We start from the raw sequence: 48,013 nt of genomic DNA, 5'->3' as shown, positions 1-48,013 counted from the left end.
CCGTCCGGCTGCGCCGTTGGCGCTTTGCCAGGGTGGGCCGCGAAGAGCAGCGGACTGACAGTCCGCTCTACCGTCCGGCTGCGCCGTTGGCGCTATGCCAGGGTGGGCCCCGAAGAGCAGCGGACTAACAGTCCGCTCTACCGTCCGGCTGCGCCGTTGGCGCTTTGCCAGGGTGGGCCGCGAAGAGCAGCGGACTGACAGTCCGCTCTACCGTCCGCTCTACCGTCCGCTGCGCCTTTGGCGAAATGTCAGGCGATGCCGATGCCCGGGATCGCGGTGATCTGGTCCGGATCGAACCCTGCAAGCTCGGCGAAATGGCGGCCGCGCGCGACGTAATCGCGGTACACGCCGTAGCTCGGTGCGCCCGGGGACATCAATACCACCCCACCCTCTTCGCCGAGCGCCGTGCGGGCCAGCCGCACCGCCTGCTCAAGGTCGCCGGCGGCGTGCAGACCGAACCGCCCGGCATCGGCCAGCGGCTGCAGCAGCGCATGGATGCGCGGGCCGTTGGCGCCCATGGTGACGATCTCCACCGGCGGCACATCGTGCGCCATGTGGTCCATGAAATCGTGCCAGTCCAGCCCCCGGTCATGCCCGCCCACCAGCAGCGCGATGCGCTGGCCGGCGAAGCATTCCAGCGCCGCCAGGCTGGCGTGCGGGGTGGTGCTGATCGAATCGTTGACGAAGCGCAGCCCGTCGCGGCTGCCGATGGTCTGCAGGCGGTTGGGCAGCGGCCGGAAATCCTGCACGGCAGGCGCCAGCGCCACCGCATCCAGGCCCAGCGCTTCGATCGCCGCCAGCACCGCGCACAGGTTGCCGCGGTTGTGCCGGCCCGGCAGCGGCGTGTTCGCGGTATCGAACACCCGCTGCTCGCCGCGATACACCCACTCGCCGCGCATGTGCCAGCCCTGCGGCTGGTTGAACCACACAACTTCGCTGTCCGGCAGCGACAGCGCGGCCAGGTGCGGGTCGGCCGCGTTGAGCACCGCGATACGCGGTGCCGCGCCGGTCACCAGCGCCAGCTTGTCCTGGATGTAGCGCGCTTCGCTGCCATGCCAGTCCAGGTGCTCGGGAAACAGATTCAGCACCACCGCTACCTGCGGGTGCGCGCCACTGCTCGCCACTTCGCCGGTCTGGTAGCTGGACAGCTCCACGGCCCAGTACGCCGGCGCCGGTTGCGGGTCCAGCACCTCCAGCAGCGGCAGGCCGATGTTGCCGACCAGCCCGGTGCGCGCGCCCGAGGCGCGCAGCAGATGCGCCAGCAGCGAGGTGGTGGTGCTCTTGCCCTTGGTGCCGGTCACGCACACGGTGTCGCGCACGGTGCCTTCGGCATCGGCATGCTCGGCAAACCACAGCGAGGTTCCGCCGATGAACTGCGTGCCCTGCGCCGCCGCCGACACCGCAGCTTCCCCGTAGGGGCTGATCCCCGGCGACTTGATCACCACCTCGAAGGCGGCCAGGGATTCAGCGCTGACATCCGACCGCACCTGCAGCGTATTGCCGGCCTCGGCCCGCGCAGCGGCGGCCTCGGCATCGGGGCAGAACAGGGTCAGGGCCAGCGCCGGCAGGCGCTGGCGCAGGACGGCGAATGCCGCACGCCCCTCACGCCCCCAGCCCCACAGCGCTACGCGCTTGCCTTCAAGCTGCGAAATTCGCACGCAGGCGCTCCCAGATCGCCGCCGGAATCCGGTGCTCGCCTTCCAGCACCAGCAACGGTTCGATCTGCAGTTCGGCGCCGTCCAGCTGCGGCTGGATCTCCTGGATGAAACGCTTCACCAGCGCATCCTCGTTCCATTCCGGACGTGCCGCCAAGGTGGCCATCGCGGCACGCGATTCGCGACCTTCGCCCACGCATTCGAACGGTTTGTGGTCCTGGAATTCCAGCAGCGCGTCGAAGCCGCCGGCCTGCTCCATGTCGTCCAGCAGGTTGCGGCCGAAGATGCGCACCAGCCGGGTCTTGGGCATGAACGGGGCCAGTGCCAGGAACACGAAGTGGCACTTCGGGCAGACCCCGCACCAGCGGTTCACCGGGCGCTCGCCCAGGATGTGGAAGTTGCGGTTGCAGCTGGAGAAATGCGCGTCGTAGAAATCGGTCCTGGCGAACTGGCGCGCCACGGCCAGCTCCGACAGCGGGCGCAGCAGCGAGTAGTAGTGCAGGTCCGCCGCCACGTGTTTCTCAAGGTGCTCGCCAAAGGCCTGCTCGAAGGCCCAGCCCTTCGACCACTGGTGGTTCACTTCACCGGTACCCGGAATCTGGCTGCCGTAGCTGGCCGAACGCTCGTTGGAGAACACGACCTGGTCCACGCCCTGCAGCAGCGCGGCCAGCACCATGATCGCCGAGTTCACGGCAGTGACCGGGATATGCCCGTTCCACGCGCCCTGGCGGTTGAGCTCGAACAGCTCGGGGGCCAGCGTGCGGCCGATGTTGAGCATCGGCAGGCCGGTGCGTTCGGCGCAGGCACGGATCAGCTGCGAACCGCCAATCCAGGTCACCGTTTCGGCGATGCCCAGCGTGCGCAGCGCTTCAATGCTGACCAGCGAATCCTTGCCGCCGCCGATGGCCACCAGTGCATGCTCGCGCAGGCCCACCGCCGGCGCGGTGACCGCCTCGCCGTCCACCGGCAGGCGGAACCGCCCGCGCAGGTTCAGCCCGTTGCGGTAGGCGAACTCGCCCAGCCCGTTGAGGTACACCGTTTCCACCAGCGCGGCGGTATCGGCATCGATGCTGTAGCTGTCGATCCGCACCTGCTCCGGCACCGCAGCCTTGTAATAGCTGACGCCCGCGAACAGGTGCAGCAGGCGCAGCGCCCGCTGCACGGCCTCGGCGCGGGCAGCGTCCAGCACGAACGGCGCGCCGGGAATGCTGACCGTCTCGACCAGCTCCGGACCATTGTCGAAGGCGTAGACCAGCTGCGCCACGCCGGTATCCGCGGCGAAGTCGCAGCGGACGAAGCGGAAGCAGGCAACCTGGTGTTTATCGAAAGCAGTCATGGCGTATCCGGTGAGGCAATAAGGGAAACCAACGGGAGGCGCTCAGGGCACATCGTCGATGATGTCCTCGCGCGGCAGCTCGCGCTGGTTGTAGGTGTTGGCCATGACGTACCCGTAGGCACCGGCATCGGCGATCAGCATCACATCGTCCGGCGCGGTGGATACCGGCAGCCGGCGGCGCTTGCCGAACACATCGCTGGATTCGCAGATCGGCCCGACCACATCGAACAGTGCCTCGGCATACCCGCCCAGCCGGCTGAGGTTCTCGATGTCGTGCCATGCGTCGTACAGCGCCGGGCGCATCAGGGTGTTCATGCCCGCATCCAGGCCCACGCGGCGGATGCCGTCCTTCTCCACCACCTGGGTGGCGGTGGTGAGCAGCACGCCCGATTCGGCCACCAGGTAACGGCCCGGTTCAATCGCCAGGCGGAAGGCCGGGTGCACCGCCTTGACCTCGGCCAGGCCGACGGCCCAGGCGTCCAGGTCGAACGGTTCATCGTCATCGCTGTAGGGAATGGGCAACCCGCCGCCGATGTCGATGGTTTCCACGCTGCCGATCCGGCGCGCGAACCCGGCCAGTTCGTCGCACATCAGGCGCCAGTGCTGCGCCGTTTCCACGCCGCTGCCCAGGTGGGCGTGCAGGCCGACCACGCGGGTGCCGAGGTCTTCGGCCAGGCGCACGAACTCGTCCACGCGGGCGATCGGCAGGCCGAACTTGGAGTCCTTGCCGCCGGTACGGACCTTGGCGTGGTGGCCCTCGCCGCGGCCCAGGTCCACGCGCAGCCACAGCTCGCGGTTGCGGAACAGGTCCGGCCAGCGCTGCAGCGCTTCCACGTTGTCCACGGTGACGGTCACGCCGAGCGCGAACGCCGCTTCATATTCGGTGCGCGGCGCGAAGCTGGGGGTGAACAGCACCCGGCGCGGCGACAGCGTCGGCAGCACGTTGAACACGTGCTTGAGTTCACCGTGCGACACGCATTCCAGGCCGAAGCCTTCCTGCTCCAGCAGCTCCAGGATGGCCGGGTGGCTGTTGGCCTTGATCGCGTAATACCGCTGGTCGATCGGCCTGATCGCCGCCAGCGCGCGAGCGCGGGCGCGCACCGTGGCCAGGTTGTACACATACCGCGGCGTACCGGCCTGGGCCAGGTGCAGCAGGTGCTCGCGCTGGCCCCGCCACCACGCGGTTTCGCGCGGGCGGATGGTGCCGGCGATCTCGCGCCAGCGCGGGCCGAACACCTCACCTTCTTCCACCGGCATCGCGCCGCTGTCGATCAGCTCGGCGTGCAGGATCGGCAGCAGGCCGTCGGCGTCGGCTTCATCGATGACGAAGGTCAGGTTGAGGTCGTTGGACGACTGCGAAATCATGTGCACGCGCTCGCGCCCGAAGGTCGCCCACACGTCCGACAGCTTGTGCAGCAGCGAACGCATGCCGCGGCCGACCAGGGTGATCGCCGCGCACGGCACGATGATCTTGACCTTGCAGATCTGCGACAGGTCGGCCGACAGCGCGGCCAGCACATCGGTATTGACCAGGTTTTCGGACGGGTCCAGCGACACCGTCACGTTGGTTTCGGCCGAACCGATCAGGTCCACCGACAACCCGTGCTTCTTGAACAGCCCGAACACATCGGCCAGGAAGCCGACCTGCTGCCACATGCCGATGCCTTCCATCGACACCAGCACGATGCCGTTGCGGCGGCTGATCGCCTTCACCCCCGGCACCGGTGCGGCATTGCCGTCGATGCTGGTGCCCGGCAGTTCCGGGCGTTCGGTATCCAGGATCGCCATCGGCACGCCGGCATCGCGGCACGGCTTGATCGAACGCGGGTGCAGCACCTTGGCGCCGGTGGTGGCGATTTCCTGTGCTTCGTAATAATCCAGGCGGGTCAGCAGGCGCGCGTCGGGTACGTCCTTCGGGTTGGCGCTGAACATGCCCGGCACGTCAGTCCAGATTTCCACGCGGCTGGCGCCCAGCAGCGCGCCAAAGTAGGCGGCCGAGGTATCCGAGCCGCCGCGGCCGAGGATGGCGGTACCGCCATCGGCGTGGCGCGAGATGAAGCCCTGGGTGATCAGCATGCGGGTCGGCTGGGCGCGGAACGCCGCAGCCCACTCGGCATCCGAGCGCCACTGGCAGTTCACCGACAGGCGCTGCGACCAGTCGCTCTGGTTGGGCTGCGGCGGCAGCGCCTGCAGCCACTCACGGGCGTCCATCCAGCCGAAATCCAGGCCGCTGGCGCGCAGGTAGGCCGCGCCGATGGTGGAGGACAGCAGTTCGCCCTGGCCCAGCACGTCGGCCTGCCATTCCAGCGGGCGCGCGGCGGCGCGCGGGTGTTCCAGCAGGCCCTGCAGCGCGGCCAGGCGCACATCCAGCGCGCTGGCATCGAGCTCGAGCTCGGCCAGGAACTCGCGGTGGCGGGCCACCAGCGCATCCACGCGGGCGCGGCTGTCGGCGGCGCCATCGGCGATCGCGGTCAGTTCATTGGTCACCCCGGACAGGGCCGACACCACCACCAGCACGCGCGCACCCGTTTCTTCCGCACGTTTTTTCGCCAGCTTCCCGATCGTGTCCCAACGGTGACGACGCGACACGGAGGTGCCGCCGAACTTCAGTACGATCCAGCGATCGACAAGGGGGGAAGCTGACATGGAGGTAAGAATGGGTAGGTAGTGGGGGGATCGACCCGGCACGCCGGGCCGAACCTCTGATTCTATGCCAAGCCACGCCCCGGCAGGGCTTGTTAAGCTGCCCGACCGTTCCGCCAGACCGATCCGCCATGACCGCCCGCCGTTTCCTGCAGCTTGACGTGTTTTCCCCTTATCCCGGCGCCGGCAACCCGCTGGCCGTGGTGCTGGACGCGGAGGGCCTGGACGACGCGCGCATGCAGGCCATCGCCCGCTGGACCCGCCTGCCGGAAACCACGTTCGTTTTTGCCCCACAGGTGCCGGGCGCCAGCTACCGCATCCGCATGTTCAGCCCGCAGAAGGAAGTGCCGTTCGCCGGCCACCCCAGCGTGGGCACCGCGCACGCGGTGCTGGACGCCGGCCTGGCCGCGCCGGTGGACGGCGTCCTGGTCCAAGACGGCATCGCCGGTGCGCTGCCGCTGCGGGTGGTGGGCGTAGGGGCGACGCGCAGCATCGCCATCCGCACCCCGCGCGCGGCGGTCGCCGAGGTGACCACGGCGGACGATCCGCGCCTGCAGGCGGCGCTGGCTGGCTGGACATTGGGCGGACTGCCGCCGGCGCGCATGTCCGGCGGACGCAGCTGGTGGGTGGTGGAACTGGCCGATGAAGCCACGTTGCGCGCCCTGTCACCGGACTGGGACGCGGTGGCTGCGCTGGCCGAAAGCACCGACAGCATGGGCGTGTTCGCCTACACGCGGAGCTCGGCAGACGATTACCAGCTGGCCGTGCGCGCGTTCGTGGGCAACGGCCGGCGCTTCGAGGATGCCGCTTCAGGCGCGGCCAATGCGGTGTTGGCTGCGTGGCTGGACAGCCGCAACGCCCTGCCCGGCGTGGACGGGAGTTATGTCGTCAGCCAAGGCCGCGAGGTCGGCCACGATGCACGACTGACCCTGCATGTGGATGCGGAGGGCGAGGTTTGGTCCGGCGGCCAGGTGCAGACGGTCATCCAGGGCACGATCACCTGGTAGGGACACGCCACGCGTGTCCTGCGTGGAATCCGGGCCTACGTGGGACACGCATGGCGTGTCTCTACGGGTCACCCCAGGGTGCCGACTTTGCGTCGGCACCCTGAACATTTCAGCCAGCCAGCTCGGCTTCCATGCTGATCGGCACCGCGCTCAGCGCCTTGGATACCGGGCAGTTCTGCTTGGCATCATCGGCAATGGCACGGAACTGGGTGGCGTCGATGCCCGGCACCTTCGCCTTCACTTTCAGCGTGATCTGCGAAAGCTGCGGGCCACCTTCCATCGACAGGTCGACCTTGGCTTCAGTGTCCAGCGAGGTAGGCACGAAACCGGCCTCGGTGAGCTTGGCCGACAGCGCCATGGTGAAGCAGCCGGCGTGCGCGGCGGCGATCAGTTCTTCCGGGTTGGTGCCCTTCTCATCGCCGAAGCGGCTGCTGAAGGCATAGCGGGTCTTGTCCAGCAGGCCGCTCTGCGGCGTGCTCAATTGTCCCTTGCCTGTCTTGAGGTCACCTTCCCAGTGCGCAGTGGCGTGACGCGAAATGCCCATCGTTGGATCCTTAGTGGGTGAATGGCAGCACCAGCGTAGACCGGCAGGCGTTAGCACCGTGTCTGGCCCTGCCGGCCTGCGGCTTCCGGCCGCAGCCGCCCGCCCCCTTGCCAGGCATGCGTGACCTTGGCCTCGTTGCAAAGTGCTGTTTTCAAGGCATTTCCGCACAACCCCTGCCCGCCCGACTGGCCCGGCAAACCGCTTCCACCCCGCCGAACGGACCGTTTTTTTGGGCATGTCCTGATGCACTGCAGTAACCGCAAACGCAGAAAAGCCGAATATTTATGCGTTAGCCTATTGGCGGCGCCGCATTGTTGCCCTACATTTCGCTTGCCGATGGGTTCGGCGCGACCACACAACCAACCGATCACGGAACAGGAAACCATGGCAAAGACCGCTAAGAAGGCTGCCCCGAAGAAGGCAGTGAAGAAAGTCGCTACGAAGGCCGCCGCAAAGCCGGCAGCTCCGAAGCCGATCAAGGAAGTGCTGACCAAGTCCGGCCTGGTTGCACACATCGTGGAAGCCTCCGGCGTTGTCGCCAAGGACGTCCGCGCTGTGCTGGCCTCGCTGGAAACCGCCGTGGCTTCCTCGGTGCACAAGAAGGGCGCAGGCAGCTTCACCCTGCCGGGCCTGCTGAAGATCACCACCGTCAGCGTCGCGGCCAAGCCGAAGCGCAAGGGCATCAACCCGTTCACCAAGGAAGAGCAGTGGTTCGCCGCCAAGCCGGCCACCACCAAGCTGAAGGTGCGTCCGCTCAAGAAGCTCAAGGACGCTGCGCTGTAATCTGCGCGCTTCCTGCAGCACCCGAACGGGACGGCCTTGGCCGTCCCGTTCTTTTTTGGGGGCTCTCACGCGTAGCGAAACACAGCGTTGCCAAACCCTGCCTGCGCCCGGCAGGATCGCGCAGAGCCAGCCGCCACGGCCCTCGCGGCCACTACGTGCAAGCCCGGAACGCACAAGGTGGAACACTGCGTGCGGCCGCGCCTGTCGTCCGGCCCGCCGGCCACGCCTAAGGTGGACCTACTCCCCCACAGTGCAGCGCCATGGCCAGCCCCTCGCAACGCTATCGCATCACCATCACCCCGATCGAAAAGGACGGGCTGCAGTGCAGCGGACGCTGCACCATCGAACTGGAACATCGCGCGCAGCAGGACTGGATGCGCCTGCTGGAGGTCGCCCGGCGGCAGACCGGGCTGGCCGGTGACGAGCGCGCCGCGGCCATCGTCGCCACCCAGCTGCTGCAGGACCTCGCCGCGCGCTACGCCGAACAGCCCGCGCATCCACTCACAACCCTGCAGCCGCAGCTGGGTCAGGTGCTCGACGCCCTGGATGCAATCCAGCGCGCGCCCTGAAGGTGGTTACACTCTCCCTTCCTCTGGGGAGAGTGCGCCATGCGTCGAGCCTTGATCCTGTTACCGCTGTTGCTGGGAAGCTGTTCCTGCCAGCGCGATGCCGAGCCTGAGCACGCGCTGGCGGCCAGCGCCTCGGCGCCGGCCAAGGCGCCGATCGATGTCAGCGCAGCCGCGTCGCAGGGGATGACGGCCACAACCCCGCCGGCCCTCAGCGCGGTGGCACCCGACGCGCCCAGTGAGTCGATCACGGTTCGGAACTACATCTATGCCCTGCTGGGCAAGGACCGCAGCGCGTCGGATGCCTACTGGACGGGCGGACGAACCTCGTCGCGCCCGGACGATGCCGTGCTGCGCTCGATCCCGCAGCTGCGCAGCCTGCGCGTGGATACCGAAAGCCCCATCGCCCGCGACACCGCGCAGCCCTCGCGCCTGCGCGAGGTACCTGTGCGCGTCCGTGCCATCACCGCTGATGGCACGTTCAGATACGAGGGCTGGTACCGGCTGCAACCGCGCCCGGATGGGAGCGGCTGGGAAATCCTGAGCGCTTCATTGCAGCCCAGCCTGCAGTGACACGTAGACCGGGGCGCTGCGCCCCGGGGGAGGCACTACCGGTCCGGGTGTCCACGCTCATGAAGCGCTGATTCAGGCCGACGCGCTATGGTGGCACCACCTCCCTGCCGCGCCTGCCGATCATGAAGCTACGCCCCCTGTTGACCCGCCTCGCCGCCTGCACCGTCCTCATTGCTGCCGCCGTCGGCGCGCAGGCGGCGCCGAGCATTTCCGGCCGCGAACTGTCGGTCGGTGCCAAGGACGTCCAGCAGTATCTGGACGGCAGCTTTCCGCGCACCCAGGACGCCCTCGGTGGCCTGATCGCGATGACCATGAGCCACCCCAAGCTGACCCTGCCGCAGGGCAACCGCCTCGATTTGGGCTTTGACGTGGCACTGGCGACTGCCGGCAGCGCGCCCGCGCCGCTGGGCAAGGTCAAGCTGAGCAGCGGCCTGCGCTACGACGCGCAGACCCAGGGTTTCCACTTGGACCAGCCAACCGTGGACGACTTCACCCCGGCCAACAACGGCGGCAGGCTCGACTCACGCACCCGCGAGCTGCTCAACGCGTTCCTGGTCGATTACGCCCGCCGTGAGCCGATCTACAAGATCGATCCCACCGTCGGCGCGATGCTTGGCGCGCTGCAGGTGCAGTCCGCCCAGGTGCAGAACGGCAAGCTGGTGGTCACCTTCAACCAAGACCTCGGCAGCCTGGTGCCCGCCGGCGTCCTCGGCCGATAACTCCGGACCCTGCCCGGCTGGGGTGGAACCGGGCCCGGCCCGGCTCCACCCCTTCGTTCATCCAACCAACGCCTTCGCCACGGCCTCGGAAAACGCCGGAATATCATCCGGCTTCCGGCTGGTGATCACCCCGTTGTCCACTACCACTTCCGCGTCGGTCCACTGCGCGCCGGCATTGCCGAGATCGCTTTTCAACGACGGCCACGAGGTCACGTTGCGACCCTTGGCCAGGCCGGATTCCACCAGCAGCCAGGGACCGTGGCAGATCGCTGCGACCGGCTTCCCGGCCGCCGCAAACGCCTTGATGAACGCCACTGCCGGCGCCTGGGTGCGCAGCTTGTCGGGGTTGATCACCCCGCCCGGCAGCACCAGCGCGTCGTAGCTGGCGGCGTCGGCGCCTTCCAGCGACTGGTCCACCGGTACGCTGTCGCCCCAGTCCTTGTCCTTCCAACCGCGGATCTGGCTGGCGTCACCCGGTGCGATGACGGACACCTTGGCGCCCCAGGATTCCAGCAGGCGCTTGGGTTCCTGCAGCTCGGACTGCTCGAATCCATCGGTGGCGAGCAGGGCGACGCGCTTGCCGTTGAGGTCATGTGCCATGTGGGGGCTCCTTGAAAAAGTGAGCCCCTACCATGCAGATCCGCGCATTGGCGGAGAGTGACTGGCATGTGGACGTCGCGTGCCCGGTAGGTACCGATCGTTGGTCGGTACGCAATGTCACCCGGCCAACGGTCGGGTGCTACCGCGGTAAAGCGCCTGCGGGCGCTTTACCGCTTGGGCTGCAACATCGTCCCGGTGCACTTCTTCGAGCCGCAGCGGCATTCCCAGATCTTCTTCAGGCGTGCGGTGTGGCGCTCGGCCAGGGTGATGCCGTAGTTGTAGGTCAGCTCGTCGCCCGGCTTGATGTCCTTGATCGCCTCGATGAACACCTTGTCCTCGCGGCGGTTGTCGCCCTCCGCCTCCTCGATCACGGCCTCGCAGTTGGGGTCGCAGCTGTGATTCAGCCAGCGCGCATCGTTGCCCTTGTAGTTGGCATCGATGACGTAATCGTCGTTCAGGGTGAACAGGAAGGTGTGACCGCTCTCCACATCCCCGGTATCATCGGCATCCACGTCGGCGTGGCTGCGCAGCAGCCCCTTGTACTGGATCACCCGCTCGCCCTTCTTGAGCGGCGCCAGCGCGAACACGCCATTGCCGTGAATGGTCGACTTGCGGGCTTGGATCTTCTTGGGCATGTGGCTGGCCATTACGTTGGGATGGTCGATTCTCGCTTAATCTTTGTGATTGCCCAACCACGTCCGCACCGCGCCCCTGCTGGCGCCCCACGTCGAGCACCTGAACAGGACGGGTTGGATGCCAGGGCATAAAAGCGTACAATTTCAGTCCGCTTTATGGTTCTGCCCTCCCCATGCTCCGCGTCACCAAGCTTACCGATTACGCCACCGTCGTCCTGACCGTCCTTGCCGCTCGCCCGGGCGAGGTCCTCAGTGCGACCGAACTGGCCGAATTCGCCAGCCTCGAGCCGCCCACCGTCAGCAAGCTGCTCAAGCCCCTGGCCCAGGCCGGGCTGGTGGAAGGCCTGCGCGGCGTGCGCGGCGGCTACCGGCTGACCCGCCGCCCCGATCAGATCAGCCTGTTCGAGGTCGTCGAAGCCATGGAAGGCCCGCTGGGCCTGACCGAGTGCGCGCACGACCACAGCCAGTGCGGACGCGAGCTGCAATGCGGCGCGCGCAGCAGCTGGCGGATGATCAACGACGTGGTGTCCGACGCACTGCGCAAGGTCACCCTGGCGCAGATCCTGCCCCCTCTTCCCCTTGTTGACGCCCCCCGCCGCGTGATCGCGGCGGATGTCGTCTCCTGATCCACAGGCAGCCCCCATGGCCACCGATACCCTCGACACCGTCGCCCCCGGCGACACCCCCAACCGCGAGATCCACGAGCAGCTCGGCCGCAAGTATTCGGCCGGCTTCATCACGGACATCGAATCGGATTCGCTGCCGCCCGGCCTGGACGAGGACACCATCCGTGCCCTGTCGGCCAAGAAGGAAGAGCCGGAATGGATGACGCAGTGGCGCCTGGACGCCTACCGCCACTTCCTGACCATGCCGATGCCGAACTGGGCCAAGCTGCAGATCGCCGCGATCGACCTGCAGGCGCTCAGCTACTACTCCGCGCCCAAGGGCCCGAAGTACGCCTCGCTGGATGAGGTGCCCAAGGAACTGCTGGACACCTACGACAAGCTGGGCGTGCCGCTGCATGAGCGCGCCAAGCTGGCGGGCGTGGCCGTGGACGCGGTGTTCGACTCGGTCTCGGTCGGCACCACCTTCCGCAAGGAACTGGCCGAGAAGGGCGTGATCTTCTGTTCCATGTCCGAAGCCATCAAGGAACACCCGGCGCTGGTCAAGCAGTACCTGGGCAGCGTGGTGCCGGTAGGCGACAACTACTTCGCCGCGCTGAACTCGGCCGTGTTCTCCGATGGCAGCTTCGTGTTCATTCCCAAGGGCGTGCGCTGCCCCATGGAACTGAGCACCTACTTCCGCATCAACGCCGGCCACACCGGCCAGTTCGAGCGCACCCTGATCATCTGCGAGGACAAGGCGTACGTGTCCTACCTGGAAGGCTGCACCGCGCCGATGCGCGATGAGAACCAGCTGCACGCCGCGGTGGTCGAGCTGGTGGCGCTGGAAGATGCCGAGATCAAGTATTCGACCGTGCAGAACTGGTACCCGGGCGACGAGAACGGCGTGGGCGGCATCTACAACTTCGTCACCAAGCGTGCCGAATGCCGTGGCGCGCGCAGCAAGGTCACCTGGACCCAGGTCGAAACCGGTTCGGCGATCACCTGGAAGTACCCGTCGTGCGTGTTGCTGGGCGATGACTCGGTGGGCGAGTTCCACTCCGTGGCGCTGACCCACCACCGCCAGCAGGCCGACACCGGCACCAAGATGATCCACATCGGCAAGCGCACCAAGAGCAAGATCGTCAGCAAGGGCATCAGCGCCGGCCGTGGCCAGAACACCTATCGTGGCCTGGTCAAGGTGGACCGCAATGCCGATGGCGCGCGCAACTACACCCAGTGCGATTCGCTGCTGATCGGCAAGACCTCCGGCGCGCACACCTTCCCGTACATCGAGGTGAAGAACCCGAGCGCTACGGTGGAGCACGAAGCCACCACGTCGAAGATTTCCGATGACCAGATGTTCTATTGCCGCGCGCGTGGCATTGACCAGGAAAACGCGGTCTCGATGATCGTGGATGGCTTCTGCAAGCAGGTGTTCCGCGAGCTGCCGATGGAGTTCGCGGTGGAAGCCAAGAAGCTGTTGGAAGTCTCCCTTGAAGGTTCCGTGGGCTGACCGGTCGCGCCTTCGTTTGATTTTTTTGCCACGCATGGCGTGGCACTACTGGATTCGTATCATGCTGAAGATTGACAACCTCCACGCCCGCATCGGCGACAAGGAAATCCTCAAGGGCCTGTCGCTGGACGTCAAGCCGGGCCAGGTGCACGCCATCATGGGCCCCAACGGCGCGGGCAAGTCCACGCTGGGCAACGTGCTGGCCGGCCGCGAAGGCTATGACGTCAGCGAAGGCGGCGTGCAGTTCGAAGGCCGCGACCTGCTGGAGCTGGCGCCGGAAGAACGCGCCGCCGCCGGCCTGTTCCTGGCCTTCCAGTACCCGGTGGAAATCCCCGGCGTGAACAACACCTACTTCCTGCGCGCCGCGCTCAACGCCCAGCGCAAGGCGCGCGGCGAGGAAGAACTCGATTCCATGCAGTTCCTCAAGCTGGTGCGCCAGAAGCTGGCCGTGCTGCACCTGAAGGATGAGCTGCTGCACCGTGGCGTCAACGAAGGCTTCTCCGGTGGCGAGAAGAAGCGCAACGAGATCTTCCAGCTGGCCGTGCTCGAGCCGAAGCTGGCGATCCTGGACGAGACCGACAGCGGCCTGGACATCGACGCGCTCAAGAGCGTGGCCGACGGCGTCAATGCGCTGCGCTCGCCGGATCGTTCGTTCCTGGTCATCACCCACTACCAGCGCCTGCTGGATTACATCAAGCCGGACGTGGTGCACGTGCTGGCCGATGGCAAGATCGTGCAGAGCGGCGGCCCTGAACTGGCCCTGGAGCTGGAAGCCCATGGCTACCACTTCCTGAAGGACCGCGTGGTGCCGGAGGCAGCGGTCTGATGAGCGCCCTGCTCGATTCCCTCGCCGCCGGCTTCTGCGGCAGCGACGCCCGCCGCGCCGAGCTCGATGCCGCCCTGCAGGCCGGCCTGCCGGGCCCGCGCAGCGAAGCCTGGAAATACACCTCGCTGCGCCAGCTCGAACGCCGTACGTTCCAGCCCGCGCCGCTGGCCGCGCCCGACATCGACCCTGCCCTGCTGGCCGACATTCCGTCGCCGCGGCTGGTGTTCGTCAACGGCCGCCCGTCCGCCGCGCACAGCGACGTGTCGGCGCTGCCGGCCGGCGTGCAGGTGCAGACCCTGTCCTCGGCGCTGGCCGCCGGCGAGGAAGCCCTGCGCTTCTTGGGCCGCCGCTTCGAGCGCAGCGAAGAAGTCTTCGCCCGCCTCAACGCCGCCCTCGCCGATGAAGGCGTGCTGGTGCGCGTGGACGACGGCGTGCAGGTCGAAACCCCGCTGCAGCTGGTCTTCATCAGCGCCGCCGGTGGCAGCGACCTGGCCTGGCATCACCGCCACCTGATCGAACTGCGTGCCGGTGCCGCGCTCGGCGTGGTCGAGCACCACCTGGATGCCGGCGATGCCGCGCACCTGGGCAACACCCTGGTGCACGTCCACCTGGCCCAGGACGCGGTGCTCTCGCACGCCCGCGTGCAGGCCGATGGCAGCCGCGCCACCGCGCTGCTGCGCACCGATGCCGTGCTGGCCCGCAACGCGCAGTACCGCCGCGTAGACCTGGAGCTGGGTGCCGCGCTCAGCCGCCACGAACTCAACGTGCGCCTGGAAGGCGACAACGCGCAGCTGACCGCCAACGGCGTGCTGCTCGGCAACGGCCGCCGCCATGTCGACACCCGCCTGGGCATCGAACACATCGCGCGCGATACCGCCTCGGAGATGGTGTGGCGTGGCGTGGCCGCCAACCGCAGCCGCGTGGTCTTCCACGGTGGCATCCACATCCGTGCCGGCGCCGATGGCACCGACGCCAACCTCTCCAACAAGAACCTGCTGCTCTCGGCCGACGCCGAAATCGATACCCAGCCCACGCTGGTGATCGACGCCGATGAGGTGAAGGCCGCACACGGCGCCACCGTCGGCCAGCTCGATGCCAACGCCCTGTTCTACCTGCGCTCGCGCGGCCTGCCGGCCCAGCAGGCGCAGCAGCTGCTCAGCGCCGCGTTCTGCCACGAGCCGCTGAACGTGCTCGACGCGCGCCTGACCGAACAGCTGCGCCGCCAGCTGGACCTCGCGCTGACCAAGGCAGGCGTGGCATGAACCTCTCCACCCCGCGCCCGGTGGCCGACACGGCCGCCGCTCCCGACTGGGACCGCGTGCGCCTGGACTTCCCGCTGCTGATGCGGGAAGTGCACGGCAAGCCGCTGGTGTACTTCGACAACGCCAACACCGGCCAGAAGCCGGTGCAGGTGATCGGCGCGGTGGATGAGTTCTACCGCCGCTACAACGCCAACGTCAGCCGCGCCGTGCACGCGCTGGGCACCGAGGCCACCGACGCCTACGAAGGCGCACGCAGCAAGCTGGCGCGCTTCCTCAACGTGCGCGCCAGCGAACTCATCCTGTGCAGTGGCACCACCTTCGCCATCAACCTGGTGGCCTATTCGTGGGCCCTGCCGCGGCTGAAGGCCGGCGATGTCATCCTCGTCTCGCGCATGGAGCACCACGCCAACATCGTGCCGTGGCAGCTGGTCGCCCAGCGCACGGGCGCCACGATCCGCGTGGCCGAGATCACCCCGGAGGGTGCGCTCGACCTGGATGCCCTGCGCAAGGCCATGACTCCCGAGGTCAAGCTGCTTGCCGTGGCCCACGTCTCCAACGTGCTGGGCACGGTCAACCCGGTGCGCGAGATCTGCCGGGAAGCGCGCAAGCGCGGCATCATCACCGTGGTGGACGGCTCGCAGGCCGTGCCACACCGCAAGGTCGACATCGCGAACATCGGCTGCGACTTCTACGCCATCACCGGCCACAAGATGTGCGGCCCTACCGGCACGGGCGCACTGTGGGCGAAGCGCGAGCATCTCGATGCCATGCCGCCGTTCCTCGGTGGCGGCGAGATGATCAAGGAAGTGAGCTTCGAAGGCACCGTCTTCAACGACGCTCCGCACAAGTTCGAAGCTGGCACCCCGAACATCGCCGGCTTCATCGGCCTCGGCGTGGCGGTGGACTATCTGGAATCACTGGGCCTGGAGCACGTGGAAGCGCGCGAAAGCGAGCTGCTTGCGCACTTCACCGAAGAACTGAACAAGATCGACGGCCTGCGTATCTTCGGCACCACGCCGGACAAGGCGGCGGTGGTCTCTTTCCTGATCGAAGGCGCGCACGCGCACGACCTGGCCACCCTGCTGGACCTGGAAGGCGTGGCCATCCGCTCCGGCCAGCACTGCGCCCACCCGCTGCTGCAGTACTACGGCGTGGCGGCCACCTGCCGCGCGTCTCTCGCGTTCTACAACACGCACGCCGAGATCGAGCGGTTCATTGCGGCGTTGAACAAGGTGCGCAAGCTGCTGGGCTGACGCCGGCCGCGTACGATGACAAGAAGACGCCGCGGGCAACCGCGGCGTTTTGCATGGCGCGCACCTTTTACATCGAGCCGGTAGCGCACGACCGTTGGTCTTGCGCCGCATACGTAAACCTTCGAAGCTCAATGCCCTCCAAGCCGCGCGCATTCACCTTCATGATTGGCTGAGCACCATTCAGCTGAGCTACGGACGGGCTGCAGATTCAACGAGTTCCTTGATCAATGAATCGACACCCAAAGAATCCGCAGCTCCATAGGCCACCGCACTACTGGCCTTGCCACGCACGAACACCGTGAGAAAATAGCACTCACCGTCGTCCATCTCACCTCCCGTGTAATGCTTCGGCAAGTCAGCTGCGCCGGCATACAAGCTCATAAGATGTGGACCGAGCGGACTATTCTCCAGGTCACGCTCAGGCCCGAAACTACTCTTCATCAGAGTGCCATCCACACGAACGTAACCATAGCTCGGGAACCCAGCACTCCCGATCTCAAGGAGCACCGCTCCGGAATTACGCGCAGAACGGTCGGGCAACTCTACCCGGTGCACGCGCGTCTCTTCCCAGTGTCGAATGCATCTCCTGAATTCAGGAACGAAAGCGTTCGAAGAGTGAGAACCGCTGACCAAGCCTGCATAGTTGGCAACCTCTGCAGCTGGCGCGCGACCCATCGAAAATATCAGGGCGATGCAAGTAGCGAGAGGAGCAATAGAACTGAAAACGTGCTTCCAATTCATGACTTAGTATCCAAGCCGTGACCGGTCAACGGCGAACCCTTACCTCGACACTGGAGGTCAGCGTGAGTGATGCGTAGCATGGAAGTTCAGCGAGCACAGTGTATACCTCCAAGACGGAGAGAAAGCCACCCCGCACGAACAGAATAAACTCAACTCCAAAACCATCTGCCCCTGTAGCCGACAGACCCTCAATCTCAAAGTCCGCCTCACCTGAAAGCGGGATCGCGTCGCTCCCCACAATAAAGTCGACGTACACGCCCACTCGACTTTCCGTTCGCGCAATAGCAATGACGCGGCCCAACTGAGCACCGAGTTCTTCCGGTACACCCTTAGCCTCAAGCAGACACTTGATTGCCGTTTGTTCCAGATCGGGAATATCAGAGAGCCTCATCAACGCTGCCCTCAGCTGCAGCTGCCGGTGGCGACGCTTTCATGCGCCGCGACGTTCGCACATCGGACAGTCCGGTGAGGCCCGAGCATAGACCACCGTCTTCGAAGACCAAGCCACGCCACGAGTACCCGTCGTGGCATCCATCTCGTCTTCGGATCTGACCAGTCCCTCTGCAAGCGCAAGCGCCTTAACCATATGCCACTCCTCAAAGAGGCGAACCCCGATCATGAATTTTTGATGGACCTTTCTCATTGGTCGTCCCTGACTATCACAGCGGCGCAAGCAGCCCATCAATATAGTCACCAAGACCAACCACATCGTCGGAACCACCGATGAAATCGTCGTCCATCATCTTCCTGACTTCCGCCACCCCGCCCAACCTGTCCACCACGGATCGCATGAAGTCCAATTTTCCCAGGAACAGTGTCGTATCCTGATCCAGTCGAATGATCCATTGCTGGTCGAGAGAGAAGACATAGTGGTCGCGCAGGAAACTGTAATTCTCATCCCAGTACGTGCGAATGGATTCCATATCCGGCTTGATGTGGACGCCGCTCAACAGATCAGAGGCGTTCCTGTATCTGACTGCACCGAGTCCCGAAGGATACCCGGCCGCCTGGTTGTGCACCGCTATCCAGCATTCCCACACGCTATCCGGTGCCAGATCCTCATAGGAAGTTCGGTCAAAGGCCATTCCAGCCCAGCCCTGGATCGCGAAGGGCAGATCAGGGGGCATCGTCGGCAATACGATGGACTCGATGAAGTTCAGCCAAGCAGCCGTCGGGGATAGCCCAAGCGCATCCGGGAAATGATCAGCCATTCCGTCCAAGGTCATCGGTCGGGCTCTAGGTTAAGGTCTGGCGGCACCCCTGCTCCCTGGATCACCACGCTGAACTGTTCTTCGGCATTGTATCCATAGCAGTCCACGAGTATCACGACCTCGGCAGCATCAGAGTGGAACAAGGCCGAATCCCCGGTGAAGGCCGCAAGCGCCACCATGGAGGTAACGGTGAACCCGCTCACGGGCGCGAATCCGAGATAGTCCTTCTCATGAAAGCCAATCTCGCCCTCAAGGGGACCCAGCCTGCGCTCGACGCAGTGCATGACCCTGAGTGCTTCGGCCAGGCCGACATAGGCACGAACGAGACCCGGGGCATCGCGAATATCCTGCGGCCACACAATGTCCCGGTCAAATGACCTGGTTCGGAAATCCTCGATACGCAGGCTGCAGGAGGCTGCTTCATTGATAGCCTGGACCAGAGCAGCGCCGTGGCGTAGCCGCAGATGCGCACGCTCCCTCTCATCGGCCAGCAACATTCGCCGCTTACGCACCTCATCCCAGCTTCTGCTCTCCACGCGTGGCGTCCTTGGATGCGCTATCGTCATTTCCACCCCGCGCGTGATGCCTCCGGCACTTCCGGGGGATCACACATCTCCAGTGCCGACCGGCCAACGCTGCCCAGGCAGGGTCCCACGAGCGGGTGCGGGATGCAGGTCCCGGCACCCAGCATCTTCTCCTGCGCGCCTGTCACTACATAGTAGATCTCATAGCTGGACGGCTGGCCTACCGTGGCGTCCCTCTGGACGAAATCGACCAGATGTATCCGGCACGCGCGTCCGTGCAGGCGGGGGATCACCTCTGTGGCGAACGTTCGCTCAAACGCCCGTGCATAGCCTTGCGCGATCACGCGGCTTGGCTGATGGTTGGTGACGTACGGGCCCTCCGAGCGATCGCCACCGCATCCTGCCAGCAGCAACAGGCACAGAAGACCAGCCCAGCAGCGGAGCCTGCTCATGTCTTCCTGCACTCAGCCAATGCCAGCTCGACGATCTCCGCCGAGCAACGGGTGATGCTGCCTTCGCAAGTGCGCGCCTGAAGCAGCGCCTCGTTCGGCCCCTGTAGTGCATAGAACACGCGAGTGCGGTCTTTCTGCGATGCCGTCGGGACCAGGCTGCTCCCGATCAGATGGACACCGATGCTTCGCGAAGGATCGCCATGTTTTCCTCCAAGCTCACGCTCGATCTTCGACCAGTAATGCTGCGAAACTCCGCTGTGCGGATCCCTGGTAGATAAGGTGTAGGTGCACTGCGGGCGCTGGGCGCAGCCAGCACCCAGCAGCGTCGACAACAACAGCCCGACGACGCCGATACACCGCGCTATTCTCCCTTCCCGGTGTTGCGTTTTCAGACCCATCCTGCGCCCCGTCCCTTCCCCCGCCAGAGCATACGACGAAGCGGGTATGTAATAATGAGAACCCTTCTCATTAATGCCACTGAATGTCGTCGGTCGCCCCCAGTGCCGCGAGCACCCCACCGCTGCACGCTTACCTGCAGGGCCCACACCAGGGTGCTCCGGGCCGTGCGCGGGCACGCGCCTCGTTCACCGAACGCCATGCGCGCACGCTCGCTGGCAGCCTGACCGTGCTGGCCCACGCTGCCGTCATCGCGCTGCTGCTCTGGACCCACGTTGCCAGCACGCCGGTGCTGCCGCCCCCGCAAGCCGACCGCACCCAGTTGGTGCTGCTGCCGCCGCGGGCGCCGGAAGTACCATTGGAAGACATCGTCGCGCCCACCCCCAGCACGGCCGCCACGCTCCAACAGCAAAAGCCCGAACCACCGCGCGACCGGCCCACGACGCCGCCGCGCGAGACGGCCCACTGGGTGATCCCGCCACCGACCCCGCCGCAGCCCAAGCCGGATTCGCCGGCGCCCCTGCAGCAGCAGGCCTCGGTTGCCGCCTCGCCGCCCAGCCCACCGCTGCCGCCCGGCCCCAGCGAGACCACGCCCGGCCGCGACAGCTGGGAAGGCCGGGTCATGGCGCGGCTGGAACGCTTCCGTCGTTACCCCCACGCCGCGCGGGCGCGCCGCCATGAGGGCGCCGTGCAGGTGCGGGTGAGCCTGGCCCGCGATGGCCAGCTGCTTGCGCTGGCGGTGGAGCAGAGTTCGGGCTACGCGATGCTGGACCAGGCCGCGCTGGATACCTTCCGCCGGGCCGCGCCGTTGCCGGCCGTGCCCGACGACCGGCCGGCACCGGTGGAACTGTCGTTCCCGGTGGAGTTCTTCATCCGCTGAGCGCCCGCGCAGGCGTGCTATTCGGTCAGCGCCGTGCGCATCTCGCGCTCGATCTGTTCGACCAGCAGCAGGTTGCCATGCTCCGGCGCGCGCTCGTAGGCGCGTTTGGCCGCGTCCTGGGCTTCGGCCAGCAGACGGAAGCGCACCTCGGCACTCTCCGCCACCCGCGCGGAAGCGAAACACGACGCCGCCTGGTAGTAGAGCTCCTGGACATCGCCCAGGTCGCGCGCGCGCTGCCGCCAGCGCGCGGCCGGCACGTCGTTGCCGGGGGTGGCTTCGTAGTGCGCGATGAGCCGCTTGATCGCCACCAGGTCGTCATCCTTGGCGGCGGCGGTCACCACGGCCAACTGGCGGGGCGACAGGTAACGGTCGTCCGTCGGGGGCCCTTCGCCGCAGCCGGGCAGCGCCAACAGAAACACGCAGGACAGGAAAGTGGACTTCATAGCCGCACGATCCTGCCAGTGCCCGATTCGCACGGCCAACGCACCGTTCCTATCAAAAAGCGGCATTACATAGGCAGCGCCACTGCTACCCGCCACCGGCGCCCCGCTCTAGAATGACGGCATGAGCACCCTGACCTTCCGTCCGGCCACGCTGGCCGACATTCCCGCCCTGATCACCCTGGTCACCTCGGCCTACCGCGGCGACGCCAGCCGCGCCGGCTGGACCACCGAAGCGGACATGCTCGACGGCGCGCGCATTGACGCAACCGGCCTGCAAGCCGATATCGAGCGCCCGCGCAGCACCGTCCTGCTGGCCGAACGCGACGGCCAACTGCTGGCCTGCGCGCACGTGGCCGACGACCACGGCAAGGGCTACTTCGGCATGTTTTCGGTGGACCCGGCCCAGCAGGGCGGCGGCATCGGCAAGCAGGTCATGGACGCGGCCGAAGCCCACGCCGCGCGCGAATGGGGCGTGCCGGTGATGCAGATGACGGTGATCGACATCCGCGATGAGCTGATCGCGTTCTACGAGCGCCGTGGCTACCAGCGCACCGGCATCAAGAAACCGTTCCCGTACGGGGATGAGCGCTTCGGCATTCCCAAGCGCGACGACCTGCGCTTCGAGATCCTGGAAAAGCCACTGGCGGCCCTCGCATGAGCGAGACCTGGACCTTCGTCTGCGCCACGGCCGAACTGCTGCCGGGCGAGATGAAGAGCACCTTCGACGAGGTTACCGGCACGCCGATCGTGGTGTTCAACCTGGACGGGGAGCTGTTCGCCCTGGAAGACCAGTGCACGCACGAGGAATTCGAACTGTCCTCGGGCACGTTCGATACCGAGGAAGGCAGCATCGAATGCGTGCTCCACAGCGCACGTTTTGACGTGCGCGATGGCCGTGCCCTGTGCGCCCCGGCCTATACGGCGGTGCCGAAGTTCCCGGTGAAGCGCGAGTTTGACGGCGTCTGGACCCGCGACGACCGCGACTGAGTCTCACCGAGCCGATAGAAAACTTGAATCGGCCCCTGGCCGGTTCTGTGATGCCCGCCGCACGGCGGCGGATGCGAATCATTATCGTTTCTGTTAATTTATCGGTATTCGCCTTCCCGGCCTGACCGACTACCGCCTCATGGCTGCCGCCAGTGATGCCACCGCCAACCGCTGCTCGACCCCATTGCTGCTGACCGCGGCGGTGCTGTTCTGCCTGCTGGCCGTCGTGGCCGGACTGGGCACTTCGCTGGGTTCGATGGATCGTGCGCGAACGGTGGCCGCGATGGCCGCTGGCGAATCGCTGCAGGTGTCCGGCATACCTGCACCAGACCGCGCCCCGGTCGCCGTCCACGCCTGCGCCGCAGCGGAAAAGGAAGCCGAGAACGGCCGCCCCGACCCTGCCGAACGTGCCACGTCGCTTCCGTCGTGCATGGCAGGCACGCGCACCGCAGCGTCACCCGCCGCGTGGGCCATGCCGGCGATCCGATCGCGCCCACTGCGTTCGCATCTGTCGCAGGCGCCGCCCGCGCGCGCCTGACCGCTGCTGCCCAGGCACCTCGCCACGCAGGGCGCCCAACGCCCCCTGCACATCGCATCTCTTTCGCTCGACCGTCCATGCCCCTGCGTGCGCGCCCCACCCGTGCGCGCTCGATGGCATTCCTCTTCCCGTTTCCAGGTCCATCACCACCATGATCAAGAGCCGCAAGCATTCCTCCCCCGCCCGCAGTGCCGCCAGCCTGGCCACCGCCAGCCTCGTCACCGGCCTCAGCCTGGCCATGCTGCCGGTGGCCGCCCAGGCCGAGTCGGCCAGTGACTCCCCGCGCACGCTGGACCAGGTGCAGGTGCAGGCCGCCCGCGGCTTCAAGGTCGACAAGGTCGCATCGCCCAAGTTCACCCAGTCCCTGCAGGACACGCCGCAGACCATCCAGATCATCAGCCGCGACCTGTTCACCCAGCAGGGCGCGACCACGCTGACCGATGCGCTTCGCAACAGCCCGGGCGTGGGTACGTTCTACGTCGGCGAGAACGGCAACACCAACACCGGCGACAGCATCTTCATGCGTGGGTTCGATACCTCCAGCAGCATCTTCGTGGACGGCGTGCGCGATGTCGGCTCGATCTCGCGCGATGTGTTCAACACCGAGCAGGTGGAAGTGTCCAAGGGCCCGGCCGGCACCGACAACGGCCGCTCCGCGCCCACCGGTTCGATCAACATGGTGAGCAAGCAGGCCAACCTGCATGACGCGGTGACCGGCACCGTGTCGGTCGGCAGCGACAGCCAGCAGCGCGCGTCGGCCGACTGGAACCAGTCCCTCGGCGCCACCAGCGCACTGCGCCTGAATGCCATGTGGCAGGACAGCGACCAGCCCAGCCGCGACCACGTGAACAACTCGCGCTGGGGCATCGCGCCGTCGCTGGCATTCGGTCTGGGCACCAACACCCGCTATATCCTCAACCTGCTCTATGTGGACCAGCAGAACGTGCCCGACGGCGGCGTGCCGACCCTGGGCCTGCCCGGCTGGACGCCGCAGCCCACGCTGGAACCGCTGGCTGGCCATCCGGTGAACCCGGAGAACTTCTACGGCACCCGCGCCGACCATGACGACGTCACCGCGAAGATGGCCACCTTCCGCATCGAACATGACTTCAACGACAGCGTGCGCCTGACCAACACCGCACGCTGGGGCCGTACCGACCAGGACTACATGCTCACCGCCTTCATGGGCACCGGCACGCGCGGCGCCAACGGTGCGCCGACCGGCAACATCCGCTACACCGACCGCAACAACCTGGACACCTACACCATCGCGCGCAGCCTGCCGACCTTCAAGGACCAGCAGAACACCATCCTCACCGACCAGCTCAACCTGCGCGCGGACGTCAGCACCGGTGCCATCGTGCACAACCTCAGTACCGGCGTGGAGTTCACCCGCGAAGAACTCAAGAGCTTCGGGCAGGCGGCCACCAACGGCACCACCTGGTCGCCGGCCAACCTGTACAACCCGGACTGGAACGCCACCGGCCTGACCTGGGCACACAACGGTGCCGACAGCCGTGGCAAGACCACCACCTCGTCGGTGTACCTGTTCGATACGCTGAACTTCACCGACAGCTTCCTGGTCACCGCCGGCCTGCGTGCGGACCATTACAAGACCGAGTACCAGAGCGCGGTGGTGTGCGGCGGGCGCGGCCCGGCGTGCGGCAGCAACCCGGTGGGCACGGTGATTCCCACTCCGTCGCTGGAGCATTCCGACACCCTGCTCAACTGGAAACTGGGCGCCGTGTACAAGGTCGGCGACATCGTCAGCCTGTACGGCAACTACGCGCTGTCCCAGCAGCCCCCGGGCGGCAGCAACTTCCAGCTGAGCAGCTCGGCCAGCAGCGCCGACAACCCCAGCCTGGACCCGCAGAAGGCCAAGACGCTTGAAGTGGGCACCAAATGGGCCTTCCTCGACGATGCACTGGCCTTCAACGTCGCGCTGTTCAAGACCGAAGTCAGCAACGAGATCAACACCCAGGTGCTCGACGATGCCGGCAACCCGACCCAGACCGGCAAGAAGTCGGTGCAGGGCATCGAGGTCTCCACCGTGGGCCGCATCACCGACAACTGGTCGCTGTCGGCCGGCTACAGCCACCTGGATACCGAAGTCGAGGAAGGCGCCAACGTGGCCGCCGATGGCACCCGCAACCTGACCTACACCCCGGGCGCGACCTTCACCAGCTGGACCAGCTACACCTTCCCGTTCGGCCTGACCGTGGGCGGTGGCGTGCGTTACGCCGGCCGCATGCACCGCGGTACCGATGGCGCGGTGGGCACGCCGGCGTTCACCAAGTCGTACACGGTGTACGACGCAGTGGCCTCGTATGAAATCAACGAGCACCTGGTGCTGCGATTGAACGCCTACAACCTGTTCGACAAGGACTATGTGGCCGCGATCAACAAGAGCGGCTACCGTTACACCCCGGGCGCCCCGCGCAGCGTGCTGTTCAGCGCGGACTTCCGCTTCTGATCCACCAAGGACCCTGCCATGCTCCTGCACGTTCCCGATGTCCTCACCGCCGACGAACTGGCCCACCTGCAGCGCGCGCTTGCCGCGGCAGACTGGGCCGACGGCCGCGAGACCGTGGGCGTGCAGGGCGCGCAGGTCAAGCGCAACCAGCAGTTGCCTGACGCCTCACCGCTGAAGGCCGAGCTGGGCAGGATCGTGCTGGCGGCGCTGGAACGGCACCCGCTGTTCTTCGCCGCCGCACTGCCGCTGCGCATCCTGCCGCCGCGCTTCAACCGCTACCAGGGCGGTGGCGAGTATGGCTTCCATGTGGATGGCGCGGTAATGATCACCGACAACCAGGGCGTGCGCAGCCACCTGCGCTCGGACGTGTCATGCACGTTGTTCCTCAATGCGCCGGAGGACTACGAAGGGGGCGAACTGGTCATCAGTGATACCTACGGCGAGCATGAGGTGAAACTGCCGGCCGGCGACCTGGTGCTGTACCCGTCCAGCAGCTTGCACAAGGTCAACCCGGTCACGCAGGGCGCACGGCTGGCGTCGTTCTTCTGGGTACAGAGCATGGTCCGCGACGATGGCGCACGGCGGATGCTGCTGGAGATGGATGGCGCGATCGAGACGCTGCGCGTGACCGGTGGCGATCCGGGGGCGGTGCTGCAGTTGACCGGCGTGTATCACAACCTGTTGCGTCGCTGGAGCGAGACCTGACGCTGTAAATCATTCCCATTTGCGTTTGTTACAACCGCTCTCTACAATCCCCGCGGCGCCAGACCTGCTGGCGTGCTCCGACAGGGATATCACCTTGCGCCACCCCCACCGCCACCGCAGCTTTGCCCCCGCCATGCGCGGGCAGCGCCCGGCGTTGGCGACGGTGTTGGCGTGGCTGGCCCTGCTCTCGATGCTGCTGGGCGCGCTGCCGCTGCTGGAACAGCGCCTGCCCGGCACCGCCTCGCTGGTGCTGCAGCAGCCCGCCGAAGAACGTCCCGGCGGCGAGAATCGCCTGCAGGAAGAAGCCCCGGCCAAGCCACGCCGGATGGCCAGTGCCCGCCCGGCGGCCACACCGCCGCGCCTGCCACAGCCGCCGCTGACCGATTCACTGGATGCACTGATGGCCACCCTGGCCGAGCTGCCGCCGCAGGTCGTCCCCACCATTGATTCCGCCCCGGCAACGCCGCTGCCGGCGGCCCCCGGGTTGCGCGTCCAGCGCGGCCAGGCGCCCCCGCAGGGCTGATCCCGCCCGCGTCCGCGTCGCTGCGCCTGCACGACCGCCGCCGGGCGCCGCTGCTGCCTGCACTGCAGGCCCCCTGACGATTTTTCGATTGCGCTGCGGCCGCCGGCCACGGCGTTCCCGCGTTTGCATCCTTTTCGAGGTACTTCCCATGGCCCAGCGCCATCGTCGTCGCACGTCCCTGTCCCGCTGCTCGTTGAGCGTTGCCCTGCTGGGCGCGCTCAGCGCCCCCGCCTTCGCCGCCGGCGATGTCGCGGGCGACCCGAAGACCCTGGACCAGGTGGTGGTCACCGCCTCGGGCTTCGAACAGAAGATCACCGACGCCCCGGCCAGCATCAGCGTGGTCAGCCGTGAGGAGCTGGCCAAGCGCCCGTACACCAGCCTGGTCGATGCGCTGCGCGACGTGGAAGGCATCGACGTAGGCATGGAAACCACCGACAAGAACGGCCGCGCCACCATTTCCATGCGCGGCATGCCGTCCGAGTACACGCTGGTGCTGATCGACGGCCGCCGCCAGAGCAACGTGGGCCAGCTGTACCCCAACAACTTCGGCGGCGGCCAGTTCGCCTACCTGCCGCCGCTGGATGCGATCGAGCGCATCGAAGTCGTGCGCGGCCCTATGTCCACGCTGTACGGCTCCGATGCCATGGGCGGCGTCATCAACATCATCACCCGGCGCAACCAGGACAGCTGGCACGGCTCGGTCACCCAGGGCTTCACCGTGCAGCAGGACGACCAGTTCGGCGATGCACGCACCACCGACGTGTACCTCACCGGCCCGCTGGTGAAGGAACGGTTGGACGTAGCCGTGCGCGGGAGTTACTACGATGCCAAGGCCTCCAACCCGGAATGGGAAGCACTGACCCTGCCCGACGGCACGCTGTGGGAACGCAGCATCGGCTTCGGCGGTGGTGGCAAGGCGGTGGCCAACACCAACTGGAACACCGGCGTGCGCCTGAGTTGGTCGATCAACGACGACCACGACCTGTCGCTGGACTACGACGTCTCGCGCCAGAAGTACGACAACAGCGAAGGCCAGACCGGCACGCTGGACAGCTTGGCCAGCCTGTGGCGAGTCGGCAATGCCACCATCCCCAACCCGAACGGCAACGGCACGGTCACCCGCCGCGTGGTGCAACCGCGCGTGGGCTATACCGCCTACCAGCGCTACGAGCGCGACCAGCTGGCACTGACCCACCAGGGCCGTTATGCATTCGGTACCTGGCAGACCACGCTGACCCACACCAAGAGCAACAACCTGGGGCGTTCGCTGCCGCTGACCCTGGACGAACGGGCCGACCTGCAGACGCTGTGGAACGACGTGTGCCGCCGCACCGGCGCGGCCAACAACTGCGCCGCCGGCGCCCGTAACGGTCTCGCCGCGCTGAACCCCGCCGAGATGGCACGCCTGGAAGCATTCCTGCCACGCCCGCTGCGCACCATGGAGCTGGAAGGCTACGTGCTGGACACCATGCTGGACATGAGTTTCGACGCGCACAAGCTGACCTTGGGCGGCCAGTACACCGACACCGACATGATCGACGGCGTGTTCGGCATGGACGGCGCCGGCTACCGCGACAACGTCAAGCAGAAGCACCGCATGTGGTCGGTGTTCGCCGAGGACAACTGGGCACTCACCGACGCGCTCACCGCCACCTTGGGCGTGCGTTATGACGACCACAACATCTTCGGTAGCCACCTCAGCCCGCGCGCCTACCTGGTGTGGAACGCCAGCGACGCCTGGACCTTCAAGGGTGGCGTGAGCACCGGCTACAAGACCCCGCGCCCGGACCAGCTGTTCCCCGGCGTCACCGGGTTCGGCGGCCAAGGCGTGCTGCCGCTGGTGGGGTCGCCCAACCTGCAGCCGGAGACCAGCACGAACTATGAAATCGCCTCGTACTACGAGGGCGAGCGCTGGGGCTTCAACGTCACCGGCTTCCTCAACAAGTTCGACGACAAGATCGCCAGCGGCGGCACCTTCCCGAACTGCGAAGTGGCACCGGTTGGCGGCGGCTACTGCGTGGACGTGGGCCCGGGCTGGGCGGCGCTGGGCTACAGCACCTTCAGCCAGAGCGTGAACATCGATACGGCTGAAACGCGGGGCATTGAAGCGGCGGCGCATGTGGACCTGCTGCAGAACCTGCAGCTGCGAGGCAACTACACGTATACGAAGTCCGAGCAGACCAGCGGCGCCGCGAACGGCCAACCGATCGCCGGCAATCCCGCCAAGCACATGGCCAATGCCAGCCTGAACTGGCAGGTCAGTGAGGCGGTGAGCCTGTCGTTGATTGGCGAAGGACGCTATGACCGGTACCGCGACACGCTGGTGAGCAACGTGGCCGGTGTGAGTTCGTCGCAGGTGCGGTATTACGACGATTACACGATCTTCCACCTGGGCGGCAGCTGGAACATCAACGAGTGGCTGACGGTGAACGCGCGGGTCAACAACCTGTTCGACAAGGACTTCGTCTCGCAGTCGTGCGTGTTGATCAGCGACAGTGAGTACAACTGCGTGGATGATTACGCGACGAAGGACCAGCGTCGGAGTTACTGGATTTCGTTGAACGCGGCGTTCTGAAGTCCCGGCGCTGCGCGCCGCCGCCCGACCAACGGTCGGGCGCTACCGGCTCTCACGCACACCGGGCGCCCCAGGCGCACCGGGCGCCCCAGGCACACCGGGCACCCCACGCACACCGGGCACCCCACGCACACCGGGCGCCCCACGCACACTGGGCGCCACACGCACACCGGGCGCCCCAGGCACACCGGGCGCCCCACGCACACCGGGCACCCCACGCACACCGGGCGCCCCACGCACAGCGGGCACCCCACGCACACCGGTAGGTGCCGACCGTTGGTCGGCACACGCCGCAGACCGTCATCGCGCGACCAATAATTGCGAACCATTCTCATCAATGGTGTAATTGGCTATTCGTCTTCCTGCCGTGACCGTGGCCACCAGCGCTCCCCCTTCCGCCGTGCAGCAGCAACAGAGCCGTGGCTTCTGGCTGCGCACCCTGCACCAGTGGCACTGGATCAGCTCGGCGGTGTGCCTGATCGGCATGCTGCTGTTCGCCGCCACGGGAATCACGCTGAACCATGCGGCGAAGATCGAGGCGACGCCGCAGGTGGTGAACCGCCAGCTGGAACTGCCGGCCGAGCTGCTGGGCCAGCTCGGCGACCGCACCGACGGCAACGCCCCCGTGCCGCGCCCGGCCGTGCGCTGGCTGGACCGCGAACTGGGCATTTCCATCGGCCGTCGCCCGGCCGAATGGTCCTCCGAGGAAATCTATCTCTCCATGCCCAGCCCCGGCGGCGACGCCTGGTTGAGCATCGACCGCGAAAGCGGCGCCGTAGAGTACGAAGCCACCTCGCGCGGCTGGGTGTCCTACTTCAACGACCTGCACAAGGGCCGCAATGCCGGCCCGGCCTGGGGCTGGTTCCTGGATGTGTTCGCCGTGGCCTGCCTGGTGTTCTGCATCACCGGCCTGTTCCTGCTGCACCTGCATGCGCGCCAGCGCCGCATGACCTGGCCGCTGGTGGGCCTGGGCCTGATGGTGCCGCTGCTGATCGCCCTGATCCTGATCCACTGACTTTCCTTCGCCCTTTCCCTTCCCGGAGTCGCACCCATGCGCGTCACCCTCACCATCGCCCTGAGCGGCCTGCTGGCCACCTCGCCGGCCTATGCCACCACCCTGGACATCAACGTCGAGGTGCCCAAGCTCAACGTGGCCGAGTACCACCGCCCGTATGTGGCGGTGTGGCTGGAAGGGGCCGACCAGAAGGTCGCCGCCAACCTGGCAGTCTGGTACCAGCAGACCGGCAACAGCGAAGGCCATGGCACCAAGTGGCTGCCCGACCTGCGCCAGTGGTGGCGCAAGAGCGGCCGCGAGCTGAAGGTGCCGGTGGACGGCGTGACCGGGCCGACCAAGCCGGCCGGCACCCACGCGCTGTCGTTCACCGACAGGCAGCCGGCGCTGAAGGCGCTGGCACCGGGCAACTACACGCTGGTGGTGGAAGCGGTGCGCGAAGTCGGCGGTCGCGAGCTGGTCAAGATTCCCTTCACCTGGCCGGCCACCGCGCCGCAGACCGGCAAGGCCCAGGGCAGCACCGAGCTGGGCCTGGTCACGCTGTCGTCCAAGCCCTGATGTTCCACTGCCCTCCCCGTCGAGGGCACCCTTAACCTGTACATGGAGTTGTTGATGAAGCGCTCGCTCGTCCTAGCCGCCGCCCTGGCCGCCGCCCTTCCGTTCTCCGCCCTGGCCCACAAGGCCTGGCTGCAGCCCTCGCAGACCGTGATCGCCGGTGACCATCCGTGGATCACCGTCGATGCGGCGGTGTCCAACGACCTGTTCTACTTCAACCACGTGCCGCTGCGCCTGGAAAGCCTGGTCATCACCGCACCGGACGGCAGCACCGTGCAGCCGCAGAACGCCTCCACCGGCAAGTTCCGCAGCGTGTTCGATGTCGAGCTGACCCAGCAGGGAACCTACCGCCTGGCCTCGGTCAACAACGGCCTGTCGGCCAGCTGGGAAGAAGACGGCAAGCCCAAGCGCTGGCGCGGCACCGTGGCGACCTTCGCCACCGAAGTGCCGAAGAAGGCCAAGAAGCTGCAGGTAAGCCAGTCGGTCAACCGCATCGAAACCTTCGTCACCAACGGCACCCCGAACAGCACCGCGCTGGCGCCGACCAAGTCGGGCATCGAGCTGGTCGCCGTGGGCCACCCCAACGACCTGGCCGCCGGCGAAGAAGCCAGGTTCCGCGTGCTGGTCGACGGCAAGCCGCGCGCCGGCCTGGCCTTCGAGATCACCCGTGGCGGCACGCGCTACCGCAACGCCCAGGAAGAGATCAAGGTCACCAGCGACAAGAAGGGCGAGTTCTCGGTCACCTGGCCCGAAGCCGGCATGTACTGGCTGGAAACCAGCAGCGAAGACAAGAAGACCACGCTCAAGCAGGCCAAGACCCGCCGCCTGAACTACGTCGCCACGCTGGAAGTGCTGCCGCTGTAATCATGTCCACCCTGCACGACATCGCCAGCCTCGGTGGCCACACCATGGGCACCACCTGGCAGGTCAAACTGACCACCACGCCCGGCCGCGATCTGCACCCGCTGCATGCGGGCATCCAGGCGCAGCTGGACGCGGTGGTCGCGCAGATGAGCACCTGGGAAGCGGCCAGCGACATCGCCGCGTTCAACCGCGCAGCGGCCGGCACGTCGCTGCCGCTGCCCGGCCTGTTCGCCGAGGTGATCGACTGCGCGCTCGATATCGCCCGGCGCAGCGAAGGGGCGTTCGATCCCACGGTCGGCCCGCTGGTCGCGCTGTGGGGGTTCGGTGCGCACGCACACGCCCAACGCGTTCCCGATGCTGCCCGGCTGGCGGCCACGCAGGCACGCTGCGGTTGGCAGCGGCTGCACTGGCAGGACGGCCACCTGCTGCAGCCGGGTGGACTGGAACTGGATCTTTCGGCCATCGCCAAGGGCTTTGCGGTGGACCTGGTGAGCCGTTGGCTGCGTAGCCAGGGCATTGCGGCGGCACTGGTGGAAGTGGGCGGCGAGCTGCACGGCTATGGGCGCAAGCCCGATGGGCAGCCGTGGCGTGTCCTGGTCGAAGCAGGTCCAGAAGAAGAAGCAGAACTCGCGCATCCGCCGCGCGTGCTGGCGTTGGACGACCTGGCCGTTGCCACCTCCGGTGATCGCTGGCACCAGTTCGTCGAGGATGGCACGCACTACAGCCATACGCTGGATCCACGCGCGGGCGCGCCGGTCAGCCGCACGGCGGCCGCGGTGACCGTGGTCGCCCAGCACGCCATGCACGCCGATGGATGGGCCACCGCATTGACGGTGATGGGCGCGCAGGAAGGGCTTGCGTTCGCCAATGCCAACGCGCTCGCCGCACGCTTCATCACCCGCACTGCGCAGAGCATCGAAGAACACTTGAGCACGGCCTTTACCGCGCTGCTCACCGAACAGGATGCCGCTGCATGAAAGGCAGCCCGTCGCGCGCGGTAGTGGGCAATGTGCTGGTGGCGGCCCTGCTGGCCGTACTGGCGTGGTTGCTCTTACGCCTGCATCTGCAGGAAGACTGGTGGTTGGCCGCGCCACTGGCCTCGCATTGGCGTTGGGCGGCAGGCACCCTCACCGCCTACGCCGCGCTGTGCGCGCTGCTGTGGTGGCGCGGCCGAACCCGCGACGATGTTGGCGCCGCCGCCGGCGAAGCACCGACGCTGCTGGTCTGGGCCAGCCAGACCGGGTTCGCCCAGCAGCTGTGCGAGCGCAGCGCCGAGGTCCTGCGCGCGGCCGGGGTGCCGGTGCGCGTGCGCGGCCTGCACCAGGTGGACGCCGCATTGCTGCAGCAGACCACCCGGGTGCTGCTGATCGCCAGCACCACCGGCGAAGGCGATCCACCCGACCACACCCTGCCCTTCCTGCGCCGCGTGATGCCGCAGGACATGGCACTGCCGCAGTTGCACTACGGTGCGCTGGCACTGGGCGACCGAAGCTACGGGCACTTCTGCGCGTTCGGCCACCAGCTCGATGCGTGGCTGCGCCAGCACGGCGCGCACCCGCTGTTCGACACGGTGGAAGTGGACAACGCCGACCCGGCCGCCCTGCGCCACTGGCAGCAGCTGCTGGGCCAGCTGGGCGGGAACGCCACCGAGCTGCCCGACTGGGCGCCGGCGCAGTACCAGCCCTGGCAGCTGCAGTCGCGCCGCCAGGAAAACCCCGGCAGCCCCGGCGCGGCGACGTGGCGGGTGAGCCTGGTGCCGGCCGATGGCGTGCTGCCGGCGTGGCAGGCCGGTGATGTGGCGGAGATTGGTCCGCAGCACAGTCCGGTCGAGGTCGATGCCTGGCTGGCCACGCATGCACGCGATGGCGCAGCGATGATCGAGGGGCAGCCGCTGCGCGATTGGCTGGCGCGCTCGCACCTGCCGGTGCTGCCCGATGCGGTACCGGCCGATGACACGGCACTGGTGGCCACGCTCAAGCCGTTGCCGCACCGCGAATATTCCATTGCCAGCATGCCGGGCGAAGGCCACGTGCTGCTGCTGTTGCGGCGGCTGCTGCGCCCGGATGGCACGCCGGGGCTGGGCAGCGGCTGGCTGTGCGATTACGCGGCGCTGGGTGGGCGCATCAACCTGCGCTTCCGCGGCAACCCGAATTTCCACCCACCCGCGCCGGACGCACCGCTGATCCTGATCGGCAACGGCACCGGCATTGCCGGGCTGCGCGCGCACCTGCGTGCACGCGTGGACCTTGGTGCCGGTCGCAACTGGCTGCTGTTCGGCGAGCGTACCGCCGCGCACGATTTCTACTTCAAGGAAGACCTGCAGCGCTGGCAGCGTGACAGCATGATCGCGCGGCTGGATACGGTGTTCAGCCGCGACGGCGGCGAGCACCGTTACGTGCAGGACCGCCTGCTCGCGCAGCTGGACACCCTGCGCCAGTGGGTCCGCGACGGCGCCACGATCCTGGTCTGCGGCAGCCTGCAGGGCATGGCCCCGGCAGTGGACGCGGTGATCGAACAGGCGCTGGGCCGCGAAGGCAAGGAAGCCCTGATCGTCGCCGGCCGCTACCGCCGCGACGTTTATTGACCGCGCTGGTCCAGGCGGATGGCGAGCAGCTCACCACCACCACGCAACGCATAGCGCCTGCGCGGTCCTGCCGCCAGCCACGCGGTGTCGCCCTGCTGCAGCGGCGGCAGTTCCGGCTCGCCCTCGAACCCCGCCTGCCCCGCCAACAGGTGGATCGCCCACGCCGTGCCCGGCTCGGTGAAGAAGAACATGCTGCCCACCAGCGGGCGGTGCAGCAGTTCGGCATCGACCTGGTCACGCCGCCACATCAGGTTGAAATCATGGGTGAGCCCATCCACCAGCTCGCCATGGATCTCCGCTTCGCCGGCAAAGCGCAGGCGATCGTGGGGTGGCAGCAACGTATGCAGCGCGCCATCGGCAAAGCGCAGGCGCAGCCCTTCGCCGCGCAGCAGGACCAGTTCGCGGTCGATGCCGGGGAACGACGAGAACGCCGCATCCTGTTCGATCTCGGCAATCGACAAACGTACCAGCCACGCATCGCTGTCGGGCACGCGCAGGATTTCACGGGTCCAGCCAAGACCATTGCGCCAGCGTTCGCGGCGGTATTCAACGCTGGGTATGACGCGCGTGGCAGCGCTCAATGCGGTGGCGGTCGACATGCCGCCATTGTGCCTCAGCCGGGCTTGCCGCCGCAGTCCGCTTCCAGCAGCTGCGAGCGCGCCAGCCACTCCTTGTCCGGGTAGTAGGCGAACACCATCGCCCCACCGCGCAGGCTGTCGATCAGCGGCCGCGCCACGGTCAGGCGTACCGCCGGGCAGCCCAGGCTGCGGCCGAGCCGGCCCTGCAGCCGGGCGATGGTGGGGTTCACGTACGGCGCACCGTGGATGACGATGGCGCGGTCGCGCGCCTTGTCGTTGAAGCCCGGTTCCAGTCCCTCCAGCCGCAGCGAATAGCCATTGCCGCCCATGTAGGTTTCCTTGGCGGTGAACGCGCCCAGGCTGGACATGAAACTGCCATCGCGGTTGGAGAAGCGTTCGGTGGCGTTGCCGCCGCTGTTGCGGCCATGCGCGACCCATTCCTCGAACAGCAGCTTCTGGTGGGCCAGGTCGAACACCCACATGCGCTGTTCGGTGGACGGGCGCGAGTAATCAATCACGCTCAAGCGGCCCGGATCCACGCCGAGCTCCGGCCGGCGCAGGGCGCAGGTCATCGCGTTGGCGGCCAGCTGCAGCACCTTGCGGTCCGCATTGGGCGCCGCGCGCGCCAGCATGTCGGCCAGCTGGGCCGGCGGCAGCGTGCGGGGTGGCGGCGTGGTCGCCGCACGGGCGCTGTCGGCCGGCGTGGTCAGCGCCAGCCCGCACAGGGCAACGGTGGCAATCAGAACGGGAAGGGAACGCATCAACACGATACCGGCAGGGCCTCCTTACAAGGTGGCCCCGCCTGCGTCGGATTCCAAGACCGGCTGCAGGTTCTGTTCATCCGCCACCGGGCGAACCGCCGGCAGGCTGGTCACCAGCAGCGTGGTGCCTGGCACCAGCACCTTGTACAGCTGCGCGGCGAAGGACGGCGGCAGCGCCATGGGCAGGCTGGGCGTGGCCAGCAGGTCCGGGCTGGCGTTGCCGGCGCTCTGCCCCAGCAGCGGGTAGGCGGTCCACTTGTGCAGCTTCTGGGTCGCATCCAGCGGGCTGGCGGTGTCCGAATAGCCGTCCTGCATCACAAACAGCGTGGTGCCCTCGAACGCCGGCAGCGCCTTGGCTTCCAGCCGCGATTCGCCGATCAGCACGCCGTCGCGCAGCACGTACAGGCGCTGGTCGTGCAGGCTGACCAGGATGCCCACCTGGCCCGAGGGTGCGGCGCTGTCATTCCAATACTGGTCCGGCGCACCGGTGGTTTCCAGCAGGGTCTTGCCCACGCTGTTCACCGGGGCCAGCACCGCCGGGTAGGCCAGCGTCATCGGCGCGCTCTTGGCGTCGGCCACCACCACGGTATCGCCACGCTTGGTTTCGCCGAACAGCTTCTGCGCGAAGGCCTGGGGCAGGCGCACGCAGCCGTGCGAGGCGGGATGCCCGGGCAGGTTGCCGCCGTGCAGCGCGATGCCGTCCCAGGTCAGCCGCTGCATGTAGGGCATGGGCGCGCTGTTGTAGAGGTTGGATTTGTGGTCCTTGTCCTTCTGCAGGATGGTGAACACCCCGGTCGGCGTTTCATGCCCGGCCTTGCCCGAGCTGATCGTGCTCAGGCCGATGGCAATGCCGTTGCGGTACACGTAGGCACGCTGCTCATCCAGGCTGACCACCAGCACGATGGGCCCGGCGGGCGAGATTTCCGGGTGCCAGAGGAACTGGCCGGGCTTGAGATCGGTGGGGCTGGCAGGCTCGGGCGCCGACCACGCCGGGAGTGCCATGACGGCGATCAGCGAACCGGCGATGTGGGTCAACAGCGTGCGACGTGTGAGCATGTGGCCTTCCTTCGGGTGGGTCGAGGACACGCATGGCGTGTCGCTACGCATGATCACCGCAAACGTTGAAACCCGCCAAAGCCCCAAACAAAATTGCCCGGTCACACATCCCTGTGCGGACCGGGCAATCGTCACGTCCTTGTCGGCATCCCGCCTTCCCCCTGTGCGTCCTGCCCAGTGTGGGTGCCGGCCATGCTCCATGCACTCGGCCGTATGTTGTTCCGCCATCCCTCCCCTTCCCGGGTATGGATGCCACCGTCCTGGTGGATCCGCGCCAATCCCTCCGCGCTGCGTCCCTGCGTGCCCCGTCCCTGCGGCTGTCGAGGTGGCCGGCTCCTGCCTGGCTACCGTGACCGGCGTCATGCCGGTCGCGACCCATCCTGTTGTGTCAGCGCCTTGGTACGGGTGCCGGCACTGCCCTCCTGGGCGGTGCCACCGTGGGCGCCGCCATGGCCCCCACCGTCATCCGTCGTCGATTCCGTTCGACCGTTGCTGTCCCTATCCCTTTCACCCGTGCCAGGTCCTCGACCCGGAGGAAAGGTCCGTGTTGTCGCCGGTAAGCCACGATCGCCTGGGCCTTTTGGGGCCCTACGTTCGTCAATCCCTGCTGCAGCGTCGACGCATCTGCCGTATTGATGTTGATGCGGTCGGCCGCCGAAGCGGTTCCGGTCAACAGCAGTGCCAGCGCAAGCGCCTTCCACGAAAACCAAGGCCCCACCGTGTAGCTCCCTGTGACGTCGGACCGACCGCTGCCGGCATCCCGTCGGAGCAGTCAGTGTCCCTCGCCACATACACACAGCCTATCGTCCACATCACCTTCACACAGCCAGCTAAATACCTGACGTGGTGTAGGGAAATCCCTACCCCCTGCTCAGGCGTAGAATGGCGGGATCAGCCACATGCATTCGGAGTACCAGATGGACAGCGCCAAGCTCGGCCAATTCGTCAGTGAAAAGTGGGACAGCGAGATCGTTCCGCAATTGGTCGAATACATCCGCATTCCCAACAAATCGCCGATGTTCGACGCCAATTGGGTGGAGAACGGCTACATGGAGCAGGCCGTCACCCTGATGGAAACCTGGGCCAAGGCGCAGAAGCTGCCGGGCCTGAAGGTCGAAGTGGTGCGCCTGGAAGGCCGCACGCCGTTGCTGCTGCTGGAAATTCCCGCCACCGGCGCCGAAACCGGCGACGACACCGTGCTGCTGTACGGCCACCTGGACAAGCAGCCGGAAATGACCGGCTGGGACGACGACCTCGGCCCGTGGGTGCCGGTGCTGCGCGGCGATAAGCTGTACGGCCGCGGCGGCGCCGATGACGGCTACGCCATCTTCGGCTCGCTGGCGGCGGTGCTGGCGCTGCAGGAACAGAACCTGCCGCACGCGCGCTGCGTGGTGCTGATCGAAGCCTGTGAGGAATCGGGCAGCTACGACCTGCCGGCCTACGTGGACCACCTGGCCGACCGCATCGGCAAGCCGTCGCTGGTGGTGTGCCTGGATTCGGGCTGCGCCAACTACGACCAGCTGTGGTGCACCACCTCGCTGCGCGGCCTGACCGGCGGCAACTTCTCGGTGAAGGTGCTCAACGAGGGCGTGCATTCGGGCGATGCCTCCGGCGTGGTGCCGTCCAGCTTCCGCCTGCTGCGCCAGCTGCTGTCGCGCATCGAAGACGAAAAGACCGGCCGCATCCTGCTCGACGGCATGCACGTGGAGATTCCGGAAGAGCGCCAGGCCCAGGCCAAGCGCGCTGCCGAGGTGGTGGATACCGAGATCTTCGAGAAATTCCCGATGGTCGACGGCCTCAAGCCGATGAACGACGACCTCACCGAACTGGTGCTCAACCGCACCTGGCGCCCGGCGCTGTCGGTGACCGGCGTAGACGGCATGCCGCCGTTGGCCTCGGCCGGCAACGTGCTGCGCCCGCATACCGCGGTGAAGCTGTCGCTGCGCCTGCCGCCGACCGCCGACGGCAAGGCCTGCGGTGAGCTGCTGAAGGAAGCCCTGCTGCGCGACCCGCCGAACGGCGCGGAAGTGAAGCTGGACCTGGAAAAGGCCTCCTCGGGCTGGAACGCCCCGGCGATGGCGCCGTGGCTGACCCAGGCGATCGACGAGGCCAGCCAGACCTTCTTCGGCAAGCCGGCGATGTACATGGGCGAAGGCGGCTCGATTCCGTTCATGGGCATGCTGGGCGAGAAGTTCCCCGGCGCGCAGTTCATGATCACCGGCGTGCTCGGCCCGCATTCCAACGCGCACGGCCCGAACGAGTTCCTGCACATCCCGATGGGCAAGCGCGTCACCTCGTGCGTGTCCAAGGTGATCAGCGAGCACTACGCGGCCAGCCTGCGCGGTGAAACCAGCGGTTCGCCGGTGGCCGCCGACAGCGGCACCCGCCACGGCGGCCACGGCTGCTGCTGACAGCGACGATGACGGACGCAGCCTGCCCTTGGTAGGCTGCGTCAATCTTCTGCGGGAAACAGCGCAATGAATGGTCTGTTCGGCAGCACCAGCTGGCTCTACATCATCCTGGTCGGCTTCGTGGTCGGCCTGCTCGGGCGCTTCGTGATGCCCGGCAACAACCGCATGGGCTGCCTGCTGACCATCGTGCTGGGCATCGTCGGCGCACTGGTGGCCGGCTGGTTCGGCCAGTACATGGGCTGGTATGCGCGCGGCGAACCGGCCGGCTTCATCGGCGCGCTGCTGGGTGCAATCGCGGTGCTGGCCCTGCTCCGCCTGTTCAGCAGCAAGCGCTGAACGCACTTCCCCCCTTCTTCCCGAGCGCCGCAGGGCGCCGCTTCGACGTACCTGTCCATGAACGATCCTGCTTCCGACCCGCTGCGCGCCGAGCTTCGCCGGCAGTGGACCTGCGCCGCGCTGGGCGACCCCGACCTGCACCTGGACCGCGCGTCGGTGGACGCCGGCTTCCGCAGCTACTGGCGCGCCACCAGCGTGCACGGCAGCCACATCGTGATGGATTCGCCGCCAGGGCTGGAGGATGTACGCCCGTGGCTGCGCATGCATGACCTGCTGGAACCCAACGGCGTGCGCGTACCGCGCGTGCTGGCCCGCGACGAGGAACAGGGTTTCCTGCTGCTGGAAGACCTCGGCGGCCCGACCCTGGCCCGGCACATCGATGACGCCAACGCCGACGCGTGGTTCGATGCCGCCTTCGCGCAGCTGATCCGCCTGCAGCAGATCCCCGTTCCCGAGGGCATGGGGTCGTTCGGCGAGGCCCTGCTGCAGCGCGATGCCGGGCTGTTCGACGAGTGGTTCCTGCAGCGCCACCTGGGCCTGCAGCTGGACTGCGGTGAGCTTGAAACGCTGCAGCTGGCGCATCGCCGGCTGATGGACAACGCGCTGCAGCAGCCGCAGGTGCTGACCCACCGCGACTTCATGCCGCGCAACCTGATGCCGACCGAACCCGGCCCGGCCGTGCTGGATTTCCAGGACCTGGTACGTGGACCGATTGCCTACGACCCGGTGAGCCTGTTCAAGGATGCGTTCCTGAGCTGGCCGCTGGCGCGCGTGGATGCCTGGCTGGCGCGCTACCACGCGCAGGCGCTGGCGGCAGGCTTGCCAGTGCGGCCGTGGCCGCAGTTCCTGCGCGATGCCGACTGGATGGGCGTGCAGCGCCACCTGAAGATCCTGGGCCTGTTCGTACGCCTGCGCGACCGCGACGGCAAGGGCCACTATTTCGCCGACGCGCCGCGTTTCATCCGCTACCTGGATGAAGTGCTGCCGCGCCATCCGGAACTGGCCGGGTTGAACACCCTGCTGCAGGAACGGATCAAGCCGGCGATGGCCGCGCTGGCATTGCCGGTGTCCAGCCGCGCATGAAGGCGATCATCTTCAGCGCCGGCAAGGGCGAGCGCATGCGCCCGCTCACGCTCTCCACGCCCAAGCCGTTGCTGGTGGCAGGCGGCAAACCGCTGATCGTGTGGCACCTGGAGCGGTTGGCGGCGGCCGGTTTCAACGAGGTAGTGATCAACACGTCGTGGCTGGGCGACCAGTTCGAACCCGCGCTGGGCAATGGGGATCGGTGGGGCCTGCGCCTGCACTTCATCGACGAAGGCGCGGTGCCGCTGGAGACCGGTGGCGGCATCCTCAATGCGCTGCCACTGCTGGGCGATGCGCCGTTCCTGGTGATCAACGGCGATGTGTGGACCGATGTGGATGTCGCCACGTTGCCACGGCAACCAAAGGGCGATGCGCACCTGGTGCTGGTCGACAACCCGGTGCAGCACCCGCGCGGGGATTTCATCCTGCGCGCGGATGGCACGGTCAGTGACGACGGCGACGCACCGCGGCTGACGTATGCGGGCGTGGGAGTATTTCGCCCGTCGATTCTCGATGGATGGCGCAGCGTGATCGGCAGCACCGAAGGCGCAGCTGCAACTCCGCCACAGTTTGGCCTGGCCCCGCTGATGCGCCACGCGATGGCAAGCAGCCGCGTAACCGGACAACACCATCGAGGAAGGTGGACCGACGTAGGCACACCAGAACGCCTGGCAGATCTGGACGCAACCCTGCGGTAGGGTTGGATTCCGATCAACCGCCGATACCGCCCATCGGTGCGACAGACGCATGACCACGGCCGAAGCCGCGCGTCATCACAACCGGTGCGACCCTTCTTCCACCACCTGCCGCAGAAACGGCACGGTAATGCGCCGCTGCGCGGCGAGCGACTCCCGGTCCAGCCAGTCCAGCAGGCTCACCAGGCTGCCCAGCTCGCGCCCGGTGCGGGTCAGCAGCCACTCGATGGCCGCCTCATCAATCGACAACCCCCGCCGCGCCGCGCGCTCACGCAGCACGGCCGCGCGGCCTTCGTCATCCAGCGGCTGCAGTACCACGCGCACGCACTGCTGCAGGCGCGAGCGCAGGTCGGGCAGCACCAGGCCCAGCTGGTCCGGCGCGTGCTGCGCGGTGTACATCAAGGTGATGCCCGCACTGCGCGCGCGGTTATGGAAATCGAACAGCGCCACTTCGTCGTCGCGGTTGCCGGCCACCACATCCAGCCCATCCAGCGCCACCAGGTCGCGGCCTTCCAGCGATTCCAGCGCAGCGCGGGTGCGCCCCACCACCGCCTTCAGCGGCAGGTAGGTCGGCTGGCGCCCGGCCTGTTCGGCCAGCGAGCACATCGCCAGCGCCTGGTGGGTCTTGCCGGTGCCGGCCGCCCCTTCCAGGTATACCCAGTGCGGGTCGTCGCCCACGGCAATGGCGCGCAGCTGCGCCAGCGCGCCATCGGGCGCGCCGATGAAGGTTTCCAGTCGCTCGTCCTGCGGGTAACGCAGGGCAAGCGGCAGCTGCGGCACTACGCTCACTTCAGGTCCGGGCCCTTCGGCGCATCGACGATCAGGGTCGGCTTGTCGATGTACGAATCAAGCACGATCGCGGTCTTCTCGCCGGCATACAGTTCGCTCTCGCGATAGCGCAGGTGCGCATAGCGCAGCAGCACGTTGCTCACCGCCGCCACCGGCAGCGCCAGCAGCATGCCCAGGAAGCCGAACAGCTGGCCACCGGCCATCACCGCGAAGATCACCGCCACCGGGTGCAGGCCGATCTTGTCGCCCACGATGCGCGGGGTGAGCACGTAGCTTTCCAGCAGCTGGCCCACGGTGAACACCACGCCGACCAGGATCAGCAGCTTCAGGTCGAAGCCCTGCGCCTGGACCAGCGCGGCCAGCACCGCCATGACGATGCCGGTGGTGGCACCCAGGTACGGAATGAAGCTGATCAGGCCGGCGATCAGGCCGATCAGCAGGCCCAGCTTCAGGCCCACCAGCGACAGGCCGATGGCGTAGATCAGCCCCAGCGCGACCATCACCAGGAACTGGCCGCGGATGAACGCGCCCAGCACTTCGTTGGATTCACGCGCCAGCTTGGTGATGGTGCCCACATGGTTGCGCGGAATGGTCGAGGCAACCCGCTCGACCAGCTTGTCCCAGTCGCGCAGGAAATAGAACGCCAGGATCGGCAGCAGCAGGATGTTGACCACCCAGGTCACCATCGCAAAGCCGGAGCGCGACACGTAGCCAAAGAAGGTCTTGGCGAAGCCGCCGGCCTGTTCCCAATGGCTGCGCACCCATTCGATCAGCCGATCCGGTTCCAGCCACGGCATGATTTCCATGCCGGTCTTCTGCTCGAACCACGGAATACCCTTCTCCATCAGCCACTGCTGGGCCTGCGGAATCGCGGCGATCAGGGTGGAAATCTGGCGTTCGATCATCGGCACCAGGATCAGCAGCGCGGCGGTGATCACCAGCACCATGGCCACGAACACCAGCACCACGCCGGTGTTGCGCGAGCGGCCGTTGGCCTCGATGCGGTCCACCAGCGGGTCGCCCAGCCAGGCCAGCGCCAGGGCAAGCACGAACGGGGTCAGGATCGGGGCCAGCAGCCACACCACCCAACCCACCGCCAGCGCGAACAGGATGTACTTGACGCGGCGCAGGAACTGCGCGATCTCGGCTTCCGGGGTGAGGATCATCGCAGGCGGTACTCGTTGCTGGCGGGCGGCGGCGGGGTGCCCGGGGCCGCGTCTTCGTCGATAGGCACGGGCAGCGGGGCCAGCGGCACGATCACGCCGTTCTCGCCCAGCATGCGGTTCAGCCCGGCCAGGCCGGCGGTCATCTCCAGCGACAGCTCCAGGCGGTTGCCCGAGGCGCGCAGCGGGGTGATGTTGCGCACCACCGGGTTCTCGCGCAGGCCGGCCGCCAGGCGCATGTAGTCCTCGGCGCTGTCCACCCCGGTCACGGCAATGGTGTAGGTGCCGGCCGCGCCGGTGGCCGCACCGGCCTTGGCGTAGCGCTTGACCAGCGCGTCAGCCGCGCCGTCGGCGCCGCTGGACATCGCGCGACGGGCGTCGCTGTCCTTGACCGTCCACTTGTTCAGTTCCTTGCCGCCGTCCACGAACACCCAGTCCGCGACCCAACCACCGGTGCTGTCGCGGTAGAGCTTGCCGACCAGCTGCATCGGCGGGGCATAGCGCGAGGAGGCGCGGGCCACGGCCGCGGTGTCCTGGCGCCAGATCGCGCCGACCACGGCCTGCTCGGCGGCGCTGCCGGTCGGCAGGCCGAGCTTGAAGCCACGCTCGATGGCCCGGTTCAGCAACGGGCGGGCCGCATTGGCCTGCTGCACCGTGACCAACCGCGGGCCGGACCCGTCATCGATGGCCAGCCAGACCACCGGCTTGGGCCGCGGCTGCGGCCACAGCGGCAGGCCCAGCGCGGAAATCAGCCCGTCCACGTCGTCCTGGCGGAACCGGGCCACCAGCATGGTGCGGTAGCTGGGGGCGCCGCTGGCCGAGGTGCTCTGGTCCTGGCGGTAGTCATAGCTGGCCACGTAGTTCTTCGCATCGCGCAGGGCCTGCATCACGCCCGGGCGGGACAGCACGCTGCGGTCGCCCGACAGCTTGGTCAGCACGTTGCCCAGCGCGCGGGCCAAGGCCCCGTTGCGGTCGGACTCGCCTTGGCTGTTGACCGGCACTTCGGCCTCGTAGGCCCCGCTGGCCGTGGCCACGTCGCCTTCGGTACGCAGGCCGCTCTGGGCCATCGTGGCCACCGGCAGGCACAGCGCGAGGAACATCATTACAAAGAGGCTGCGGCGCATCAGGACTTCCATTGAGCGTATCCGGGGGGAATTGTTGCCCGAATAGGGCCTGCGCGCCAACGTGGCCTGTTAAAATCCCGCTTTCACCCCAGCGCAGCGCCGACGCCCGTGACCAATTCCCCGTCCAACCCCTCCCCCCTGACCTACCGCGACGCCGGCGTCGACATCGACGCGGGCAATGAACTGGTCGAGCGCATCAAACCGCTGGTGAAGCGCAGCTTCCGGCCCGAGGTGATGGGTGGCCTGGGCGGGTTCGGGGCGCTGTTCGACCTCTCCAGCAAGTACCGCGAGCCGGTGCTGGTGTCGGGTACGGATGGCGTTGGCACGAAGCTGAAGCTGGCACAACAGCTGGGCCGCCACGACACGATCGGCATCGACCTGGTCGCCATGTGCGTGAACGACGTGCTGGTACAGGGCGCCGAGCCGCTGTTCTTCCTGGATTATTTCGCCACCGGCAAGCTGGACATCGACACCGCCGCGGCGGTCGTGGGCGGCATCGCCAACGGCTGCACCGAGGCCGGCTGCGCGCTGATCGGCGGCGAAACCGCGGAAATGCCCGACATGTATGCCCCGGGTGAGTACGACCTGGCCGGCTTCACCGTGGCCGGCGTGGAAAAGAGCGAGCTGAAGGACGGCGCCAGCGTCGCTGAGGGCGACGTGCTGATCGGCATCGCCTCGTCCGGCCCGCATTCCAACGGCTACTCGCTGGTGCGCCGCATCTATGACCGTGCCGGCCAGCCGGCCGACCTGGAACTGGAAGGCGGGGTCAAGCTGGTCGATGCGCTGATGGCGCCGACCCGCCTGTACGTGAAGCCGATCCTGGCCCTGCTCAAGACCCATGGCGCGGCCATCCACGGCATGGCCCACATCACCGGTGGCGGGCTGACCGAGAACATCATCCGCGTGGTGCCCGACGGCCTGGGCCTGGACATCGACGCCTCGTCCTGGACCCTGCCGCCGGTGTTCCAGTGGCTGCAGAAGGAAGGCGCGGTGGCCGACAGCGAAATGTGGCGCACCTTCAACTGCGGCATCGGCTTCGTGCTGATCGTCGCCGCGGACCAGGTGGCCAGCGTGACCGCCGCCGTCGAGGCCCAGGGCCTGGCGCAGTGGACCATCGGCAAGGTCACCACGGCCGACGGCACCGAACGCGTGCGGATCGGCTGACCGGCCAAGGAGACCTGCATGGACGCACCGCTCCCTCCCGCCCCTGCGCTGTCACTGGAAGACGCCTCGCACCTGAGGCTGCTGTCGATCTTCCATTACGTCGTGGCCGGCCTGACCGCGCTGTTCTCGCTGTTTCCGCTGATCCATGTGGGCATCGGCATCGCTGCGCTGAGCGGTGCGATGCCCATTGAAAGCAATGGCGGGGCGGCGTCGCCTGATGAAACCCGGCTGTTCGGCTGGATGTTCATCGGGATCGGATCGTTCGTGATCCTGTGCGGGCTGACCCTGGCCGGCTTCATGGCGTACGCAGGGCGATGCCTGGCCCGCCAGCGCCGGCATACGCTGTGCCTGGTGGTGGCCGCGCTGTCGTGCATGTGTATGCCGCTGGGCACGGTGCTGGGCGTGTTCACCCTGATCGTGCTGTTGCGGCCGGCGGTCAAGGCCGCCTTCGACGCTTCCCCCACTGCCCACGCCTGAGGCCTGCCGATGTCTTCCACACCCCCGCCGCTGAACTTCCCGCGCGGTTGGACACCGCATCAGGTCGCCTCGCACCTGCATACCCTGAAGATCCTCTTCTACATCCTGGGCGTGCTGGAACTGCTGCTGGTGCCGATCCTGCTGCTGGGCGCCGCCGGCGGCTACATCAGCGAAAGCAACAGCGCCAACCCCAACGCCCAGCCGGCCCTGCTGGCGGCGATCATGGTCGGCGCCGGCGCCATCTTCGCCGGTCTGGGTACGTTGAACATCCTCGGCGCGCGGCGCATGGCCGAACGCCGTTCGCACAAGCTGTGCAAGATCGCCGCCGGTGCGGCCTGCCTGGCCGGCGCGCTCGGCATCGCGCTGGGCGTGTACGCCCTGATCGTGCTGATGCGCCCGGAAGTGGTGGCCAGCTTTGCTGCCACGGACGGCGCGGTCGCGGCATGACGTCGGCCGGCAACACCGCGTCCGCAGGGTCGCGCAGCCGCATCGCGGTGCTGGCCTCCGGTCGTGGCAGCAACCTGCAGGCCATCATCGATGCCATCACGGCCGGCACGCTCGACGCCGAAGTCGTTGCGGTGTTGTCGGACAAGCCGGAGGCCTCGGCACTCCAGAAAGTCGCGCCAGAGCGTCGCTGGGCGCGCTCGCCCAAGGACTTCGCCGACCGCACCGCCTTCGATGCCGCTATGGGCGACGCGCTGGCCGGCTTCGCGCCCGACTGGGTGGTTTGCGCCGGTTACATGCGCATCCTCGGCGAAGACTTCGTGCAGCGTTTTGCCGGCCGGCTGGTGAACATCCATCCGTCGCTGCTGCCGCTGTACAAGGGCCTGCACACCCACGCCCGCGCGCTGGAGGCCGGCGATGCCGAAGCCGGCGCCAGCGTGCACTTCGTGGTGCCCGAACTGGACGCCGGCACCGTGCTGGCCCAGGCGCGGGTGCCGGTGCTGCCCGGCGATACCGCCGAACAGCTGGCCCAGCGCGTGCTGGCGGTGGAGCACCCGTTGCTGATCGCCAGCCTGCAGTGGCTGGTGGCCGGCCGCGTAACTGAACGCGACGGTCAGCTGGCGCTTGACGGCCACCCCCTGTTCAGTCCCCTGCGCCTAGATTGCGCCGGACAGCTGGCCCCCTGACTGCGGCGCACACGCGCCGCTGACCCGGCCGCTGGCATCCTCCCCTATCCCCCGCATCCGCGCGCGCATGAAAACCACTCTGTCCAAACCGCTGGTGCTGCTCGCCTCCCTGCTGTGCACGATGGCGATCGCGCAGGCGCAGGAACCCACCCCGCCGGAACTGCCGGTGCTGCCGCCACCCAGTACCTGGGAGGCACCCGCGCTGGAGCCGTTCACCGCCACCTACCAGGCCCTGTACAAGGGCAAGGAAGCCGGCGATGCAACCATGCGCGTCACCCACACCGGTGGCGACCAGTGGCGCGTGGACATGCAGGTGGTGGGCCGGCGCGGCTTTGCCAGCGTGCTGGGCCTGAACATTGAACAGAGCACTGTGTTCGAGAAGCACGGCGCCACCTATGTGCCGCTGAGCCAGGCGACCGTGCGCAAGGGCCTGTTCATGGGCAAGAAGGTCACCGGCACCTACGACTGGAAGACCGGTACCGCACAGTGGGTGGGCGACCTGAAGAAGGAACGCACCCAGCCGGTTCCGCTGCAGCCGGGCGACCAGAGCGCACTGCTGCTGAATCTTGCGATCATGCGCGATGCGCGCCCGGGCGGGCAGATGCATTACCGTTATGCGGACATGGGCAGGGTGCGCCAGCATGACTACCAGGCCGCACCGGACACCGAGAACGTCGAGGTCGGCGAGCTTTCCTACAACGCGCTGCGGGTGTATCGCACCAACGGCGGCAACGATGAAACCATCCTCTGGATCGCCAACGGGGTTCCCACCCCGGTGCGCATCCTGCAACGCGAAGACGGTCAGGATCGGATCGACCTGCGCCTGATCGAATACCAAGGAGTTTGAGCATGAGCATTCCGACCCGCCCCCTGTCCTGGATCGCAGCCGGCGCGCTGGCCGTAGCGAGCCTGCCGGCCATGGCTCTGCAGCCATTTACCGCCGAGTACCAGGCCAACTACATGGGCATGCAGGCGCCCGGCAAGATGACCCTCAAGCAGATCGACGGCAACAAGTGGCAGTACAGCCTGGATGTCAGCAACCAATTGGCGACCCTGAGCCAGAACACCACGTTCGAGGAAGCCAATGGCGCCCTGCGCCCCCTCAGCAGCCGGGATCGTTCGATGGTGCTGGTCAAGAAGCGCAACGTGGAAGCCAACTATGACTGGTCGAAGAAGCAGGCTACCTGGACGGGCGACATCAAGCCGGACCGTGCCGGACCGGTCGCGCTGAAGGTGGGTGACATGGACGCGCTGCTGATCAAC

Annotated in this window: 52 protein-coding genes (1 of these 52 only partly in view); 33 read left to right on the top strand and 19 right to left on the bottom strand. The window is 67.2% G+C overall.

Annotated elements, in window-relative coordinates; genetic code table 11:
- Positions 1–248: 248 nt before the first annotated feature.
- Genes murD through ACQG3P_RS02820 form a run of 3 tightly spaced genes read right to left on the bottom strand, consistent with a single transcriptional unit; the run spans position 249 to position 5,637 of the window.
- Positions 249–1,658 (bottom strand): UDP-N-acetylmuramoyl-L-alanine--D-glutamate ligase, encoded by a 1,410-nt coding sequence (gene murD / locus ACQG3P_RS02830; protein ID WP_426804130.1) that lies wholly within the window; start codon positions 1,656–1,658, stop codon positions 249–251.
- Positions 1,639–2,991 (bottom strand): UDP-N-acetyl-alpha-D-muramoyl-L-alanyl-L-glutamate epimerase, encoded by a 1,353-nt coding sequence (murL, locus tag ACQG3P_RS02825; RefSeq protein WP_426804129.1) that lies wholly within the window; start codon positions 2,989–2,991, stop codon positions 1,639–1,641. The genes murD and murL overlap by 20 nt, the downstream gene beginning before the upstream one ends.
- A 42-nt stretch (positions 2,992–3,033) precedes the next feature.
- Positions 3,034–5,637 (bottom strand): bifunctional aspartate kinase/diaminopimelate decarboxylase, encoded by a 2,604-nt coding sequence (locus ACQG3P_RS02820; RefSeq protein ID WP_426804128.1) that lies wholly within the window; start codon positions 5,635–5,637, stop codon positions 3,034–3,036.
- 128 nt (positions 5,638–5,765) lie between these two features.
- On the opposite strand from ACQG3P_RS02820, the gene ACQG3P_RS02815 reads away from it, so the two are divergent.
- Positions 5,766–6,641 carry a PhzF family phenazine biosynthesis protein gene (locus ACQG3P_RS02815; RefSeq protein ID WP_426804127.1) on the top strand — a complete coding sequence of 292 codons (876 nt, stop codon included), beginning with the start codon at positions 5,766–5,768 and terminating at the stop codon, positions 6,639–6,641.
- Between the two features lie 109 nt (positions 6,642–6,750).
- Here the strand turns inward: ACQG3P_RS02815 and ACQG3P_RS02810 are convergent, their stop codons facing one another.
- Positions 6,751–7,185 carry an OsmC family protein gene (locus ACQG3P_RS02810; RefSeq protein WP_184125146.1) on the bottom strand — a complete coding sequence of 145 codons (435 nt, stop codon included), beginning with the start codon at positions 7,183–7,185 and terminating at the stop codon, positions 6,751–6,753.
- A gap of 384 nt (positions 7,186–7,569) precedes the next feature.
- Here ACQG3P_RS02810 and ACQG3P_RS02805 point away from each other — a divergent pair, with 384 nt between their 5' ends.
- The 4 genes from ACQG3P_RS02805 (at position 7,570) to ACQG3P_RS02790 (ending at position 9,826) form a co-directional block, all read left to right on the top strand.
- Entirely contained in the window at positions 7,570–7,968 is a 399-nt protein-coding gene (locus ACQG3P_RS02805) for an HU family DNA-binding protein (protein ID WP_068854576.1), read from the top strand.
- 260 nt (positions 7,969–8,228) lie between these two features.
- Entirely contained in the window at positions 8,229–8,537 is a 309-nt protein-coding gene (locus ACQG3P_RS02800) for a DUF3861 family protein (RefSeq protein ID WP_068849924.1), read from the top strand.
- A 39-nt stretch (positions 8,538–8,576) separates the two neighbouring features.
- Positions 8,577–9,107, top strand: coding sequence for a hypothetical protein (locus tag ACQG3P_RS02795; protein WP_426804126.1), 531 nt, complete (start codon positions 8,577–8,579; stop codon positions 9,105–9,107).
- A 122-nt stretch (positions 9,108–9,229) separates the two neighbouring features.
- Complete coding sequence (locus tag ACQG3P_RS02790) at positions 9,230–9,826, top strand: DUF1439 domain-containing protein (protein ID WP_426804125.1); 597 nt, start codon at positions 9,230–9,232, stop codon at positions 9,824–9,826.
- Positions 9,827–9,883: 57 nt separating this feature from the next.
- Here the strand turns inward: ACQG3P_RS02790 and ACQG3P_RS02785 are convergent, their stop codons facing one another.
- Together ACQG3P_RS02785 and ACQG3P_RS02780 are read right to left on the bottom strand one after the other, a co-directional pair.
- On the bottom strand, positions 9,884–10,426 hold the full coding sequence (locus tag ACQG3P_RS02785) for a type 1 glutamine amidotransferase domain-containing protein (protein ID WP_426804124.1): 543 nt from the start codon (positions 10,424–10,426) through the stop codon (positions 9,884–9,886).
- A gap of 167 nt (positions 10,427–10,593) precedes the next feature.
- Complete coding sequence (locus ACQG3P_RS02780) at positions 10,594–11,061, bottom strand: SET domain-containing protein (protein WP_068854575.1); 468 nt, start codon at positions 11,059–11,061, stop codon at positions 10,594–10,596.
- Between the two features lie 173 nt (positions 11,062–11,234).
- Here ACQG3P_RS02780 and ACQG3P_RS02775 point away from each other — a divergent pair, with 173 nt between their 5' ends.
- The 5 genes from ACQG3P_RS02775 (at position 11,235) to ACQG3P_RS02755 (ending at position 16,520) form a co-directional block, all read left to right on the top strand.
- Entirely contained in the window at positions 11,235–11,687 is a 453-nt protein-coding gene (locus tag ACQG3P_RS02775; RefSeq protein ID WP_068849911.1) for an SUF system Fe-S cluster assembly regulator, read from the top strand.
- A 16-nt stretch (positions 11,688–11,703) separates the two neighbouring features.
- Positions 11,704–13,179 (top strand): Fe-S cluster assembly protein SufB, encoded by a 1,476-nt coding sequence (gene sufB, locus ACQG3P_RS02770; protein WP_217536571.1) that lies wholly within the window; start codon positions 11,704–11,706, stop codon positions 13,177–13,179.
- Between the two features lie 61 nt (positions 13,180–13,240).
- Positions 13,241–14,005: a Fe-S cluster assembly ATPase SufC gene (gene sufC, locus ACQG3P_RS02765; protein ID WP_068854574.1), complete on the top strand. Its 765-nt coding sequence runs from the start codon at positions 13,241–13,243 to the stop codon at positions 14,003–14,005.
- Complete coding sequence (gene sufD, locus ACQG3P_RS02760) at positions 14,005–15,267, top strand: Fe-S cluster assembly protein SufD (RefSeq protein ID WP_426804123.1); 1,263 nt, start codon at positions 14,005–14,007, stop codon at positions 15,265–15,267. The genes sufC and sufD overlap by 1 nt, the downstream gene beginning before the upstream one ends.
- The gene (locus ACQG3P_RS02755) at positions 15,264–16,520 is read left to right on the top strand and encodes a cysteine desulfurase (RefSeq protein WP_093533355.1); all 1,257 of its coding nucleotides are present in this window, start codon (positions 15,264–15,266) and stop codon (positions 16,518–16,520) included. The genes sufD and ACQG3P_RS02755 overlap by 4 nt, the downstream gene beginning before the upstream one ends.
- A gap of 189 nt (positions 16,521–16,709) precedes the next feature.
- Here ACQG3P_RS02755 and ACQG3P_RS02750 read toward each other — a convergent pair whose 3' ends face one another.
- The 5 genes from ACQG3P_RS02750 to ACQG3P_RS02730 form a co-directional block, all read right to left on the bottom strand.
- The gene (locus ACQG3P_RS02750) at positions 16,710–17,261 is read right to left on the bottom strand and encodes a hypothetical protein (RefSeq protein WP_307107327.1); all 552 of its coding nucleotides are present in this window, start codon (positions 17,259–17,261) and stop codon (positions 16,710–16,712) included.
- 25 nt (positions 17,262–17,286) lie between these two features.
- Positions 17,287–17,652, bottom strand: coding sequence for a hypothetical protein (locus ACQG3P_RS02745; protein ID WP_426804122.1), 366 nt, complete (start codon positions 17,650–17,652; stop codon positions 17,287–17,289).
- 268 nt (positions 17,653–17,920) lie between these two features.
- Complete coding sequence (locus ACQG3P_RS02740; RefSeq protein ID WP_426804121.1) at positions 17,921–18,487, bottom strand: hypothetical protein; 567 nt, start codon at positions 18,485–18,487, stop codon at positions 17,921–17,923.
- Positions 18,484–19,008, bottom strand: a complete 525-nt coding sequence (locus ACQG3P_RS02735; RefSeq protein WP_426804120.1) for a hypothetical protein — start codon at positions 19,006–19,008, stop codon at positions 18,484–18,486. Before ACQG3P_RS02735 ends, ACQG3P_RS02740 begins: the two co-directional genes overlap by 4 nt.
- A gap of 436 nt (positions 19,009–19,444) precedes the next feature.
- Positions 19,445–19,846 carry a hypothetical protein gene (locus ACQG3P_RS02730; RefSeq protein ID WP_426804119.1) on the bottom strand — a complete coding sequence of 134 codons (402 nt, stop codon included), beginning with the start codon at positions 19,844–19,846 and terminating at the stop codon, positions 19,445–19,447.
- An 83-nt stretch (positions 19,847–19,929) separates the two neighbouring features.
- Between ACQG3P_RS02730 and ACQG3P_RS02725 the strand changes: the two genes are divergently transcribed.
- A complete protein-coding gene (locus ACQG3P_RS02725; RefSeq protein ID WP_426804118.1) occupies positions 19,930–20,724 on the top strand; it encodes an energy transducer TonB in 795 nt (264 codons plus the stop codon).
- A 17-nt stretch (positions 20,725–20,741) separates the two neighbouring features.
- Here ACQG3P_RS02725 and ACQG3P_RS02720 read toward each other — a convergent pair whose 3' ends face one another.
- Positions 20,742–21,167: a hypothetical protein gene (locus ACQG3P_RS02720; RefSeq protein WP_426804117.1), complete on the bottom strand. Its 426-nt coding sequence runs from the start codon at positions 21,165–21,167 to the stop codon at positions 20,742–20,744.
- A gap of 121 nt (positions 21,168–21,288) precedes the next feature.
- Between ACQG3P_RS02720 and ACQG3P_RS02715 the strand changes: the two genes are divergently transcribed.
- From ACQG3P_RS02715 to ACQG3P_RS02660, 12 genes are all read left to right on the top strand, one after another.
- On the top strand, positions 21,289–21,825 hold the full coding sequence (locus ACQG3P_RS02715) for a GNAT family N-acetyltransferase (protein ID WP_426804116.1): 537 nt from the start codon (positions 21,289–21,291) through the stop codon (positions 21,823–21,825).
- Positions 21,822–22,154, top strand: coding sequence for a non-heme iron oxygenase ferredoxin subunit (locus ACQG3P_RS02710; protein ID WP_068849893.1), 333 nt, complete (start codon positions 21,822–21,824; stop codon positions 22,152–22,154). The genes ACQG3P_RS02715 and ACQG3P_RS02710 overlap by 4 nt, the downstream gene beginning before the upstream one ends.
- A gap of 139 nt (positions 22,155–22,293) precedes the next feature.
- Positions 22,294–22,692: a hypothetical protein gene (locus ACQG3P_RS02705; protein ID WP_426804115.1), complete on the top strand. Its 399-nt coding sequence runs from the start codon at positions 22,294–22,296 to the stop codon at positions 22,690–22,692.
- 142 nt (positions 22,693–22,834) lie between these two features.
- Positions 22,835–25,165 carry a catecholate siderophore receptor Fiu gene (locus ACQG3P_RS02700; protein ID WP_426804237.1) on the top strand — a complete coding sequence of 777 codons (2,331 nt, stop codon included), beginning with the start codon at positions 22,835–22,837 and terminating at the stop codon, positions 25,163–25,165.
- Positions 25,166–25,183: 18 nt separating this feature from the next.
- Positions 25,184–25,870, top strand: coding sequence for a Fe2+-dependent dioxygenase (locus tag ACQG3P_RS02695; RefSeq protein WP_426804114.1), 687 nt, complete (start codon positions 25,184–25,186; stop codon positions 25,868–25,870).
- Positions 25,871–25,964: 94 nt separating this feature from the next.
- Positions 25,965–26,393, top strand: coding sequence for a hypothetical protein (locus tag ACQG3P_RS02690; protein ID WP_426804113.1), 429 nt, complete (start codon positions 25,965–25,967; stop codon positions 26,391–26,393).
- A 148-nt stretch (positions 26,394–26,541) separates the two neighbouring features.
- Positions 26,542–28,968, top strand: coding sequence for a TonB-dependent receptor domain-containing protein (locus ACQG3P_RS02685; protein WP_426804112.1), 2,427 nt, complete (start codon positions 26,542–26,544; stop codon positions 28,966–28,968).
- A 373-nt stretch (positions 28,969–29,341) separates the two neighbouring features.
- A complete protein-coding gene (locus ACQG3P_RS02680; RefSeq protein WP_426804236.1) occupies positions 29,342–29,983 on the top strand; it encodes a PepSY-associated TM helix domain-containing protein in 642 nt (213 codons plus the stop codon).
- A gap of 36 nt (positions 29,984–30,019) precedes the next feature.
- A complete protein-coding gene (locus ACQG3P_RS02675) occupies positions 30,020–30,538 on the top strand; it encodes a DUF2271 domain-containing protein (RefSeq protein WP_068849877.1) in 519 nt (172 codons plus the stop codon).
- A 54-nt stretch (positions 30,539–30,592) separates the two neighbouring features.
- Entirely contained in the window at positions 30,593–31,399 is an 807-nt protein-coding gene (locus ACQG3P_RS02670) for a DUF4198 domain-containing protein (RefSeq protein WP_068849875.1), read from the top strand.
- Positions 31,399–32,376 carry an FAD:protein FMN transferase gene (locus ACQG3P_RS02665; RefSeq protein ID WP_426804235.1) on the top strand — a complete coding sequence of 326 codons (978 nt, stop codon included), beginning with the start codon at positions 31,399–31,401 and terminating at the stop codon, positions 32,374–32,376. The genes ACQG3P_RS02670 and ACQG3P_RS02665 overlap by 1 nt, the downstream gene beginning before the upstream one ends.
- Complete coding sequence (locus tag ACQG3P_RS02660) at positions 32,373–33,983, top strand: sulfite reductase subunit alpha (protein WP_426804111.1); 1,611 nt, start codon at positions 32,373–32,375, stop codon at positions 33,981–33,983. Before ACQG3P_RS02665 ends, ACQG3P_RS02660 begins: the two co-directional genes overlap by 4 nt.
- On the opposite strand, the gene ACQG3P_RS02655 is transcribed toward ACQG3P_RS02660, so the two are convergent.
- The 4 genes from ACQG3P_RS02655 to ACQG3P_RS02640 form a co-directional block, all read right to left on the bottom strand.
- Complete coding sequence (locus ACQG3P_RS02655; RefSeq protein WP_426804110.1) at positions 33,977–34,582, bottom strand: HutD/Ves family protein; 606 nt, start codon at positions 34,580–34,582, stop codon at positions 33,977–33,979. The two genes, ACQG3P_RS02660 and ACQG3P_RS02655, sit on opposite strands and share 7 nt — an antisense overlap.
- A gap of 14 nt (positions 34,583–34,596) precedes the next feature.
- On the bottom strand, positions 34,597–35,322 hold the full coding sequence (locus ACQG3P_RS02650; protein ID WP_426804109.1) for a murein L,D-transpeptidase catalytic domain family protein: 726 nt from the start codon (positions 35,320–35,322) through the stop codon (positions 34,597–34,599).
- A 24-nt stretch (positions 35,323–35,346) separates the two neighbouring features.
- Positions 35,347–36,378, bottom strand: coding sequence for a L,D-transpeptidase (locus tag ACQG3P_RS02645; RefSeq protein ID WP_426804108.1), 1,032 nt, complete (start codon positions 36,376–36,378; stop codon positions 35,347–35,349).
- A 388-nt stretch (positions 36,379–36,766) separates the two neighbouring features.
- On the bottom strand, positions 36,767–37,096 hold the full coding sequence (locus ACQG3P_RS02640; RefSeq protein ID WP_419403619.1) for a ComEA family DNA-binding protein: 330 nt from the start codon (positions 37,094–37,096) through the stop codon (positions 36,767–36,769).
- A gap of 199 nt (positions 37,097–37,295) precedes the next feature.
- On the opposite strand from ACQG3P_RS02640, the gene ACQG3P_RS02635 reads away from it, so the two are divergent.
- The 4 genes from ACQG3P_RS02635 to murU all read left to right on the top strand — a co-directional run bounded on the left by ACQG3P_RS02635 (position 37,296) and on the right by murU (position 40,906).
- A complete protein-coding gene (locus ACQG3P_RS02635) occupies positions 37,296–38,789 on the top strand; it encodes a M20 family metallopeptidase (RefSeq protein WP_093533374.1) in 1,494 nt (497 codons plus the stop codon).
- Positions 38,790–38,855: 66 nt separating this feature from the next.
- A complete protein-coding gene (locus ACQG3P_RS02630) occupies positions 38,856–39,125 on the top strand; it encodes a GlsB/YeaQ/YmgE family stress response membrane protein (protein WP_093533342.1) in 270 nt (89 codons plus the stop codon).
- 57 nt (positions 39,126–39,182) lie between these two features.
- On the top strand, positions 39,183–40,208 hold the full coding sequence (locus ACQG3P_RS02625) for an aminoglycoside phosphotransferase family protein (RefSeq protein WP_426804107.1): 1,026 nt from the start codon (positions 39,183–39,185) through the stop codon (positions 40,206–40,208).
- Entirely contained in the window at positions 40,205–40,906 is a 702-nt protein-coding gene (gene murU / locus ACQG3P_RS02620) for an N-acetylmuramate alpha-1-phosphate uridylyltransferase MurU (RefSeq protein WP_426804106.1), read from the top strand. Before ACQG3P_RS02625 ends, murU begins: the two co-directional genes overlap by 4 nt.
- A gap of 75 nt (positions 40,907–40,981) precedes the next feature.
- Here murU and hda read toward each other — a convergent pair whose 3' ends face one another.
- From hda to ACQG3P_RS02605, 3 genes are read right to left on the bottom strand one after another with little or no spacing between them, the layout of a single operon-like run.
- Entirely contained in the window at positions 40,982–41,692 is a 711-nt protein-coding gene (gene hda, locus ACQG3P_RS02615; protein WP_426804105.1) for a DnaA regulatory inactivator Hda, read from the bottom strand.
- Positions 41,689–42,858, bottom strand: coding sequence for an AI-2E family transporter (locus ACQG3P_RS02610; RefSeq protein ID WP_095363738.1), 1,170 nt, complete (start codon positions 42,856–42,858; stop codon positions 41,689–41,691). Before ACQG3P_RS02610 ends, hda begins: the two co-directional genes overlap by 4 nt.
- Entirely contained in the window at positions 42,855–43,979 is a 1,125-nt protein-coding gene (locus ACQG3P_RS02605) for a DUF2066 domain-containing protein (RefSeq protein WP_426804104.1), read from the bottom strand. Before ACQG3P_RS02605 ends, ACQG3P_RS02610 begins: the two co-directional genes overlap by 4 nt.
- Before the next feature lie 138 nt (positions 43,980–44,117).
- Here ACQG3P_RS02605 and purM point away from each other — a divergent pair, with 138 nt between their 5' ends.
- From purM to ACQG3P_RS02575, 6 genes are all read left to right on the top strand, one after another.
- Entirely contained in the window at positions 44,118–45,143 is a 1,026-nt protein-coding gene (purM, locus tag ACQG3P_RS02600; protein WP_426804234.1) for a phosphoribosylformylglycinamidine cyclo-ligase, read from the top strand.
- Positions 45,144–45,161: 18 nt separating this feature from the next.
- A complete protein-coding gene (locus ACQG3P_RS02595) occupies positions 45,162–45,620 on the top strand; it encodes a hypothetical protein (protein WP_426804103.1) in 459 nt (152 codons plus the stop codon).
- Positions 45,621–45,629: 9 nt separating this feature from the next.
- Positions 45,630–46,067 (top strand): hypothetical protein, encoded by a 438-nt coding sequence (locus ACQG3P_RS02590; protein WP_184125082.1) that lies wholly within the window; start codon positions 45,630–45,632, stop codon positions 46,065–46,067.
- The gene (gene purN, locus ACQG3P_RS02585; protein ID WP_426804102.1) at positions 46,064–46,750 is read left to right on the top strand and encodes a phosphoribosylglycinamide formyltransferase; all 687 of its coding nucleotides are present in this window, start codon (positions 46,064–46,066) and stop codon (positions 46,748–46,750) included. The genes ACQG3P_RS02590 and purN overlap by 4 nt, the downstream gene beginning before the upstream one ends.
- Before the next feature lie 67 nt (positions 46,751–46,817).
- Entirely contained in the window at positions 46,818–47,597 is a 780-nt protein-coding gene (locus ACQG3P_RS02580; protein ID WP_217538053.1) for a DUF3108 domain-containing protein, read from the top strand.
- Positions 47,598–47,599: 2 nt separating this feature from the next.
- On the top strand, positions 47,600–48,013 hold the 5' portion of the coding sequence (locus ACQG3P_RS02575) for a DUF3108 domain-containing protein (RefSeq protein WP_426804101.1). Its footprint extends 270 nt past the window's final position; the window shows 414 of its 684 coding nt (coding positions 1–414); it begins with the start codon at positions 47,600–47,602; the stop codon falls past the right edge of the window.

Origin of the sequence: Stenotrophomonas sp. SrG (genome assembly GCF_050031795.1) — a bacterium.
In the GTDB taxonomy this organism is placed as follows: domain Bacteria; phylum Pseudomonadota; class Gammaproteobacteria; order Xanthomonadales; family Xanthomonadaceae; genus Stenotrophomonas; species Stenotrophomonas rhizophila_A.
The sequence above is the reverse complement of the archived record's forward strand: the minus strand, read 5'-3'. Positions and strand labels throughout refer to the sequence as shown.

Bases quoted from the DNA above. Each gene is read 5' to 3' on its own strand.
- murL (WP_426804129.1), bottom strand. From the start codon at position 2,991: ATGACTGCTTTCGATAAACACCAGGTTGCCTGCTTCCGCTTCGTCCGC.
- ACQG3P_RS02820 (WP_426804128.1), bottom strand. From the start codon at position 5,637: ATGTCAGCTTCCCCCCTTGTCGATCGCTGGATCGTACTGAAGTTCGGC.
- ACQG3P_RS02815 (WP_426804127.1), top strand. From the start codon at position 5,766: ATGACCGCCCGCCGTTTCCTGCAGCTTGACGTGTTTTCCCCTTATCCC.
- ACQG3P_RS02810 (WP_184125146.1), bottom strand. From the start codon at position 7,185: ATGGGCATTTCGCGTCACGCCACTGCGCACTGGGAAGGTGACCTCAAG.
- ACQG3P_RS02805 (WP_068854576.1), top strand. From the start codon at position 7,570: ATGGCAAAGACCGCTAAGAAGGCTGCCCCGAAGAAGGCAGTGAAGAAA.
- ACQG3P_RS02800 (WP_068849924.1), top strand. From the start codon at position 8,229: ATGGCCAGCCCCTCGCAACGCTATCGCATCACCATCACCCCGATCGAA.
- ACQG3P_RS02795 (WP_426804126.1), top strand. From the start codon at position 8,577: ATGCGTCGAGCCTTGATCCTGTTACCGCTGTTGCTGGGAAGCTGTTCC.
- ACQG3P_RS02790 (WP_426804125.1), top strand. From the start codon at position 9,230: ATGAAGCTACGCCCCCTGTTGACCCGCCTCGCCGCCTGCACCGTCCTC.
- ACQG3P_RS02785 (WP_426804124.1), bottom strand. From the start codon at position 10,426: ATGGCACATGACCTCAACGGCAAGCGCGTCGCCCTGCTCGCCACCGAT.
- ACQG3P_RS02780 (WP_068854575.1), bottom strand. From the start codon at position 11,061: ATGCCCAAGAAGATCCAAGCCCGCAAGTCGACCATTCACGGCAATGGC.
- ACQG3P_RS02775 (WP_068849911.1), top strand. From the start codon at position 11,235: ATGCTCCGCGTCACCAAGCTTACCGATTACGCCACCGTCGTCCTGACC.
- sufB (WP_217536571.1), top strand. From the start codon at position 11,704: ATGGCCACCGATACCCTCGACACCGTCGCCCCCGGCGACACCCCCAAC.
- sufC (WP_068854574.1), top strand. From the start codon at position 13,241: ATGCTGAAGATTGACAACCTCCACGCCCGCATCGGCGACAAGGAAATC.
- sufD (WP_426804123.1), top strand. From the start codon at position 14,005: ATGAGCGCCCTGCTCGATTCCCTCGCCGCCGGCTTCTGCGGCAGCGAC.
- ACQG3P_RS02755 (WP_093533355.1), top strand. From the start codon at position 15,264: ATGAACCTCTCCACCCCGCGCCCGGTGGCCGACACGGCCGCCGCTCCC.
- ACQG3P_RS02750 (WP_307107327.1), bottom strand. From the start codon at position 17,261: ATGAATTGGAAGCACGTTTTCAGTTCTATTGCTCCTCTCGCTACTTGC.
- ACQG3P_RS02745 (WP_426804122.1), bottom strand. From the start codon at position 17,652: ATGAGGCTCTCTGATATTCCCGATCTGGAACAAACGGCAATCAAGTGT.
- ACQG3P_RS02740 (WP_426804121.1), bottom strand. From the start codon at position 18,487: ATGACCTTGGACGGAATGGCTGATCATTTCCCGGATGCGCTTGGGCTA.
- ACQG3P_RS02730 (WP_426804119.1), bottom strand. From the start codon at position 19,846: ATGGGTCTGAAAACGCAACACCGGGAAGGGAGAATAGCGCGGTGTATC.
- ACQG3P_RS02725 (WP_426804118.1), top strand. From the start codon at position 19,930: ATGTCGTCGGTCGCCCCCAGTGCCGCGAGCACCCCACCGCTGCACGCT.
- ACQG3P_RS02720 (WP_426804117.1), bottom strand. From the start codon at position 21,167: ATGAAGTCCACTTTCCTGTCCTGCGTGTTTCTGTTGGCGCTGCCCGGC.
- ACQG3P_RS02715 (WP_426804116.1), top strand. From the start codon at position 21,289: ATGAGCACCCTGACCTTCCGTCCGGCCACGCTGGCCGACATTCCCGCC.
- ACQG3P_RS02710 (WP_068849893.1), top strand. From the start codon at position 21,822: ATGAGCGAGACCTGGACCTTCGTCTGCGCCACGGCCGAACTGCTGCCG.
- ACQG3P_RS02705 (WP_426804115.1), top strand. From the start codon at position 22,294: ATGGCTGCCGCCAGTGATGCCACCGCCAACCGCTGCTCGACCCCATTG.
- ACQG3P_RS02695 (WP_426804114.1), top strand. From the start codon at position 25,184: ATGCTCCTGCACGTTCCCGATGTCCTCACCGCCGACGAACTGGCCCAC.
- ACQG3P_RS02685 (WP_426804112.1), top strand. From the start codon at position 26,542: ATGGCCCAGCGCCATCGTCGTCGCACGTCCCTGTCCCGCTGCTCGTTG.
- ACQG3P_RS02675 (WP_068849877.1), top strand. From the start codon at position 30,020: ATGCGCGTCACCCTCACCATCGCCCTGAGCGGCCTGCTGGCCACCTCG.
- ACQG3P_RS02670 (WP_068849875.1), top strand. From the start codon at position 30,593: ATGAAGCGCTCGCTCGTCCTAGCCGCCGCCCTGGCCGCCGCCCTTCCG.
- ACQG3P_RS02660 (WP_426804111.1), top strand. From the start codon at position 32,373: ATGAAAGGCAGCCCGTCGCGCGCGGTAGTGGGCAATGTGCTGGTGGCG.
- ACQG3P_RS02655 (WP_426804110.1), bottom strand. From the start codon at position 34,582: ATGTCGACCGCCACCGCATTGAGCGCTGCCACGCGCGTCATACCCAGC.
- ACQG3P_RS02650 (WP_426804109.1), bottom strand. From the start codon at position 35,322: ATGCGTTCCCTTCCCGTTCTGATTGCCACCGTTGCCCTGTGCGGGCTG.
- ACQG3P_RS02645 (WP_426804108.1), bottom strand. From the start codon at position 36,378: ATGCTCACACGTCGCACGCTGTTGACCCACATCGCCGGTTCGCTGATC.
- ACQG3P_RS02635 (WP_093533374.1), top strand. From the start codon at position 37,296: ATGGACAGCGCCAAGCTCGGCCAATTCGTCAGTGAAAAGTGGGACAGC.
- ACQG3P_RS02630 (WP_093533342.1), top strand. From the start codon at position 38,856: ATGAATGGTCTGTTCGGCAGCACCAGCTGGCTCTACATCATCCTGGTC.
- ACQG3P_RS02625 (WP_426804107.1), top strand. From the start codon at position 39,183: ATGAACGATCCTGCTTCCGACCCGCTGCGCGCCGAGCTTCGCCGGCAG.
- murU (WP_426804106.1), top strand. From the start codon at position 40,205: ATGAAGGCGATCATCTTCAGCGCCGGCAAGGGCGAGCGCATGCGCCCG.
- ACQG3P_RS02610 (WP_095363738.1), bottom strand. From the start codon at position 42,858: ATGATCCTCACCCCGGAAGCCGAGATCGCGCAGTTCCTGCGCCGCGTC.
- ACQG3P_RS02605 (WP_426804104.1), bottom strand. From the start codon at position 43,979: ATGCGCCGCAGCCTCTTTGTAATGATGTTCCTCGCGCTGTGCCTGCCG.
- ACQG3P_RS02595 (WP_426804103.1), top strand. From the start codon at position 45,162: ATGGACGCACCGCTCCCTCCCGCCCCTGCGCTGTCACTGGAAGACGCC.
- ACQG3P_RS02590 (WP_184125082.1), top strand. From the start codon at position 45,630: ATGTCTTCCACACCCCCGCCGCTGAACTTCCCGCGCGGTTGGACACCG.
- purN (WP_426804102.1), top strand. From the start codon at position 46,064: ATGACGTCGGCCGGCAACACCGCGTCCGCAGGGTCGCGCAGCCGCATC.
- ACQG3P_RS02580 (WP_217538053.1), top strand. From the start codon at position 46,818: ATGAAAACCACTCTGTCCAAACCGCTGGTGCTGCTCGCCTCCCTGCTG.